The sequence below is a fragment of the Andreprevotia chitinilytica DSM 18519 genome, from assembly GCF_000711875.1.
Classification (GTDB): Bacteria; Pseudomonadota; Gammaproteobacteria; order Burkholderiales; family Chitinibacteraceae; genus Andreprevotia; species Andreprevotia chitinilytica.
This window is the reverse complement of the sequence record NZ_JONM01000012.1, coordinates 57,672-115,342: the sequence shown is the minus strand read 5'-3', so window position 1 is coordinate 115,342 and position 57,671 is coordinate 57,672. Positions and strand designations below refer to the sequence as shown.

At 60.4% G+C, this 57,671-nt stretch carries 40 protein-coding genes (2 of these 40 cut by a window edge); 19 read left to right on the top strand and 21 right to left on the bottom strand.

What is annotated here, in order from left to right; all coding sequences use genetic code 11:
• A protein-coding gene (gene phbB, locus BR41_RS15685; protein ID WP_035058708.1) for an acetoacetyl-CoA reductase crosses the window boundary here: on the bottom strand, positions 1–2 show a 2-nt sliver of it. The gene continues 733 nt to the left of window position 1, outside the view; just 2 of its 735 coding nucleotides fall inside the window; its start codon straddles the left edge of the window (only 2 of its three bases are visible, at positions 1–2); its stop codon lies beyond the left edge, outside the window.
• 150 nt (positions 3–152) lie between these two features.
• On the opposite strand from phbB, the gene BR41_RS15680 reads away from it, so the two are divergent.
• From BR41_RS15680 to BR41_RS15655, 6 genes are all read left to right on the top strand, one after another.
• Entirely contained in the window at positions 153–1,088 is a 936-nt protein-coding gene (locus tag BR41_RS15680) for an SDR family NAD(P)-dependent oxidoreductase (protein ID WP_084187259.1), read from the top strand.
• Between the two features lie 115 nt (positions 1,089–1,203).
• On the top strand, positions 1,204–2,856 hold the full coding sequence (gene pyrG / locus BR41_RS15675; RefSeq protein WP_035058707.1) for a CTP synthase: 1,653 nt from the start codon (positions 1,204–1,206) through the stop codon (positions 2,854–2,856).
• A gap of 78 nt (positions 2,857–2,934) precedes the next feature.
• Positions 2,935–3,786, top strand: coding sequence for a 3-deoxy-8-phosphooctulonate synthase (gene kdsA, locus BR41_RS15670; RefSeq protein ID WP_035058706.1), 852 nt, complete (start codon positions 2,935–2,937; stop codon positions 3,784–3,786).
• Between the two features lie 84 nt (positions 3,787–3,870).
• The gene (eno, locus tag BR41_RS15665; RefSeq protein WP_035058705.1) at positions 3,871–5,166 is read left to right on the top strand and encodes a phosphopyruvate hydratase; all 1,296 of its coding nucleotides are present in this window, start codon (positions 3,871–3,873) and stop codon (positions 5,164–5,166) included.
• A 138-nt stretch (positions 5,167–5,304) separates the two neighbouring features.
• Positions 5,305–5,649 (top strand): cell division protein FtsB, encoded by a 345-nt coding sequence (gene ftsB, locus BR41_RS15660; RefSeq protein ID WP_035058700.1) that lies wholly within the window; start codon positions 5,305–5,307, stop codon positions 5,647–5,649.
• Between the two features lie 123 nt (positions 5,650–5,772).
• The gene (locus BR41_RS15655) at positions 5,773–7,266 is read left to right on the top strand and encodes an aminotransferase-like domain-containing protein (protein ID WP_051711105.1); all 1,494 of its coding nucleotides are present in this window, start codon (positions 5,773–5,775) and stop codon (positions 7,264–7,266) included.
• 5 nt (positions 7,267–7,271) lie between these two features.
• Here BR41_RS15655 and BR41_RS15650 read toward each other — a convergent pair whose 3' ends face one another.
• The 12 genes from BR41_RS15650 to BR41_RS15595 form a co-directional block, all read right to left on the bottom strand.
• Entirely contained in the window at positions 7,272–7,559 is a 288-nt protein-coding gene (locus BR41_RS15650; RefSeq protein WP_035058695.1) for a hypothetical protein, read from the bottom strand.
• Positions 7,560–7,717: 158 nt separating this feature from the next.
• Positions 7,718–8,011 carry a DUF2917 domain-containing protein gene (locus tag BR41_RS15645; protein ID WP_035058694.1) on the bottom strand — a complete coding sequence of 98 codons (294 nt, stop codon included), beginning with the start codon at positions 8,009–8,011 and terminating at the stop codon, positions 7,718–7,720.
• Between the two features lie 161 nt (positions 8,012–8,172).
• Positions 8,173–10,107 (bottom strand): bifunctional tRNA (5-methylaminomethyl-2-thiouridine)(34)-methyltransferase MnmC2/FAD-dependent 5-carboxymethylaminomethyl-2-thiouridine(34) oxidoreductase MnmC1, encoded by a 1,935-nt coding sequence (mnmC, locus tag BR41_RS15640; RefSeq protein ID WP_051711103.1) that lies wholly within the window; start codon positions 10,105–10,107, stop codon positions 8,173–8,175.
• A 156-nt stretch (positions 10,108–10,263) separates the two neighbouring features.
• Positions 10,264–11,475 (bottom strand): MFS transporter, encoded by a 1,212-nt coding sequence (locus BR41_RS15635; protein WP_051711101.1) that lies wholly within the window; start codon positions 11,473–11,475, stop codon positions 10,264–10,266.
• Between the two features lie 64 nt (positions 11,476–11,539).
• Complete coding sequence (locus BR41_RS15630; protein ID WP_035058693.1) at positions 11,540–12,208, bottom strand: ceramidase domain-containing protein; 669 nt, start codon at positions 12,206–12,208, stop codon at positions 11,540–11,542.
• 52 nt (positions 12,209–12,260) lie between these two features.
• Entirely contained in the window at positions 12,261–13,073 is an 813-nt protein-coding gene (locus BR41_RS15625) for a polysaccharide deacetylase family protein (RefSeq protein WP_084187257.1), read from the bottom strand.
• 84 nt (positions 13,074–13,157) lie between these two features.
• Positions 13,158–14,672: a lysine--tRNA ligase gene (gene lysS / locus BR41_RS15620; protein WP_035058688.1), complete on the bottom strand. Its 1,515-nt coding sequence runs from the start codon at positions 14,670–14,672 to the stop codon at positions 13,158–13,160.
• A 50-nt stretch (positions 14,673–14,722) separates the two neighbouring features.
• Positions 14,723–15,178, bottom strand: coding sequence for an Ivy family c-type lysozyme inhibitor (locus tag BR41_RS15615; RefSeq protein WP_035058687.1), 456 nt, complete (start codon positions 15,176–15,178; stop codon positions 14,723–14,725).
• Positions 15,179–15,180: 2 nt separating this feature from the next.
• Complete coding sequence (gene prfB, locus BR41_RS15610; protein WP_035058686.1) at positions 15,181–16,284, bottom strand: peptide chain release factor 2; 1,104 nt, start codon at positions 16,282–16,284, stop codon at positions 15,181–15,183.
• A gap of 55 nt (positions 16,285–16,339) precedes the next feature.
• On the bottom strand, positions 16,340–17,440 hold the full coding sequence (locus BR41_RS15605; protein ID WP_035058685.1) for a response regulator: 1,101 nt from the start codon (positions 17,438–17,440) through the stop codon (positions 16,340–16,342).
• Positions 17,441–17,493: 53 nt separating this feature from the next.
• Entirely contained in the window at positions 17,494–20,601 is a 3,108-nt protein-coding gene (locus tag BR41_RS15600; protein WP_051711099.1) for an ATP-binding protein, read from the bottom strand.
• A gap of 36 nt (positions 20,602–20,637) precedes the next feature.
• Entirely contained in the window at positions 20,638–25,356 is a 4,719-nt protein-coding gene (locus BR41_RS15595) for an NAD-glutamate dehydrogenase (protein ID WP_035058684.1), read from the bottom strand.
• Between the two features lie 265 nt (positions 25,357–25,621).
• On the opposite strand from BR41_RS15595, the gene BR41_RS15590 reads away from it, so the two are divergent.
• From BR41_RS15590 to BR41_RS15575, 4 genes are all read left to right on the top strand, one after another.
• Entirely contained in the window at positions 25,622–28,003 is a 2,382-nt protein-coding gene (locus BR41_RS15590; protein ID WP_035058679.1) for a DUF1631 family protein, read from the top strand.
• 140 nt (positions 28,004–28,143) lie between these two features.
• A complete protein-coding gene (locus tag BR41_RS15585) occupies positions 28,144–30,039 on the top strand; it encodes an ATP-binding cassette domain-containing protein (RefSeq protein ID WP_035058677.1) in 1,896 nt (631 codons plus the stop codon).
• Complete coding sequence (locus BR41_RS15580; RefSeq protein WP_051711096.1) at positions 30,036–30,563, top strand: retropepsin-like aspartic protease family protein; 528 nt, start codon at positions 30,036–30,038, stop codon at positions 30,561–30,563. Before BR41_RS15585 ends, BR41_RS15580 begins: the two co-directional genes overlap by 4 nt.
• Positions 30,564–30,729: 166 nt before the next feature.
• On the top strand, positions 30,730–31,473 hold the full coding sequence (locus BR41_RS15575; protein ID WP_051711094.1) for a response regulator transcription factor: 744 nt from the start codon (positions 30,730–30,732) through the stop codon (positions 31,471–31,473).
• A 294-nt stretch (positions 31,474–31,767) separates the two neighbouring features.
• On the opposite strand, the gene BR41_RS23090 is transcribed toward BR41_RS15575, so the two are convergent.
• Positions 31,768–34,404, bottom strand: a complete 2,637-nt coding sequence (locus BR41_RS23090) for an ATP-binding protein (protein ID WP_051711093.1) — start codon at positions 34,402–34,404, stop codon at positions 31,768–31,770.
• 305 nt (positions 34,405–34,709) lie between these two features.
• Here BR41_RS23090 and BR41_RS15565 point away from each other — a divergent pair, with 305 nt between their 5' ends.
• The 5 genes from BR41_RS15565 to BR41_RS15545 all read left to right on the top strand — a co-directional run bounded on the left by BR41_RS15565 (position 34,710) and on the right by BR41_RS15545 (position 45,676).
• A complete protein-coding gene (locus tag BR41_RS15565; protein WP_169741314.1) occupies positions 34,710–41,006 on the top strand; it encodes a LamG-like jellyroll fold domain-containing protein in 6,297 nt (2,098 codons plus the stop codon).
• Positions 41,007–41,298: 292 nt separating this feature from the next.
• Entirely contained in the window at positions 41,299–43,830 is a 2,532-nt protein-coding gene (locus tag BR41_RS15560; RefSeq protein ID WP_051711091.1) for a DUF6600 domain-containing protein, read from the top strand.
• Positions 43,831–44,010: 180 nt separating this feature from the next.
• Positions 44,011–44,544, top strand: coding sequence for a PaaI family thioesterase (locus tag BR41_RS15555; protein WP_211251772.1), 534 nt, complete (start codon positions 44,011–44,013; stop codon positions 44,542–44,544).
• Between the two features lie 158 nt (positions 44,545–44,702).
• Complete coding sequence (locus BR41_RS15550) at positions 44,703–45,320, top strand: nucleoside/nucleotide kinase family protein (protein ID WP_035058673.1); 618 nt, start codon at positions 44,703–44,705, stop codon at positions 45,318–45,320.
• A gap of 35 nt (positions 45,321–45,355) precedes the next feature.
• Positions 45,356–45,676, top strand: a complete 321-nt coding sequence (locus BR41_RS15545; RefSeq protein ID WP_035058671.1) for a hypothetical protein — start codon at positions 45,356–45,358, stop codon at positions 45,674–45,676.
• A 203-nt stretch (positions 45,677–45,879) separates the two neighbouring features.
• Here BR41_RS15545 and BR41_RS15540 read toward each other — a convergent pair whose 3' ends face one another.
• The 5 genes from BR41_RS15540 to BR41_RS15520 all read right to left on the bottom strand — a co-directional run bounded on the left by BR41_RS15540 (position 45,880) and on the right by BR41_RS15520 (position 51,519).
• Positions 45,880–46,467: a hypothetical protein gene (locus BR41_RS15540; RefSeq protein ID WP_035058669.1), complete on the bottom strand. Its 588-nt coding sequence runs from the start codon at positions 46,465–46,467 to the stop codon at positions 45,880–45,882.
• A 219-nt stretch (positions 46,468–46,686) separates the two neighbouring features.
• Positions 46,687–49,278 (bottom strand): pectate lyase-like domain-containing protein, encoded by a 2,592-nt coding sequence (locus BR41_RS24940; protein ID WP_156970743.1) that lies wholly within the window; start codon positions 49,276–49,278, stop codon positions 46,687–46,689.
• Between the two features lie 195 nt (positions 49,279–49,473).
• Positions 49,474–50,238 (bottom strand): substrate-binding periplasmic protein, encoded by a 765-nt coding sequence (locus tag BR41_RS15530; RefSeq protein WP_051711087.1) that lies wholly within the window; start codon positions 50,236–50,238, stop codon positions 49,474–49,476.
• A 407-nt stretch (positions 50,239–50,645) separates the two neighbouring features.
• A complete protein-coding gene (locus BR41_RS15525; protein ID WP_035058667.1) occupies positions 50,646–50,885 on the bottom strand; it encodes a VF530 family protein in 240 nt (79 codons plus the stop codon).
• 94 nt (positions 50,886–50,979) lie between these two features.
• The gene (locus BR41_RS15520; protein WP_035058665.1) at positions 50,980–51,519 is read right to left on the bottom strand and encodes a DUF1697 domain-containing protein; all 540 of its coding nucleotides are present in this window, start codon (positions 51,517–51,519) and stop codon (positions 50,980–50,982) included.
• Positions 51,520–52,234: 715 nt separating this feature from the next.
• On the opposite strand from BR41_RS15520, the gene BR41_RS15515 reads away from it, so the two are divergent.
• On the top strand, positions 52,235–52,501 hold the full coding sequence (locus tag BR41_RS15515) for a hypothetical protein (RefSeq protein ID WP_035058663.1): 267 nt from the start codon (positions 52,235–52,237) through the stop codon (positions 52,499–52,501).
• Complete coding sequence (locus BR41_RS15510) at positions 52,494–52,769, top strand: hypothetical protein (RefSeq protein WP_035058661.1); 276 nt, start codon at positions 52,494–52,496, stop codon at positions 52,767–52,769. The genes BR41_RS15515 and BR41_RS15510 overlap by 8 nt, the downstream gene beginning before the upstream one ends.
• A 47-nt stretch (positions 52,770–52,816) precedes the next feature.
• Here BR41_RS15510 and BR41_RS23085 read toward each other — a convergent pair whose 3' ends face one another.
• Positions 52,817–54,163: a sensor domain-containing diguanylate cyclase gene (locus BR41_RS23085; RefSeq protein ID WP_051711085.1), complete on the bottom strand. Its 1,347-nt coding sequence runs from the start codon at positions 54,161–54,163 to the stop codon at positions 52,817–52,819.
• Complete coding sequence (locus tag BR41_RS15500; RefSeq protein WP_035058659.1) at positions 54,160–54,912, bottom strand: GntR family transcriptional regulator; 753 nt, start codon at positions 54,910–54,912, stop codon at positions 54,160–54,162. Before BR41_RS15500 ends, BR41_RS23085 begins: the two co-directional genes overlap by 4 nt.
• A gap of 238 nt (positions 54,913–55,150) precedes the next feature.
• On the opposite strand from BR41_RS15500, the gene BR41_RS15495 reads away from it, so the two are divergent.
• Both BR41_RS15495 and BR41_RS15490 read left to right on the top strand, forming a co-directional pair.
• Positions 55,151–56,158, top strand: a complete 1,008-nt coding sequence (locus BR41_RS15495; protein WP_211251771.1) for an ABC transporter substrate-binding protein — start codon at positions 55,151–55,153, stop codon at positions 56,156–56,158.
• 182 nt (positions 56,159–56,340) lie between these two features.
• Positions 56,341–57,671, top strand: partial view of a methyl-accepting chemotaxis protein gene (locus BR41_RS15490; RefSeq protein ID WP_051711083.1) — the 5' portion only. 367 nt of this gene lie beyond the right edge of the window; the window shows 1,331 of its 1,698 coding nt (coding positions 1–1,331); the start codon lies at positions 56,341–56,343; its stop codon lies beyond the right edge, outside the window.

Genomic DNA, 57,671 nt, shown 5'->3' with positions numbered 1-57,671 from the left:
ATCTTGTTTCATCCTATGTTGTATGTTTCACGAACGAGTCAGTTGTGGTAATTGACTTCCGGGGCGGATCATATTTGCAACCTCTGTAAAGTTGCAACTTGCGCTCCGTGCTAGTGTTGTAGCCGTCTCCACGTTCAGAAGCAAATCCTAAGATGTCTGTAAGTACGCATATTTCAGCCTCCGCCCAAGGTCAAATACCACGCCGCATTGCCGGGCGCGCCGCCGATCGGACCATCCTGATCAGTGGCTGCTCATCCGGTATCGGCTACGCCGTCGCACATGGCCTGGCCCGCGCGGGATGGCGTGTTTTTGCCACCGCACGCAATGTGGATGACGTTGTCAGTTTGCAGGCAGAAGGGTTGGAGGCGTTGCAACTCGATGTGGCTGATCCTGCCAGCATCAGCCGCTGTGTTGCTGAGGTGCTTGAGCGCACCGGCGGAACGCTCAATGCACTGTTCAACAACGCTGGCTTCGGCCTGCCGGGCGCGGTGGAGGATTTGAGCCGCGATGCGATACGGCACCAGTTTGAAACCAATGTATTCGGCACGCTGGAATTGACCAATGCCGTGCTGCCGGTGATGCGCCAGCAAGGCCACGGTCGGGTGTTGATCAACAGCTCAGTGCTGGGCTTTGCCGCGATGCCTTATCGCGGCGCATACAACGCCAGCAAATTTGCGCTGGAAGGGCTCGCCGATACGTTACGGCAAGAGTTGGCGGGCAGCGGCATTCACGCTGTCTTGATCGAGCCAGGCCCGATTACCAGCCGTTTTCGCGCCAATGCGCAGGCGCAATTCGAGCGCTGGATCGAAGAGGCACCGAGTTTTCATGCGCCGTCCTACGCGGCGATGCGGGAAAGATTGGCCAAGGTCGGCCCCGCCGCGCCATTCACGTTGCCGCCAGAAGCCGTGCTCAAAGCCGTGATTTGCGCGTTGGAGACCCGCCGTCCGGCAGCTCGCTATCGTGTAACGGTGCCGACGCAACTGTTCTGGTATCTCAAGCGTTTGCTGCCGACATGCCTGCTCGATCGCCTATTGCTCGCGGCTAGCGGCGACGAACCGGGCGTTGCCTACGGTCGGAAAAAGGGTTGAGGGCGGGCAAATTTGGCAGTTTGAGCCGATACGCACGAAATACGCCTGCGTGTCCAGAATTGAGGGGAGCGCTGCGCTCGGCTAGAATACGGGATTCAAACCGCACCAAATTGCCATGACCAAGTACATCTTCGTTACCGGCGGCGTTGTCTCCTCACTCGGGAAAGGCATCGCCGCCGCGTCACTTGCGGCTATCCTCGAATCACGTGGCCTCAAGGTCACCATGATGAAACTCGATCCGTACATCAACGTCGACCCGGGCACCATGAGCCCGATGCAGCACGGCGAGGTGTTCGTGACCGAGGACGGCGCGGAAACCGACCTCGACCTCGGCCACTACGAGCGCTTCATCCAGTCGAAGATGAAGAAAGCCAACAACTTCACCACCGGCCAGATCTACGAATCCGTCATCAAGCGCGAGCGCCGTGGCGATTATCTTGGCAAGACCGTGCAGGTGATCCCGCACATTACCGACGAAATCCGCGCATTCATCGATCTGGGCGCCAACGGTGCCGAGCTGGCCGTGATCGAAATCGGCGGCACGGTCGGCGATATCGAATCGTTGCCATTCCTCGAAGCAATCCGCCAGATGGGCGTGTTGCTGGGCCGCGAAAATACCTGTTTCGTCCATCTCTCCTACGTGCCGTATATCGCCGCTGCCGGCGAAATCAAGACCAAGCCGACCCAGCACAGCGTGAAAGAACTGCGCGAAATCGGTATCCAGCCCGATGTGTTGATCTGTCGCGCGGACCGCATGGTGCCGGATGAAGAGCGCCGCAAGATTGCGCTGTTCACCAACGTGGCCGAGAAAGCCGTCGTGTCCTGCCCGGACATGGACAGCATCTACAAGATTCCGCGCGTGCTCTCCGAGCAAGGCATCGATGACATCATCGCCAAGCAGCTGCATCTCGATCTGCCTAAAGCCAACCTCGCGGTATGGGACAAGATCGTCGACGCGATCGATAACCCGGCGCAGACCGTCAACGTGGCCATGGTCGGTAAATATGTCGATCTGACCGAGTCGTACAAGTCGCTGATCGAAGCGCTCAAGCACGCCGGCATCCATACCGACAGCGAAGTGAAGATTCATTACGTCGATTCCGAAGTGCTCGAAACCGAAGGCACATCCAGCATCGAAGGCATGGATGCGATCCTGGTGCCGGGCGGCTTTGGCAAGCGTGGCGTGGAAGGCAAGATTCGTGCGGTCAAGTTTGCCCGCGAAAACAATATTCCTTACCTCGGCATCTGTCTGGGCATGCAGATCGCGCTGATCGAATATGCGCGTGACGTTGCTGGCATGCCGGGCGCGAACTCGACCGAGTTCGATCTGGAAACCAACTACCCTGTCGTGGCATTGATCGATGAGTGGGTGAACCACGACGGCAAGGTCGAAACCCGTGATGCCAACTCGAATATGGGCGGCACCATGCGTCTGGGCGGGCAGTTGTGCAATCTGGAGCCGGGCAGTCTCGCCGCGAACATTTACGGCGCCCCCTCCATCACCGAGCGTCATCGCCATCGCTATGAAGTGAACAACTACTATCTGCCGCGTTTGCAGGAAGCCGGGCTCAAGATCAGTGGCCGGTCGGCCGGTGCCGAGCAACTGGTGGAAACCGTCGAGCTGCCGAACCATCGCTGGTTCTTCGCCTGCCAGTTCCACCCGGAATTCACCTCCACGCCGCGCGATGGTCACCCGTTGTTCAAGTCCTACATCGAAGCTGCCATCGCATATGCGAAGGAACACGGCCGCGAAGGGCTGAGCTGCTGATTCTCTGTGAGGGGAGAGGAGTGAGGGGTTAAAACCTTCACCTCACACCTCGCTCCTCACACCTCACGGAGTAAACCGATGAAACTTTGCGGATTTGAAGCTGGGCTGGATAAGCCGTTTTTCCTGATCGCCGGCCCGTGCGTGATCGAAGGCGAGCAGTTCTCGATCGACGTCGCTGGTCAGCTCAAGGAAATCACGACTGAGCTTGGCATCAACTTCATTTTCAAATCGAGCTTCGACAAGGCCAATCGCTCATCCGGCAAGTCGTTTCGCGGCTTCGGCATGGATGAAGGTCTGCGCATTCTGGCCAAGGTGAAGGAACAGCTCGGTGTGCCGGTGCTGACGGATATTCACGACATTGACCAGATCAAGCCGGTTTCCGAAGTGGTCGATGTGCTGCAAACGCCAGCCTTTCTGTGCCGCCAGACCGATTTCATCCGCGCCTGCGCCCAATCGGGCCGGCCGGTGAACATCAAAAAGGGCCAATTCCTTGCTCCTGGCGATATGAAGAACGTGTTGGATAAAGCCCGCGAAGCCGCGCGCGAAGCCGGCCTGTCGGATGACGTCTTCATGGCATGTGAGCGTGGCGCGAGCTTTGGCTACAACAATCTCGTGTCCGATATGCGTTCGCTGGCGATCATGCGTGAGACGAATTGCCCGGTCGTTTTCGATGCCACGCATTCGGTGCAATTGCCAGGCGGGCAGGGTGACAAGTCGGGCGGTCAGCGCGAATTCGTGCCGGTGTTGGCGCGTGCAGCGGTCGCCGTCGGCATCGCTGGCTTGTTTGCCGAAACCCACCCGGACCCGGCTTGTGCCAAGTCCGACGGCCCGAACGCATGGCCACTGGGCAGGATGCGCGAATTGCTGACCACGCTGCAGGCACTGGACAAAGTGACCAAGGCCAACGGCTTTATCGAGCAGTCCTTGTAATTTCCAGCCGCCAGACTTCGTTGTCTGGCGGTTTTTCGTTTCCGAGTCTGTTTCAAACCAATCAACCACAGAGGTGTAGCAACAATGAGCGCAATCGTTGAAGTCATCGCCCGCGAGATCCTGGATTCCCGCGGCAACCCGACCGTTGAAGCCGATGTTTTGCTCGAATCCGGCGTAATGGGCCGTGCAGCTGTGCCATCCGGCGCGTCCACTGGCGAGCGGGAAGCGCTGGAACTGCGCGACGGCGACAAGAGCCGTTACCTCGGCAAGGGCGTGCTCAAGGCCGTCGAAAACATCAACACCGAAATCGTTGAAGCGATCATCGGTCTGGATGCAGCCGATCAAGCCTTCATCGACAAGACCATGATCGATCTGGATGGCACCGAAGATAAGGGCCGCCTGGGCGCGAACGCGATCCTCGCCGTGTCGATGGCTGTTGCCAAGGCTGCTGCTGATGAAGCTGGCCTGCCGCTGTACCGCTACGTGGGCGGCTCTGGCCCGATGGCGCTGCCGGTGCCGATGATGAACGTGATCAACGGTGGCGAGCACGCTTCCAACAGCCTGGATTTCCAAGAGCTGATGATCGTGCCGGCCGGCGCACCGACCTTCCGTGAAGCGCTGCGTTACGGCGCGGAAATCTTCCACACGCTGAAGAAAATCCTGCACGACAAGCATCTGCCGACCCAAGTGGGCGACGAAGGCGGTTTCGCGCCGGACGTGGCAAACGCCGAAGAAGCGCTGGACATGCTGGTGCAAGCGGTCGAGAAGGCGGGCTACAAAGTCGGCGAACAAATCTACTTTGCCCTCGACTGCGCGGCTTCCGAGTTCTTCGACAAGGAAACCGGCAAGTACGTGTACAAGAAGAGCGACAAGCGCGAGCTGACTTCCGCTCAACAGGTCGACTACCTCGAAAGCCTCGCCAACAAGTACCCGATCATCTCGATCGAAGACGGCATGGGTGAGCGTGACTGGGACGGTTGGAAACTGTTGACCGAACGCTTGGGCGACCGCGTGCAACTGGTGGGCGACGATCTGTTCGTCACCAACAGCAAGATCCTGGCTGAAGGCATCAAGCGCGGCATCTGCAACTCGATCCTGATCAAGGTCAACCAGATCGGCTCGCTGACCGAAACCCTGCAAGCAGTTGATCTGGCCAAGCGTCATGGCTACACCTCGGTAATGAGCCATCGCTCGGGCGAAACCGAAGACAGCACCATCGCCGATCTGGCCGTTGCCACCAACTGCATGCAGATCAAGACCGGTTCGCTGTCCCGTTCCGACCGTATCGCCAAGTACAACCAGATTCTGCGGATCGAGGAAGAGCTGGGCGATGCAGCTGTGTACCCGGGTATCGAAGCGTTCTATCAGATCAAGAAGTAAGGCTTGTGCCTTACGTGGAATTTGACCGTCTGCTTTGTTCCACAACAAGCTGCATCGGTCGTTCATTGATCAGAAAGCTGTAGTAACATCCAAAGCCGGAGCCGCAAGGTTCCGGCTTTTTACATCACCTCCAAATTCATGCGCATTCTCGCTATTGTTCTCGCCCTGATGATTGCCTTGCTCCAATGGCCGCTGTGGATTGGCAAAGGCAGTTGGCTGCGTGTCTGGCAGCTCGATCAGGAACTGGCCGCCAAGCGGGCCCAGAACGACAAACTGAAAGAGCGCAACGGCGCATTGAGCGCGGAAGTGCTCGATCTGAAAACCGGCTCTGATGCCATTGAAGAACGCGCACGCAATGAGCTCGGCATGATCCGGCCCGACGAAGTGTTCTTCCAGGTGCTGGATGCGCGTCGGGTTGCTTCGGCTGCCAGTGGCGTTGCCTTGGCTTCTGCTCCTGCCGCCAGCACAACGGCCAGTCGCTAATCGCTAATCGCCAAACTGTATTGCCGTATTGGCATTCCTCGCATAAATACCTGCTGTAATCCCTAGCTGTTATGCTCATTCGGCCCGGTTATAGTCTGACGATCCGTCAGCGAGAGCCGTGCCATGTCCGATTTCGCCACCCCGCGCCGCAAGGCCGATACGCTTTATTTCCAGCTTGCTGAAGAATTGGCGCAAGCGATTGCCAGTGGATTGCTCAAGCGCGGTGAAAAGCTGCCATCGATTCGCAAGCTATCCACCCAGCGGCAGGTGAGCCTCTCCACGGTGATGGAGGCATATCGCGAACTGGAAGACCGTGGGCTGATCGAGGCCCGACCGCAGAGCGGTTTCTACGTTTGTAACGCGGCGCAACTCTTCAAGGCGCCAGCACTTACCCAGCCACCGTCAGCCCCGCGTGAAGTGGTCACGCCTGCTGCGCTCTGGCCTTACCACGCCAGCGACATCCACAAGCTCAAGGTCGATTTCGGTTTCGCCGTGTTGTCACCAGAGCTGTTCCCGATCCAGCAGTTGCAGCGCTTGCTGGCACAGATCACCCGCTACCAACCGCGCATTCTGGCCGAGTACGGCAAGCCGCCCGGCGATATGGAGCTGCGTCGGCATATCGCCCGCCGCGCGTTGGCTTGGGGTGGGCATTTCGAAGCTGAAGACGTACTGATTACCCACGGCTGTATCGAGGCGCTCAATCTGTGCTTGCGTGCGGTCACCAAGCCGGGTGACGTGGTCGCCATCGAATCGCCGACCTACTTTGGCTTGCTGCAGATTCTGGAGAGCTTTCAGCTCAAGGCGCTGGAAATCCCGACCCACCCCCAAACCGGCATCTCCATCGAGGCGCTGGAACTGGCGACCCGCAATGATCAGGTCAAAGCCTGTCTACTGATCCCCAATTTCTCCAATCCCCTCGGCAGCCTGATGCCGGACGAGAACAAGAAGCGCCTGGTCGAGCTGCTTGCCAGCCGCGATATCCCGCTGATCGAAGACGACATCTACGGCGAGTTCTATCGGCACGGTAACCGGCCTCGGCCGGCGAAGGCATTCGATACCAGCGACAACGTCATGCTGTGTTCATCGTTCACCAAGGTGCTGGCACCGGGGATGCGGATCGGCTGGGTGGTGGGCGGGAAATGGACGCGTGCCATCGAGAAGCTCAAGTTCATCAATACGTATTCGACACCATTGCACTCGCAACAGACGATTTCGCGCTTCCTGGAAAACGGCGGCTACGACCATCATCTGCGCCGCTTGCGGCGTGCAGTGGCGGAACAGGTGGACGGCGCAGTTGATGCAATCCGCCGCTATTTTCCGGCGGATACGCGGCTCAATGTGCCGCAGGGTGGCTTTGCGCTTTGGGTTGAACTGCCGGAGGCCATCAACACGCGTGAGCTGCTGGATCTGGCTTTGGTGGAAGGCATCAGCTTTGCACCGGGCGAGTTGTTCTCCCCCAGCCATAGCTATCAAAACTGTATGCGCATCTGCTGCGTTGAGGCTTGGACGACCAAGCACGAACGGGCCATCCAGCGTTTGGGCGAGTTTTGCCAACAGTTGCTCGATCGGGGTCGGGCACCGGATCGCGTGCAGAGCGCAGCACAGCCGATCGGGTAATTCACTTAGTAGTTCGATACGCTGAGCTGAGCGTCATCATCTTCGCTAAAGCGCATGACGACTTCGCAACTGGCGGGGCCGTGGTACTGCAGCTCTGTACATCGCGGTGAGTACGACATCATGCAGGGCGGGGTCTGCTGGGTTTCATCCAGCATGATGACGTCGAAGCGCGGCCCGCACAGTGAATCGAGTGCGAATTTCAGGCTGGCCAGGTCTTCAATCAATGCGGCGTGAGCGACAGGCAGGAGGAGGCTGGTCAGAAAGGCCAGGCGGGTACTGAAAGGACGAAACATAAGGCACCTCTCTTGGCAGAGGCGGCCGGTCACACCGGTCGGGTACGGAGCCTGTCTTCGGTGTTTCCTTCGTTCTGGGCTCGCATCTTACAGTCATAGCGCATGACAGTTGAATGTGTGACCCGGTCCCGCCTTTCGAGTTTCCCGTCTGTCGGAGATCAGCCCGGCGAGGGGCGCAGGCGGCTGGAAAGTGCCAACAGACGGCGTCTCTCGCGGTGCTTCGGCAGCGTGGGTTCGCCGGTCAGCACACTGTGCTTCGAAACCGTAAATTGCGCGATGGTTACCGCTTCGAGCACCACGCGGCCAGTTGAGACGAGCCGATAGCGCTCGCCACCGCGCAAAATCACATCATCGCCATCATCGGTCAGCCAGAGCAGGCCGCGCTCACAGCAAATCCACAGACCTTTGGCGTTATCCAGACTCATCAACTGCTTGGGGGCAAACAGGGGCATGGCGGCTCTCCGGGCTGTGGTGGAATAGACACCAGCATACGGGGCGTGCCACGGCGGGGTTAGCTGCAAACTGTACTGCTTATTGGAATGACAAATACATCACTTTTGAAACTGTAATGGTCGATTGAGTGAAAAACTGTTGTTCATCGTCAGAGATCGGTTTATTCGCCGTCATCTTCGTCACCATCGGCTACCGGCAATTTCTCTGGCACGTACGCTTCATCTCGCCGTAGCGCCCGTAGCAGGAAACGCCCGGGGTCGATGGCATGTAGCAGCTTTTGCTCGACCGGCATCGGTTCGCCACTGAGCTGGCAGGCAATGATTTCGCCCCCCAGGCTAGCCCAGGTCAGTCCGCGTGCGCCGTAGCCCACGGCAGCGTACAGCCCGGCTTGGCGCGGCAATTGTCTGGGTTGGTGGCAGCGCGGGTAGGCGGCGTGGTAGCGCTCGGGAATTGCGCCGATCAATGGCATCCGGTCGAGCGTGTTCGGACGGCGGCAGGCACGACTGTGGGTCAGTGCAATGGTTTGTGTGTCGAGATCGGGGAATAGCGTAGCCAACATGGCGCGATTGTTAGCTTCTGCCTCATCCATGTTCCCGTTGAAGGCTGCCGCGCCGATGATGCGATCACCCTGATAAGCGCCGGTCAAGTAAGCGAGCCCGGTAACGCTATGCTGTGGCAGCGTATCGATCGCCTTGATTCTGCTCGCAACGCGCCAGCTATCCCAAATGGCCAGCTCGCTGGCTTGCGTGAGCGTAGTCGCCGCAGTCGCGTTGGCCAATACCACCACTGGCGCTTCGGCCACCACATTGCCCCTCTCATCAAACACTTGCCAGCCCGATTCCGTTGGCAGCAGCTTGGTAATCGTAACGCCATAGCGGGCATCGACAGATGAGCCCGCCGCATCGAGCCATGCCTTGCAGACGCTGGCCGGATTGACCCATGCGCCACGTTCAAACCACCAGCCGCCCTGTTTGGTGCGCGTGCCAAGCAATCGGCTTGTGGCTGGCTGATCGAGGAACTGCACCAGTTCAGGCGGCCAGTTGCCTTGCTCGACCAGCTTCGCCATCAGTGCTTCTTGCTCAGCGTGCTTGGCGACTTGCAGGATGCCATCCATGCTGAAGCCAGCTATGCCATTCAGTGCCGATAGTCTGTGCAGCATGAACTCGCTGCCGGCGCGGGATAGCCGGGCGAGCAAGTTGTCATCCAGCGCACAGCAGGCGTGCATCAGACCGACATGGTTGCCGGATGAGCCGGTGGCAGGTGCATCCGCAGCATCCAGTAGGGTAATGCGCCAGCCACGCTTGGCGAGCCGTTCCGTCACGGCACAGCCGGCCAAGCCAGCGCCAATTACGATAGCGTGCCGCTCGCCTGAGTAACGGGGAGGTTGGCGTGGTTCGCGCCCGATACGGCCAAGCAGCATTTGCCGCTTGCCGCCGAAGCCCGGTGCTTTTTCGACCGCAAAACCCGCTTCGGTTAGTCCGGTGCGAACAGTTCCGGCTACGGTGTAGGTCGCCAGGGTCGTTTCGCAATGACTAAGTCGCCACAGCAGGCGGAATACGTAGGGTGACCACAGATCGGGGTTCTTGGCGGGGGAGAAGCCATCCAGATAGATGGCATCGGCGCGCGCTTGCAGCTCGGGCAGCATGGTGTTGGCGCTGCCAAACAGTAGCGTGAGGATGACTTGACCACCAGCCAGCTCTAGCCGGTGAAATCCTTGGGTGAGTAGCGGCCAGTTGGCGAGCAGCTCCGCGGACAAATCAGCGAATTGCGGATAGTGCGCGTGCAACAAGGCCAGATCATCTCGGCGAAATGGCCGCTGCTCGACTGAGACGAAATGGAGTTGCGCACAAGCGTTTGGATCATCCCGCCATGCTTGCCACGTAACGAGGAAGTTAAGCCCCTCACCAAAGCCGGTTTCGACAATGGTGAAAGTCTCTTTGCCCTGCCATCGCTTGGGTAAATCATTGCCTGCCAGAAAGACGGTTTGCGCCTGACCGAGTGCGCCATCGGTCGAGTGGTAAACGTCGTCGTAATCGGCCGAGTAGGGGATGCCGGCGTCGGTCAGAAGCAGCTGGGCTGGGATGATCGAGTTCAAGGTCTAGGCTGGTGGCGCAAAACCTCGATTCTAGAAGATTCTCAGAGCCGCTAACAAAATCCAGCGTAGCGGTCCTGGCTAGGCGCGCCGACGCAGACAGTACAAGTCGTACGGCAAGGAGGCGCAACGCCGCCAGGAGGATTTTGGTAGTGGCTCTTACGTTTCACTGCGCAAGAATGCGGCTTTGACCCACAAGAACAGCAAGCCAGCCATGAGGCAGACTGCCGCGAACCAGATATTGCCGAAGCTGAGATAGCCGAACTTCACCAATTCGATGCCCACGGAATAGATCAGCAAGCTCGCCATACCGAGCGACGCGGAGACCGTTCCTTTGCTCACGTCGCTGGAAAACAGCGCCAGTCGATAGAGTCCGGCCCCAATCAAGCCCAGGCCGTAGGCGTATACCGCTGTGCCGGCAATGAGCCAGCCCCAGCCATGTTCTTGCCACAGCACACCCAGATTGATCAGCAAGCCGGTGAGCAAGGGGATCGAACCCAGGCCGATCAACCGGGCAACCGGTACTCGTTCGGTAAAGCGGGCCAAGGTGAGGTTGCCGCCAATCAGTGCAGCAAAGATCGGGATTTGCCAGAGGCCGAAATCAAGTGCGCTCATGCCGTTGCGCGTCATCAACACGACGGGCGATTGTCCGATCCAGGCGAGCAATGGAATGCCCGACAGCGATACCGAGAGCATACCCAGCAGGAACCGCCGGTTGCTGAATACCGTGCGGTAATCGCGCCACATGCCCGCGAGACTCAAGCGCCCGCCGGTGCATGGGGCGGTTTCCGGCATATTGCGGATGATGCCAATCAGCGAAATGGCGGCGATGGTCGCGACCAGCACGAAGATGCTGCGCCACGGAAAGACCGTGATCATCATTGCGCCCAGCAACGGGCCGAGTAATGGCGCAACCAGCGCCACATTGGCCATCAAGGCGGTGACACGAATCGCAGCGCTTTCTGCGAAGGCTTCCTGCACGGCGGCGTAGCCGACCGCGACCACGAAACACAAGCCAAAGCCCTGAATGAAACGCAGGCCGAGGAAGGTACCGATATGACCAGAAAGCAAAATGGCGAGGCTGGAAAGCACAAACAGCACCACCCCGGTCAACATCACTGGCCGCCGGCCAACTCGATCCGACAAAGGCCCGAGCAGCCATTGCAGCGCGGCACCGCCGGCCAGATAGGCGGACATGCCGGTGGGCACCCAGGCTTCGCCCGCGCCGAATTCGCGCACCACGTTGGGCATGGCGGGCAGGATCATGTCGTTGGCGATGTAGGTCGAAAATTCGAACAGCACCAAGGACAGCGGGAACAGCAGTGTGGCCCAGCTCAGGCGCTGGATCGGGGAGAAGGTGGTCGATGACATGGTAATGAGTCGCTACCGAGAAGCGGCAGCGCAGGCAAACCGCTAGTTTCCGGGTTTACGCGATTCAATGCCAGGTACGTATTGCCAATGCCCGCAAGCGCAGCAACGCGACCGCCAGTCCGCCCAGCAAGAGCGCATTCAAGAGATGCCACATGAAATGCGTTCCAAGCGGCCATACAGGGCACCAGGCGGCGTCTACCGAACGCAGGCAAAGCGAGACGGTAAACAACAGCCAGCCGCGAAATAGCGCGCGAGCCATGTCCGGTGCGACTCGCCGATGCGCCAGCCCAAGCAGGCCCAGCGCGAGCCAGGTCGGCATGTAGAACACCGAGCCGTTCCAGGTGTCGGCCGGCAGATTGAGCAGGAGCAGCTGATTGCCCAATTGGTAGGCTGCCCAGCCGGCGAAGACTTCAAACCAGCGCCAGCGCAGGCCATAGGCGAGGGCGGTGACCAGATAAACGTTGATGAACAACAAGATGGGAATCGTATCGAGCCAGATGGCCCAAGGCGTAGCGAATGCGTGCCAGAGACTGCTGCCGATGCCGATGGCGAACATCAGCGTGATCAGTAGGGCGATGACCCAACCGCGTCGAAGGTCAAGTTCGGATTTGCGCCACACATGCAGCACATACAGCGCGGCCAGAATGAAGGCGAGATTCGTTGCGGTGTTGAGCGGCTCGGCCCATGCTCCAGCAGCCGTGCGCTCGCAATAGTGGTCAAGGTAGGTTGTCATGGCCCAAGTTTAGCGGGCTGAAGATGACGGCCACATGACAACCGGATTGGCCTCAGGGCCAGCTTTGGCGCGAATAAACAACTTGCTTGCTGCGCTGGATGGCCGCTTGCTCCGCAGCTTTTCCGTCGGTGTAGAACGGCGGTGACGCCAGTGGCAGGCCGACTTTGCCAGCTTCCTCGACCAGGATCTGCAGGTATTCGGTCATGTGTGCTGCCGTGTAGTCATTGGTATCGTGGAAGGTCACGACCACGGGAATGACGCCGTCGACACCCGACAATTTTTGCGCCTCAATGGCGGTCTTGGCTTGGGTCAGCTCCGCATTCATGTGCGAGCGGCGGCGCAGGCTCATGTGCCAGCCGTAGATCTTGCCATCGCGCGCATTTACATCGGTCAGCAACATGCCCAGACCCAGTTTGCGATATACGGCCTGCGTAGCCGGGCTGTATTCCCAATCCGGTGGGCGAACCAGTTTGGCTGCCTCGCCGCATTGCGCAGCGATATCTTGCTGGCCGGAAATCAACGACATTTCCAGTTCATCGGCGCTCAAATGCGTATGCGGCACATGTCCGGCTGCCAACCCGCTATGCACCGCCAACCGGTGGCCAGAGGCGCAGGATGCACGCATCTGGGCCTTGCCGGCTTCGCTGCCGCCGCGAATCGGGTGGGCTGTTTGCACGAAGAAAATCGCCTTGATGCCGGGCGTCACCGGGTTGTCGGCTAGCTGTTTGACGATGAGCGGCGTGCTGCCGGTTGTGCCGGTATCCGGGCCGTCGTCAAAGGTAAGCAGGAAACGGACAGGTAACTGGTCAGCGGCCAATGTGGTGTTGCAGAGGCAGGCGAGGAGGAGGCAAAACAGGTAACGCATCGCGGCGGCCAATCTTGATGGGTTGCTAGGACTGGAATGACAAGGGCCAGCTAGTGCTGGCCCTGTGAGGATGATCGATCGTTGTTACGACAGATCTTCGCGGCGCATCTGCGGGAACAGGATCACGTCGCGAATGCTTGGCGAGTCGGTCAGCAACATCACCAGACGATCGATACCGATACCGCAGCCACCCGTCGGGGGCAGGCCGTATTCCAATGCACGGATGTAGTCAGCATCGAAGTGCATGGCTTCGTCGTCGCCCTTGTCCTTCAGATCGACCTGCGCCTGGAAGCGGGCAGCTTGGTCTTCCGGGTCGTTCAACTCCGAGTAGCCATTGGCGTGCTCGCGGCCGACCATGAACAGTTCGAAACGCTCGGTGATACCCGCGTTGTTGTCGTTGGCACGGGCCAGCGGCGAGACTTCGGCCGGGTAGTCGATGATGAAGGTCGGCTCCCACAGCTTTTCTTCGGTCGTCTCGTCGAACAGGCTCAATTGCAGTCCGCCCAGACCGTCGGTCAACACTGGTTTGCCACCGAGGCGAGCGATTTCGGCCTTGAGGAAGGCGCGGTCGTTCAGTTGTTCTTCGGTGTAGTGCGGGTTGTAGTGGCGGATGGCTTGGGTGATCGTGAAGCGCGCAAATGGCTTGGACAGATCGACCGGCTTGCCTTGGTATTCGACCACGGTACGGCCGAGCACTTCCTGCGCGGCGTAACGGATCACGCCTTCGGTCAGATCGATCATGCGATGGTAGTCGGCGTAGGCCTCGTAGAACTCCATCATCGTGAACTCGGGGTTGTGGCGCGTGCTCATCCCCTCGTTGCGGAAATTGCGGTTGATCTCGAATACGCGTTCCATGCCACCAACGACCAGACGCTTGAGATACAGCTCCGGCGCAACGCGCAGGAATAGCGGCATGTCGAGCGCGTTGTGGTGCGTGACGAACGGCTTGGCCGTGGCGCCGCCGGGGATCGGGTGCATCATCGGCGTTTCGACTTCGAGATAGCGCTCGCCCACCATGAACTCACGAATCTTCTGCACGATCTGGCTGCGCTTGATGAAGGTGTCGCGGCTCTGTTCGTTGGTGATCAGGTCGACATAACGCTGGCGATACTTCTGTTCCTGATCCGCGAGGCCGTGAAACTTGTCTGGCAGCGGGCGCAGGCTCTTGGTCAGCAGGCGCAGCTCGGTCACTTGTACCGACAACTCACCAGTCTTGGTCTTCATCAGCGTGCCGCGTGCAGCAACGATGTCACCCATGTCCCAGGTCTTGAACGCGGCGTAGACATCTTCGCCAACGCTATCGCGGCTGACATAAAACTGGATACGACCACTGCTATCTTGCACGGTCGCGAAGCTGGCCTTGCCCATGACGCGCTTGAGCATCATCCGGCCAGCCACACTGACGGTGACTGCCTTGGCTTCCAGCTCGTCCTTGTCGGTTTCGCCGTATTTGGCGTGCAAGTCAGCGGCCAGATGCTCGCGCTTGAAGTCGTTCGGGAAAGCCGGGCCTTTCTCGCGCAGCGCGGCCAGCTTGGCGCGGCGCTCGGCCATGATCTGGTTTTCGTCTTGTTGTACGACTTGTTCTTGTTGATCGCTCATGAATGCAAATCCGTGGTGAATCTCAGTGTTGTCGGGACGGCGGCGGGTGATTACCAATCCGGGGTTTCGGCCAGCTTCTTTTGCAGTACTTCTTTCTGGGCTGCATCCGGTTTGCCGAGCCAGGTTAATTTGGCATGGGTGCGTCTAGGTACGCTACCGCTATAACGGTCAGGGATGCTTACGCTCAATGCCACGACGCTATCTCCGGTTTTTGCGAACAGCGCATAGACAAGGTTATTACCGCAATTGTGTGTCTTGCAGGTGTTGGCCAGCCAGTACTCTTTGCCATCGATGGTCTGCGACGAGGCCGGAGAGGATGGGCCGCCGCCTTGTTTGAGCCAAAGCGGGGCACGCGAGCCCAGCGCTTTTTTCCATGCGACGGAGTTTTGCTTGGCAAGGTCGTATAGGTACGGGCCCTTTGGGGTGGGCGCGGCATCGGCAGCCACGCCGGACATCATGGTTCCGGCGAGTAAAGTAGCGAGCAGCGACGCGGTTATGCGTTGCATGGTTAGACCCCTTGCTTGAGGCTGGCCTCGATAAAGCCATCCAGATCGCCGTCCATGACACCCTTGAGGTTGCCTACTTCATAGCTGGTGCGCAGATCCTTGATGCGGCTTTGGTCGAAGACGTAGGAGCGGATCTGGTGGCCCCAGCCGATGTCGGATTTGCCGGCTTCGAGCGATTGCTGGGCCTCCATGCGCTTGCGCAATTCCAGCTCATACAACTTGGCGCGGAGCATTTGCCAGGCTTCGTCGCGGTTGCGGTGTTGCGAGCGGTCATTTTGGCACTGCACGACGATGCCGGTCGGCGCGTGGGTCAGGCGGATGGCGGAGTCGGTCTTGTTGATGTGCTGACCACCCGCGCCAGAGGCACGGAAGGTGTCGGTGCGCACGTCGGCCGGGTTGATTTCGATCTCGATCGAGTCATCGACTTCCGGGTAGACGAACACCGAGCAGAATGAGGTGTGGCGGCGGGCGTTCGAATCGAATGGCGACACACGCACCAAACGATGCACGCCGGTTTCGGTGCGCAGGAAGCCGAATGCGTATTCGCCGGTCAGCTTGATGGTGGCGCTGGTGATGCCGGCTACTTCACCTTCGGATTCTTCCAGCACTTCGACATTGAAGCCCTTGCGCTCGCCATAGCGGATATACATCCGCAGCAGCATGCCGGCCCAATCTTGCGCTTCAGTGCCACCCGCGCCGGACTGGATGTCGATGAAGCAGGCGTTCGGGTCCATCGGGTTGCTGAACATGCGGCGGAATTCGAGCTTGGCGATCTTGGCTTCGAGCGCTTGCGCGTCATCGTCGATCGCGGCGCAGGTGTCGAAGTCGCTTTCGGAGCGCGCCATCTCGAACAGTTCCTTGGCATCCGCCGCGCCGTTGGCGACGTCATCCAGCACAACGACCACGTCTTCGAGCGCTTTGCGTTCGCGGCCGATGTCCTGGGCTTTTTTCGGGTCGTTCCAGATGTCCGGATCTTCGGAAAGCCGCACGACTTCTTCCAGCCGGTCACGCTTGCCGGGGTAGTCGAGATAGCGCTTCAACTCGTCGGCGCGCTTGGCGAGGTCGCTCAAATGGTTGTCGATCTGGTTAAGCTGTTCGGCTTCCATTACGGTCTGTTCAAGTCGGAAAACCGAGCATTATACCTGATCGCGCCCACGCTCATCAGTCGGGGTGTTGCCGAGCGATCACCTCGAGTTTGTCCGGGATCGCGAGCAAGGCATCCAGGATGTCAGGATCGAACGCCGTGCCACGGCAGAGGGACATGATTTCCAGCGCATCCTCCTGCGTGTGGGAAGGGCGCCACGGCCGATCGGACGTCAGCGCGTCATACACATCCACCACCGCGACGAGCCGTGCCGCGAACGGGATGGCTTCGCCGGCCAGACGATCCGGGTAGCCGCTGCCATCCCAGCGTTCGTGATGGCGATAGGCCATTTCTTCTGCCACGCGCAGAAAACTGGTTCGCGTACCGAGTTGTCGTTCAACGGTGAGGATCACTTCGCGTCCGTCCAGCGTGTGGTGCTGCACCGTGGCGCGCTCGGCATCGGTCAGTTCGGAGGGTTTCTTCAGGATGGTGTTCGGGACCGCCACCATGCCGATGTCGTAAAGCGCGGCCGATTTGAACAGCAGATCGATTTGATCCGCCGCCAATTCATGGGCGAAGCGCGGGTGATCCTGCAGCTGCCAGGCCACGGCGGCGACATAGTTTTGCCGGCGCTGGATGGGGGCGTGGCGTTGGCCCATGCCGATCTGCGCCAGCGAAGCCATGGCAAGCAAGGTGGCATCCTGCATGGCCACCAGCTGCCGGGTGCGCTCCTTGACCAGATGTTCCAGATGCTGGTTCTGATCCTGCAGCAGCGCCTGGGCGTGCTTGAGCCGGATATGCGTCTCGACCCGGGAGAACAGGATGGGCGGGCTGATCGGTTTGACGATGTAATCGACCGCGCCGAGTTTGAAGCCCAGTTCTTCGTCTTGAACCTCGGATTTGGCGGTGAGGAAGATGATGGGAATGCCACGCGTGCATTCATCCAGTTTCAGCAGCCGGCAACATTCGTAGCCATCCATCTCCGGCATCATGATGTCGAGCAGGATCAGGTCGATGTCCGGGTCTTGCTGCACGGCCTGCAAGGCGTTGACGCCGTTGGTGGCCACCTTGACCCGGTAATGGGTTTTCAAGAGGCCATTGAGCAAGGCCAGATTGTCTGGCGTGTCGTCGACGATCAGTACGGTGCTTTTCTGCTTGAAATCCAGCGGGTTGGCCATTGTTTTCCCCTTGTTCCGATCCTTGTGCCCCTGATCCTAGCTGAAAGATGCGATCAGTTGTCCCGGTGAGATTCCAGCAAAGCGCGTGCCTTGTCGAATTCGTAGCGCGAGATCGCCCGCTTCAGGGCCGCAAAAAGTTGGGGCGATAGCGCTGCATGTAGTAATGCGGTGTTGGCGTCGAATACATCGGCGGCCGTGCCATCAAAAGCGGACAGCAGCGTCATCAACTCATCCAGCACGCCGTGCAATTGTGCTGCATCGACATCCACTGCTGGCGCCATGACGGTCTGGGCCGGTTCGATCGCCGTTGCAATCGCTGCCACGCAGGCCGTCAGCTGTGCCCGCAGTACGGCAAGCAACAGAGCGGTTGGGCGCTGTTCCCGCATGGCTTGTTCCAATTCTGCCGCCGCCGCCTGGATGCCTTTCGCGCCGATATTGCCTGCCACGCCCTTGAGCGTATGAGCGTGACGTTCTGCCGTCGCCTGGTCGTCCGCTGCGAGCAGCTGCTCGATGGTGTCCGCGGCATCCGCCTGCCCGATGGCAAAGTCGCGCAGCAGCCTTAGATATAGTTGCGTTTGGCCTGCTACGCGGCGCAGGCCGGCGTTGGTATCGATGCCCGTGATCTCCAGCGCGCTTTTTGCCCGGATTGCATCCGGCACGGACACCCGACCTGTCCGGCCGGTCCAGCGGGCCAGCGTGGCGTACAGATGCTCGGGTTCGACCGGTTTGGCAATGTGGTCTTGCATGCCGGCTTCCAGGCAGCGCTCGCGTTCTTCCACCATGGCGTGCGCTGTCATGGCGATGATGGGCAGGCCGGCAAAGCGGGGGTCGCTGCGGATTTCACGGGTGGCGGAAAGCCCGTCGAGCCCCGGCATCTGCATATCCATCACCACGGCATCAAATCCATCCGGCCGGGCGAGGAGGGCGTCGACGGCCTCGCGGCCATTGTTGGCGGCCATGACCTGTATGCCGACGTTTTCCAGTAGCTCGCAGGCGATTTGTTGATTGATTTCGTTGTCCTCGGCCAGTAATACGCGCAAGCCTTCCAAATTGGGTCGGCTGTTTTCGGGCATATCCTGGCTATCCACCAAGGCCGGCAGGTCGGATACCTCGAAAACTGCCGTGAAGCCGAATGTGGAGCCCTTGCCCGGCGTGCTGTCGACCCACAGGCTGCCGCTCATCATTTCCGCCAGTCGCTTGCTGATCGATAGCCCCAGCCCGGTGCCGCCGTATTTGCGCGTGGTCGAACCATCGGCTTGCGTGAAGGCGCCGAACAACTGGGTGATTTGCTCCGATGTCATGCCGATGCCGGTGTCGTGAACCGCAAAGCGCAGCCGCACGCGTGCGCCCAGCCATTCCGCGCAATCCACCACCACATCCACACGGCCTTGCTCGGTGAATTTGACGGCATTGTTGACGAGGTTGATCAGTACTTGCCCCAGTCGCAGCGGATCACCGCGCAAATGCCGGGGCAGTTCGGATTGCAATTGCACGTTGAGGTGCAAGCCCTTGTCGTCGGCCTTATGCGCGCTGACGGCGATGACGTTGGCGATGACGTCGTCGAGCAGAAAGTCGACCCGTTCGATATCCAGCTTGCCGGCCTCGATCTTGGAAAAATCCAGAATGTCGTTGATCAGTCCGAGCAGCGTCAGGCCGGCATAGTGAATCTTGCTGATGTAGTCGCGCTGCTTGGGTGCAAGGCGGGTTTGCAGCGCCAGATGCGCCATGCCGATCACGGCGTTCATCGGCGTGCGGATTTCATGGCTCATATTGGCCAGGAACATCGATTTGGCCTTGGTGGCTTCCTCGGCTTTGCGCTTGGCTGCGGCCAGCACCATGGATTGCTCGTGTTGCTCGGTGACGTCCATCCAGAAGCCATTCCACATCCACTGGTCGCCGGGCAACGCTTCACACCGCGCCTGGCTCAGAATCCAGCGTTCACGATCGTTGCGGCGTACACGTGCCTCGAAGCGGACATCGCGACGATCACGCAGCGCCGCTTCGAGTTCGGCGCGCGTCTGCACTGCATCTTCCGGCACCACATAGCGCCAGCGTTGCTCGGTATCGGCAAGGATGGCTTCCCGCGTGACGCCGAAGACCTCGGTCACGTTCTCCCCCACAAAGTTGAAGCCCTGGTGACCATCTGCGTACAGGCGGTACTGGAACACGACCAAGGGCAGGGCATTGGTCAGGTCTTCGACTTGCTGCCGTACGGCTTCGGCGGCTGCCAATGCATCCACCAGCGCCGCCTCTGCGCGCCGCCGCTCGATGATCTGCTCCGCCAGGCGCCGATTCCAGACTACGACGACAACGATCACCAACAGCAACGCCAACCCGAATGGCCAGCCGGCACGCGCCGCCTTGCGCCAGTTGAACTCGGTCAATGGCGGCAGCCAGCGCGCCTGGATTTCATAGCGCTGGGTATCGGTGATGTGGCCGATGGCGCGGTTCATCGCCCCCACCAGTTCCGGCCAGTCTTCCCGCACGGCAAATCGCAGCTCGCTGGCCGCAAGGCCCGTTTCGCCACGAAATTCGAGATTGATCAGATTCTGGTCATGCACCAGATAACTGGCCACGATCATGTCGCCGATATAAGCGTCGGCCCGGCCGGACGAGACCGCGTGCAGGGCATCTTGCGCATCGGCAGCGCCAATCACGATCACGCCACGGACGCGGTGCAGCAACAAATCCTGCAGCGCATAGCCACGTTCGATCGCCACGCGTTGACTCGCCAAATCCGAAAGCGAATGGATATCTTCGTTTTCCTTGCGGGTGATGATCAGGTTGGAGCTGGTGATGTAGGGGTCGGTGAAGAGCAGCGATTGCTGGCGATCCGTCGTGCGGGCGATGGAGGGCAAGATGTCGACGTTGTGGCTGCTTGCCGCTGCCAGTGCTTCTTCCCAGCTGTTGTAGATCACCTGCGTGACATGCACGCCAAGCGCCTTGCTCAGCAGGTTGAGATAATCCGCGCTGATGCCCCGATATTGTCCCTCCTTGTCGAGCATATCGAAGGGTGCCCAGCCGCTGCGATAGAGGCCGACGCGGATGTCCCGGTGCTCGGCAAGCCAATGGCGTTCGGAGGGAGTGGCAGGGGTTGGCGTGGGAGCGGCAAATACGCCGCTGGCCCACGCCAGGCACAGCCAAAGCAAGACGGTTTTCATAGCCCTATCGTAGCGACTACCGACGGGGAATGCAGATTACGCGATCAGCCTGGCGCGCAACTCCCGCAGCGCGGCAGAGATCATGGCCAGATCCGGTGCCGCCTCGCGCAGCTCGGCCAGCATCTTCTGCCATTGATCGAACGAGCTGCCCACGGCTTCGCGCCAGCCGGCAATGCGGGCTTCGGCATCGCCTTGCGAAATGCGCCACACCTGCTCGGTGAGCGAGGCATGCATATTGAGCAAATCGTCCCGCGCGGCCAGCCGGGCCAGCGATTGCCAGCGGTTGTCGCGCGGCAACCGCTCGACCGCGCCGCCGAGCCAATCCAGTCCGACTGTTTCACCCAGACCGAGATACAGCGCCATCCGCTCGCCGACCGTGCCGCGGTTGGATGGATCACGCGCCAGATCAAGCAAGGAGCCGGCAAGTTCGCGGGCCGCTACGGCGCTGGCCAAGGTGTCCGGTACCCCGTCGGCTTGCCAGCGGGCGAGCGTGGAGCCGGGGTCGGCGATGCACAGCAGCCGGCCGGCCAGCGCGGCGAATTCGCTGCTGACCACGGGTGCGAAGCCGGCGTCGTTCATGATGTCGGCGTGGCGCAGCACCCAGCGCGTTGTCCGTTCGGTATGGCGATGCAGGGCCAGCAGCAACTCGTACTTGGTCTGGGCCGGCGCATTGGCCGCTTCAACCTGCAAGGCCAGTGTTTCACTATCGAGCAGGCGGGCTGCATCCATCCAGCCACGTACGACATTGGCCGGGCTGTGCTCGGTTTCTTCGGATACGCGGAACACAAAGCTCACGCCTTGCCGGTTGATCACATGGTTGGTCAGCACGGTGGCGATGATTTCGCGCCGCAGCGGGTGTTCCGGCAGGCGGGCGGCAAAGCGTTCCGACAGCTCTTTCGGGAAGTAGTCGGCGAGCAGTGCGTCCCAACGCGCATCGTCCGGCATGGTGGAGGCCAGCAGATCCTGATACAGCACGATCTTGGCGTAGGCCAGCAGTACCGCCAGTTCCGGTCGGGTGAGGCCCTGTTTGTTCTGGGCGCGCTCCAGCAGCAGGCTATCGCTCGGCAGATATTCCAGCCGGCGCGACAGCTTGCCTTCGGCTTCCAGCTTTTGCATGAAGCGTTGGTGCACTGGTAGCAGCGACAAGGCCTGGGCCGATTCGAGCGCCAGCGCCAGCGTTTGCAACTGGTTGTCGCGTAGCACCAACAGGCCGACTTCATCGGTCATCTGCGCCAGCAGTTGATTGCGTTGCTTGGTGGTCAGATCGCCGGCCGCCACGATGCGGTTGACCAGGATCTTGATGTTGACTTCATGATCCGAGCAATCGACGCCGGCCGAGTTGTCGATGGCATCGGTATAGATACGGCCGCCAGCCAGCGCGTATTCCACCCGGCCCAACTGAGTGAAGCCGAGATTGCCGCCCTCGGAAACCACCTTGCAGCGCAACTCGCGACCATCGATGCGCAAGCCGTCGTTGGCGCGGTCGTTGGCCTCGGCATGGCTTTGCGAGCTGGCTTTGACATACGTGCCGATGCCGCCGTTGTACAACAGGTCGACCGGCGCTTTCAGGATCGCTTGCAGTAGCGCGGTCGGTTCAAGGCGATCGTCGTCGATGCCAAGCAAAGCCTTCATCTGCGTCGAGATCGGAATCGTCTTGGCCGTGCGCGGCCAGATGCCGCCGCCTTCCGAGATCAGCTTGGTGTCGTAGTCGGCCCACGATGAGCGGGGCAGGGCGAACAGGCGTTCACGCTCCTTGAACGTCAAAGCAGCATCCGGTGTCGGGTCGATGAAGATATGCCGGTGATCGAAAGCCGCCACCAGCTTGACTGCCTTCGAGCGCAGCAAGCCGTTGCCGAACACGTCGCCGGACATATCGCCGATGCCGACGATGCTGATCGGGTCTTTGGCTACATCGATGCCCAGTTCGCTGAAGTGGCGTTCGACGGATACCCATGCGCCGCGGGCGGTGATGCCCATCTTCTTGTGGTCGTAACCGACCGAGCCGCCGCTGGCGAAGGCGTCGTCCAGCCAGAAACCGTAGTCGTGGGCGATGCCGTTGGCGATGTCGGAGAACGTTGCCGTGCCCTTGTCGGCGGCAACGACCAGATAAGGGTCGTCTTCATCGCGACGGCGCACATTGGCCGGCGGCACCACCTTGCCTTCGAGCAGGTTGTCGGTGATATCCAGCATGCCGCGGATGAGCGTCTTGTAGCACTCGACGCCCTTGGCCAGGAACGCTTCGCGCTCGGTTGGGGCATTCTTGACGATGAAACCGCCTTTTGAGCCGACCGGCACGATCACGCTGTTCTTGACCATCTGCGCCTTCACGAGGCCCAGTACTTCGGTACGGAAATCCTCGCGCCGATCCGACCAGCGCAAACCGCCGCGTGCGACCTTGCCGCCGCGCAAATGCGTGCCTTCCATCTCGGTGCTGTAGACGAAGATTTCGAACAGCGGCGCCGGTTGCGGCATGCCGGGAATCTTGCTGGAGACGAGCTTGAACGACAGGTACGACTTGGGCGTGCCCTCCGCACTCAGCTGGAAGTAGTTGCTGCGCACCGTGGCGGCTACGGCAGCACGCAGGCTGCTGAGCGTGCGCTCGTCATCCAGATTGGGTTGCGCGACCGCAAAGGCGGCCAGCTCTGCATCGAGCGCATCGGCGGCTTCGTCCTGCGGGTTGGCCGGGTCGAGCCGCAGATGGAACAGCTGCGCCAGCTTGGTGGCGTATTCCGGAAAGCGTTGCAGCGTGTCGGCCAACGTTTCAATCGCGTATTTCAGGCCGATCTGCTTCAGGAAGCGGGCATAGGCACGCAACAACAGCACTTCTCGCCAGGCGAGGTTGGCACCGAGTACCAGTTTGTTGAAGGCATCGTTGTCGGCCTTGCCGGAGAACACGGCCTGAAAGGCATCGACCAGCCGGTTGCGCGCAGCCGGGTCTTCCAGGCTGGTCTGGTCATTCAGCTGAATGCCGATGTCGATGATCCAGGCTGCCGTGCTATCGGCCGGGTGGAGCGCGTAGGGACGTTCGTCCAGCACTCGCACGCCGAGGTTTTCCAGCAAGGGTAAGCAATCGGACAGCGCAATTTCGCTGGCGCGGTAGAGCTTGAGCCGCCATAAGCGGGTATCGGTGGCGCTGCCCGGCGTGAGCGTGGCGGCGAGATCGCTGCCGGCGAGCACGGTTTCCAGCGCATCGACGTCGTGGACGGCGGCACGAGGGGTGAAGTCGGCGCAATAAGCGGCCGGGAAGGCGAGCTGGTAGCGCTGGTAGCGATCGCTGCCGACTTCCTCGCCGTTGTGCTGCAGCAATTGGCGCTTGAGCTCGTCTTGCCAGCGTTGGGCGATTTCGGCGACTTCAGCTTCGATGGCTTGGGCGTCGTACTCCGGCTGGGTGTCATGCGGAATGCGCACGATGAAGTGGATGCGCGCCAGTGGGGAGTCGGTCAGCAGCACGTTGAATTCGGCGCTTTGCCCGCCAAGGCGCTCGATCAGCAGCTTCTGTACCTTGATGCGCACTTCGGTGGTGTAGTTGTCGCGGGGCACGAACAGCATGGCCGAGATATAGCGGCGATACAGGTCTTCGCGGAAGAAGATGCGCACGCGGTTGCGTTCGTGCAGGCCGACGATGCCGCTGGCGATGCGGGCCAGCTCGGCCACGTCGATTTCAATCAGTTCTTCACGCGGGTAGGTATCCAGCACGTGCAGCAACGCCTTGCCGCGATGGCCGGCGAGGTTGGCCCCCGCCAGTTGCAGCGCCTGATCGATCTTGCGGCGCAGGATCGGCACCTGCCGTGGCGGTGTGGCGTCGGCGGCGGCGGTGTAAAGGCCAAGGATGCGCAGCTCGCCGGTTACCGCGCCGTTGGCGTCAATCTGCTTCAGGCTGACCATATCGAGATACACCGGCCGATGGATGATCGACCGGGTATCGGCCTTGGTGAGGATCAACAGGTGTTCCGGGGTGTAGGCCAGGGCGCGCAAATCGTCCGGCAGGCTGGCGAAGGTATGCGAGGTGCCCTTGGCGGCATCGCGCAGCAGCCCCAAACCGGACTCTGGCACGACATCCAGCGTCTTGCCGTTCTTGCCGAAGCGATAGTCGCGGCAGCCCAGGAAAATAAAATGACCGGCTTGCAGCCAGTCAAGAAAGGAGACCGTTTCGTCGATTTCGTCTGCGGATACGGGGGGCAGCGAGCCACGCAGATCGGTCAAGGCGCGGCTGACGCGGTCGCTCATGGCGGGCCAGTCCGATACCGCACGGGTGAGGGCTTCCAGCGCGCGGTCGATTTCCTTGTGCACTGCATCCAGCGCGGCCGGGCTGGTGGCGCGGTCAATCTCGAAGTGCATCCAGGATTCGGCTTGCTGCTGCTCGCCGAGGGTCTGCAGTTGTCCGTCGTCGTCCCGCACCACCTGCATCACCGGGTGGATGAGCATGTGCACGCTGTACCCCAGTCTGCCCAGTGCCATGCCCACCGTGTCGACCAGGAAGGGCATATCGGCAACCACCAGCTCGACCACCGTGTGGCTGGTCTGCCAGCCATGCTCCGGCAGGGTCGGGTTGTAAACGCGCAACAACCAGGAAGCAGGCTTGCGATGGGTGGCCAGTCGCCAGTGCGACAGTGCCGCGCCAGCCCAGTCCTGCGTATCGCGCACGGCGAAATCTTCGTCGGGCAGATCAGCGTAGTATTGACGGAACAGGCTGGTGGCGTTGGCAGGCAACGAAGCTTCAAAGGGCTGTAACGCTAACAACGGGGTAACGGTCATGCATACATCCTCGTTATGACAGGCTGCTATGAATCTATACCCCGCCAAGCGCCGTTTCCACTTGCGAATTCCCCGCACATCCAGTTCTTCCTTGCCCTAAGAACGGTGTGTAAGATCGGCCGGGAAGGATGAGGAGGCAGGTTTGTTTTTGTATAGACAATCAAAAAGTTAGCCGACCTTACGAACCCGACCAAAGGTATTGAATTTGCATATTACGATGTACTAATATGCGTTACTGACCCGACCCCCAGCCGCGAGGCACGCAATGCAATCCGTGCGCCATACCCCCAAAGCCAAGCAGCCGTCACCGACGCTGCTGGCTTGTCGCGACCTCGCCTTGCGCCTCCTGACCGAATCGCTCGACGGTTTTTTCACACAACTTGAAGAAACCTACTTCAAGCTCGCAGAGTCATCGGTCGAAAAAGACCTACGCGACAGCTACTTCCAGGCCCGCATCGAAGCCAAGACCCGCAAAGAAGAAATCATCAACGCGTTTCGCGAACAATTTCTGAATGCCTTCAACGAGCGGGTGCAAAACGGCAACGACCCGAGCGTTGCCAAAGCGCAGTTCAAGGCGGCGGTCGAAGCCGACAAGTTGTCGCTGGTTGCCAACGACGAATACGAAGAAAACCTCACCGTCTCCAACGTCGCCAGCGCACTGACGCAACGCGGTGGCGATACCCTGTCGCAGCTCGAACAACGGTTGGCGACGTTGATGCCCTCATCGCAAGCGAGTGAGAGCGAAAACAATCCGCTCAGCCCAAAGGCGATTTGCGAGGCGTTTCTCGGTGCATTCCAGCAACTCGAAAGCGGCCTGGGCGCCCGCCTTGTGGCCTTGCGTACATTGGAAACCGAGCTCTCCGAACAGGTAGCCTCGGTTTATCAGCACATCAATCAATACCTGATCCAGCAGAACATTCAGCCAGTGGCTCGCGGCGTGCAGCGGCGGCCTTCTTCGCGTCCGGCCAGCGCACCGAATGCGCCAGCATCGCCGCAGCAAGGTGGCGAGCAGGGTGTGGCCGGGCAGGCTAGCTATGGCGGTGGCGATGCGGGTCAATACGGCGGCCCTCAATACAGCGGCATGCCGGGCGGTCAGCAAGGTGGCCCTCAATTCGGCAGCCCTCAGTTCGCCGAGCAATTTGCCAATGCCGGCTATCCCGGCGGCATGCCCACCAGCGGCTTCCCCATGGGCGGCGGCGTGCCGGGCGGTGGCAACCAGCATTACCTGAGCGTGGATCAAACCGCGCTCGCCGGCTTTCTGGAGCAATTGACGCAAGCGACCGCCGAGCCGCAACGCCTGGTGCGTCCGGTCTGGTTCAACGTCCTCGACCAACTCCAGCAAGACCCCCCCACACCGCAAAACCGCGCTGCCGGCGCAGGCCCGGAAAACCTGCTGACCCTGCTGCGCGCATCGCGTTGGGCCGGCGAGCTCAATCGTGTCGATACGATGACGCTCGAACTGGTGGCGATGCTGTTCGACCGCCTGTTCGAAGACGACCGCCTGACCATCGCCGCCAAGGGCCTGCTGGCACGGCTGCAAATCCCGGTGCTCAAGTGCGCCTTGCTCGATGCCGGCTTCTTCGGCAACAAGAGCCACCCGGCACGGGTGTTGATCGACTTTCTGGCCGACGCTTGTCTGGCTTGGGAAGACGAACCAACCACCGACGACCCGACCTTCAACAAATACAACGACATCATTGCCTGGGTGTCGACCCATTACGCTGACGATATCAGCGTGTTCGAAACCGCCTTGCAAGAGTTGGAGCGTTTTGCCGAACACGAAGGCAAACGCGCCGAGCAGAAGATCACGTCCGAAGCGCAAGCGCTGCTTGAACGCGAAGTACAGGAGCTGGCCGCTGCAACGGCCTCGGCGTTGATCCAGTCCCGTCTCTCTACCCAATTCGCGGCGGGTGCGCTGTCTGCCCCTGTCGTCAACGATTTCATCCAGCAGCGCTGGCAGATCGCCTTGGTCGCGGCCTACGGCCCGGCCGGCGAGGCCGAACCGGTCTTCGCCAAGCGCGTCGCCGCGATGGATATGCTGCTGTGGAGCATCCAGCCCAAGCGCGGCGCGGAAGAGCGGCTGCGGCTGGTGAACGAATTGCCGGCCATGCTCAAGGCGCTGGAAGAGGGCGCACAAGCGGCTGGTATGGATAAGCCATCGGCGCAATCGTTCTTTGCCGAGCTGGTGCAATTGCATGCCGGTGCGATCCGCAATGGCATGAAGATCGGCCCGGCTGTCGATACCACCCCGGCCTTTACGCCGCCGCCAGCCATTCCTGTCGAACCGCCGAAGGCGATTCGCGATGCGATTACCGCCGCCGAAGACAACGAGGACATGACGATCCCGGTCGTGACCTCGGTCGTCACCGACGCACGACCGGCTGAAGACGACGATGGCTTGCCCACGCGTGGCGAATGGCTGGAATGGCAGGGCGACGACGGCGAATTCCGCCGCCATCGCCTGTCATGGATCAGCCCGCAAAAGACCCGTTATCTGCTTACCAACCGGGGGGGCGAGAACGGCTTGGGCTTCACGCGCGAAGAACTGATCAAGCATCTGGATAACGGCCGCTTGCGTCGTTTGAGCGGCGCGTTTGGCGTGACCGAGCAGGCCTTGGGTCAGTTGCGGGCGCATCTGAGTCACTAACCACCCTTATGCCAATGTAGCCCGGACGGCTTTGCCGGCCGGGGTTGCTTGCCCGTTCCAAACATCCCGGCCGGCAAAGCCGTCCGGGCTACGATGATCAAGCTGATCGGATTCCCGGCCTGCCCTGTTAAAATGCCCGGATGATCAGACTCAAATCCCTCACATTACGGCGCGGTCTCAAGGTTCTGCTGGATCGCGCTGATCTCACACTGCATTCCGGCCAGAAAGTTGGCGTCGTCGGTGCCAACGGTGCCGGCAAATCCTCCTTCTTTTCACTCTTGCGCGGCGAGCTGCATGCCGATGCCGGCGATCTCGAACTGCCACCACGCATCGTCATCGGCCACGTGGCGCAGGAAACCCCGGCGTTATCGGTCTCCGCGCTGGATTACGTACTCGATGGCGATGCCGAATTGCGCACCGTCACCGCCGAGCTGGCCGCCGTCGCCGACGACGGCCTGCAGCATGGCGAGTTGCTCGCCAAGCTCGAAGCCATCGACGGCTATTCCGCCCCCGCCCGCGCTGCCAAATTGTTGTCCGGCCTGGGCTTTTCCACCGAAGAAATGACGCAGCCGGTATCGAGCTTTTCCGGCGGCTGGCGCATGCGGCTCAACCTCGCCCAAGCGCTGATGTGCCGTTCCGACCTGCTGCTGCTCGATGAACCGACCAACCACCTGGATCTGGAAACGGTCGTCTGGCTGGAAACCTGGCTCAAGAGCTACCAAGGCATGTTGCTGATCATCTCGCATGATCGGGACTTCCTCGACGCCGTCATCGGCAGCATCCTGCATGTCGACCAAGGCAAGCTGGAGATTTACACCGGCAACTATGGCGATTTCGAATCCCAGCGTGCCGAAAAGCTGTCGCAACAGCAGCAGGCGTTCGACAAGCAACAGCGCGAAATTGCCCACCTCGAATCCTTCATCACCCGCTTCAAGGCCAAGGCCAGCAAGGCCAAGCAGGCGCAAAGCCGCGTGAAGGCGCTGGAGCGGATGGAAGTCATCTCCGCCGCCCACGTCGATTCGCCCTTTACCTTCAGCTTCCGCGAGCCCGAATCCAGCCCCAGCCCCTTGCTGCGACTGGAAAACGCCAGCACCGGCTACAGCGTCGACAAACCGCTGCTGCAAGACCTGAACCTGAGCCTGGAAAAGCAGGCCCGCATCGGTCTGTTGGGCGTGAATGGCGCGGGTAAATCCACGCTGATCAAGACGCTATGCGCTGATCTGCATCTGATCTCCGGCTCCCGCGTCGAAGGCAAAGGGCTGAAGATCGGCTACTTCGCCCAGCACCAGCTGGAGCATTTGCGGCTGGATGAATCGCCGCTGTGGCATCTGCAAAAACTCGACCCGCAAACGCGCGAGCAAGAGCATCGCAATTACCTCGGCGGGTTCGACTTCCACGGTGAAATGGCCACCAGCCCGGTGCGGCCGTTCTCCGGTGGTGAAAAGGCCCGCTTGGCATTGGCGCTGCTGATCTGGCAACGGCCGAACCTGCTGCTGCTCGATGAGCCGACCAACCATCTGGACATCGAAATGCGCCAGGCGCTGACGCGGGCGCTGACCGATTTTGATGGCGCGATCATTCTGGTTTCCCATGATCGACACTTGCTGCGTGCTACGGTGGACGACTTCTGGCTGATCGAAGCCGGTCGCGTGCGGCCATTCGATGGCGATCTGGACGACTACAGCCGCTACAGCCAGGAAAAACGCTCCAGCGAAGCAACTGTATTGCGTTCATCCGATGCACAGGGCGACCGCAAGGCGCAAAAACGCGAAGAAGCCGAAGCCCGCCAAAAGCTGGCCGTTGCGCGCAAACCGCTGGAAAAGCAGCTCGCCAAAGTCGAAAAAACCTTGCCACCCAAACAGGCCGAACACGCCGAGCTGACCGCCCAACTGCAAGACGCTGCGCTCTACGAGATTGAGCGCAAAACGGAATTGCAGACCATTCTGGCGCGAGAAGCGGTGCTCAAAGCCGAGATCGAAGCGTTGGAAGGTGAATGGCTGGAGCTCTGTGAGCAGCTGGAAACGCTGACCGTATGACCCGTGCTGCAGGCGGGCTGATCCGCTCCACCCCGCTCGTGATCGTGTTGTGGCTGTGCGTGATCGGCATCGTCTTTCTGGGTGCGCGACTGGTGATGGAACGCCAGCGCGTGCCGGCCGCAACCCTGACCGCTCAAGACGGGCAGCGGGCGCTGGTACTGCAACGCGCGCATGATGGGCATTTCCGTATCAAGGGCCGCATTGGTGGGCCGGCCGGCGACCGGGACGTGGTCTTCCTGATGGATACCGGTGCCACCACCGTCACCATCGATGTTTCGCTCGCCTCGGCCCTGTCGTTGCCGGTCGGCGAAAAAGTCACCTCGATCACCGCCAACGGCCCGGTCGAAGGGTTCGAGACGCGCATCCCACAACTGCAGTTCGGCGGCTACACGCTGACACAGGTGCGCGCCATCGTCGTCCCCAATCTGGGCGACGAAGTCCTGATGGGCATGAACGTGATTTCGCGCTTCGATGTGCAGCTCAAGCAGGATGAAATGCATCTGGCATTGCGTGCGGGGCAATAGGGCAGCCCGACCGGGTTGTCAGACATGAGAAATAGCTGGCGCGAGCCAGCTATTTTTTTGCCCCGATGCCTGCCCATTATCCCAATCAGTGACAAGCAGACATCGTGTGCTATTTTGCGCAATGCACCAATGACGTGTGCATACCGCGCCCAGCTGACCGCATCGAATGACACCGCCGCGAGCATCCTCCCCAATCCCGCACCGCCCCCGCTTGTTGGTCGTCGAAGACGAACCCGTCATGCGAGCCGCGCTAGCGCAGTATTTCTCGCAAGAAGGGTTCGAGGTCACCGAAGCGGGCACCGCCGAAGCATGCCGCAAGGCGCTCCGGCGTCAGCCCGCCGATGTCATCTTCATCGATGTGCAACTGCCGGACGAGAACGGTGTGACGCTCGCCCAGGACATCCGCAACACCAGCGCGGCAGGCATTGTTTTTGTCACCAGCCGTGATGGCGAACTCGACCGGATTCTCGGCCTGGAATTGGCCGGCGACGACTACGTGACCAAGCCCGTCAACCTGCGGGAATTACTGGCGCGCACGCGGGCGCTGCTGCGGCGGCGGCAACTCGACCGCGATACCGAACGCCGCAATACGGTTCTGCGTTTCGGTAACCATGTGATCGATCTGATGCGGCGCGAACTGGTTACCGAGGCAGGGATACAGGTGCGGCTCACGCGGGGCGAGTTCGACTTGCTTGCCGTGCTCGTTCAGGCACGCGGCATGCCGGTTGCGCGCTCATATCTTGTTGAAGCAGTGAGCCATCGTGAGGAAGAGGCTGGGGAGCGAACCGTCGATACGCTCATTGGCCGACTTCGCCGCAAGCTGGCTGATGGCGGCGACAAGAGCGAGCTGGTCGTGACGGTAGGCGGGATTGGTTATCGCTTGGGGGTCGAAGTTGAGGGGAGTCGTTAGGGGAACGTAGCCCGAACGGCTTGCCGGCCGGGGTTCTTTCACGCGTTGCCTCCCGGCCGGGCAAGCCGTCCGGGCTACGGATTAATTCAGCCTGCAACGGCCTGAAAGACCATCGATGAGCCAATGCGTTTTTGTAGGAGCGAGCTTGCTCGCGATGGCTACGGTAAATTCAATCGGTGCAATCGCGAGCAATCTCGCTCCTACAAGGTTTCCGTACGTAGCCCGGACGGCTTTGCCAGCCGAGGTTCTTTCACATGTCGCTCCCCGGCCGTCCGCGCCGTCCGGGTTACCTTGCTACGTTACGGCTGACGTTTGCTCAAAGCGCTCACGCTGCACCATCGCCACCCGCACAGCTGCAATCAATGCCCGCAACGACGCCGTGCGAATCGAACCAAGTTCTGCAACAGCCGTGACGAGATCGGTCGTCTTCGAGCCCGCCGCTTTTTCGATCACCGTTGCCAGGCCATGCAACCGCGCCAAGCCCAGCGCGCCGCATGCGGTGCGTAGCCGGTGCGCGAGTTCACTCACTGTGCGGCGATCATCAGCCAAAGCCGCTGCGGAAAGCTCGGCCAGCGTCTGGCGGGAGGTTTGATGGAACAAGCGAATCAGCGGTAGCAACCTCATTGCACCGAGTGCCTCTGCCTGTTGGGCTAGATAAGCATGGTCGAGCAAATCGCTGCCTTCTTTTGCGTCGATGCCGTTGAGCGACAGATCGGTGGCCGCTGGCTCGCTAGCAACCACGTCCATGCCAGACCCGCCCACTGAGCCGAGTGCTGCAGCCAGTGCAGAACGCAGGATCGGTTTCGCCACCACCACACGAATCCCCGCGGCCTCACAACGGCGCTGACTCTCCAGCGTGACATCCGCTGTGAGCGCAACGATCGGCACTGCGGCGCGTTGAGGGTGGCCCAACGCCCGGATGCCCCGCACCGCTTCGATCCCGTCCATCCCAGGCAAGTGCAAATCCATCAATACCGCATCGAAAGCCGTATTCGCTGCCTGATTGATTGCCTGTACGGCCCCCTCAACAACGATCGCCTCATGCCCCAGCTGGCTCAACAATCCGGCAATCACCACCCGGTTGATTGGCTCGTCTTCGACAACCAGCACCTTGAGCGAGCGCCACGCTGCAACCGGCTGCATGGCATGTGCCTGTGCCTCTACGCCGCGCTCGAATGAAATCCGGCAACGAAATGTGCTGCCCCGGCTCGGCGCACTTTCCACGCCAATTTCACCCCCCATTCTGCGCACGATCTTGCGACAGATCGCGAGCCCCAAACCGGTGCCGCCAAAGCGGCGGGCGATGCTGGCATCGGCTTGGATAAACTCCTCGAAAATCCGCTCCTGCATCCCCGGTGCGATGCCGATGCCGGTATCGCGGACGGCGATCTGCACCTCGACCCGCTCGTCCTGCAATGGCAGCGCGGCAACGGACACCGTCACGGCACCGGAATCAGTGAACTTGGTGGCGTTGCTGATCAGGTTGTAGAGCACCTGGCGCAGGCGATTGGCGTCGCCGCGCAAGGCGAGCGGGCAGGGGCCTGCGACGTCGAGCGCCAAGGTCAACCCTTTCGCCTCAGCCCGAGGGCGCAACAAATCCACGGTGCTGGCCAGCAGCGAATGCAACTCGAACACGACTGGTTCGTGTGGCGCGGCCTCGCCTTCCAGCTGGACGTAATCGAGGATCTGGTCGAGCAAGGCAATCAACGTTTCTGCCGACGTCTGCGCCGTTTCGATATGTCCGCGCTGGGTCGCGTCCAGCTGACTTGTCTCCAGCAATTGCAGCAGCCCCAACACCCCATTCATCGGCGTCCGCAATTCATGGCTGATGACCGCCAGAAAGCGCGACTTGGCCTCATTCGCCCCTTCCGCCACCTGCTTGGCAAGCCGCAGGGCACGCTCTTCTTCCTTGCGAGCGGAAAGGTCATACGAGCACGCCAAGAGGCTAGGGCGGCCATGCCAGGTAATCGAGCGCGCGGACACGGCTAGCCACAAATCCGCTCCATCGTGAACGCAACAGCGCAGCTCCATGCCGTCGACAAGCCCGTCGCGTTGCAAGAGCGCCAGCAAGCGCTCCCGCTCGGCGGGATCAGCGTAGAAATCGGTCGCATTGAGCTGGTCCAGCTCCGCCGTCGGCACGCGCAACAGATCGCGCCAAGCCGGATTCACTCGCACGATGCGCCCGCTGGCCGAATCCGACAGCGACAAGGGAATCGGCGCAATCTCGAACAGCCGCGCCAGATTCCGCTCGCTCTCCTCCAGCACGGCCGCCAACCGCTCGCGTTCGCTGATCTCCGCCGCAAGACGCTGATTCGCGGCGGCCACTGCCTGCAGGCAACTGAATTCCACCCGTCGCTGCCGTTCCAGCAGGAAAGCTGTGGCACAGCCGACCAACAACGCCACGGTAAACACCAGCACCAGCGGCAGAACATCTGCCGCCGCCAGCCGCCCGAGCGCCAACAGAATCAGCACATTGCTAGCCATCCCTACCGCGCCGCAAAACACGCGCTGCCCATAGCGCATCGGAATGAACAGGAAGCCGGCAAACACCAGCGTCAACAGCACCACCCCGGACGCCATAAACCCCGCCGGCCGCGATGCCGCTGCAAGGTTGTTGATGATCCATAGACCGATCGTCCAGACAAACATATGCCCGGTCAGCGTGGGCAGCTGCCGGCCGCCCCGTGTGGCGAAGAGCAGCGCAAAACCATAAGCCGCGACCAATAGGCGGACGCCTACCAACGCAACCAGCAGCGCGCCAAACCCAAGTAGCCGGAAATCGTTGATGACAAACACCTGCCCCGCAGTGCTGCCGAGCCACAAGGCAATGCGGGCGGTGCGGGTGAGGTCCGGCAGGCTGGCATCGCGATAGACGCGCTCGGTTTCGGTATCTGCGAATTCCGGTGTCCAGCGGCGAAACATGCGCGGCATCGGGGGCTCCGTGTGGTGTGGCTTGGTGATGCCTGTGGCTCAGGTGCGAGGTTTGATTCGGATGGAATCGGCTCTTTGAACGGGCGTGGGCGATGTGAACAGTTGTTGATATCCGGTTCACATGGCGTTGTCATGTGCAGCATAGGATCTTGGCTAGCGCGTGTGCAGACATGTTCGCTGCGGGCACAGTCCAGCCCGCCTATTCGGCTATACCTTGGGGAAATGAGATGAACAGGAATGATGTTTCCGCAGTTGAGATCATTGGCGCTGAGCACAGGGAAGCGGCTCTGAATGGGAGCTGGCCCATGCAAGGTGGTGATGCGCAGCGTAGCGGCATGGCATTGGTTCCGGGACCGTTTGACTCCCCCCTGCCTGGCTGGGATTTGACGTTCACGCAAGGTGCCTATACAGATCAGTCGCATGGTGGGCCGGTAGTCGATGCAAATGGCACTGTCTACTTCACCGATGGCCAACATCTATGCGCCATCGATACCAACGGGCAGGATCTGAGCTGGTCGCCTTGGTCGGCTCCCGACGCAAATGGCGTCAACATTGCCCCGAGTCTCGATGCGTCTGGGAATATCTACGTCCTTAGCAGCGTCTCCGGCAACCATCTTTATGTGCTAACGCCTGATGGGAAAGTGGCCTGGCAATATGGCGTGGATCAGGACGCGGATTTCGGCAGCGCTTTTCCCCCAATCATCGGAGATGATGGGACGATCTACATCACTAGCAATAGCATCAGCAGCAACAATAGTGGCCCCTACTTTTTCGGGCTTACCAGTTCCGGTGCGAGCGACGGCACCCTGGAACAAGTATTTAAAGTCAGTTCGATGATGAGTTCGTGTGGGGCAACACTCGGGTCCATCGGCACCGATGAGGTGGTGTACTACTTCACTGCTAACGCGCTGCTGACGGCCATGCGCCTGAGCGACTGCAAACTCCTTTGGACCTTCGACTTTTCGACTGTTAGTTACACGACTACCACGTCCCCAAATCAGACCTTCCCGCCGTATCCATCCGATTCAAATCCAAGCCCACGTTGGTCCGCGACAGTGGGTCAGGACGGAACCATTTACATCACCTTTGCCGCCCTTCGAGTTGGCTCCGGCATCCTGGCGCTCACGCCTGGGCTTTCCGCAGCACAACAGAAATGGCTTTACCTCGTCCCGGACCCGGAAGGGGTGATCCAGTCATCAATCTCTCCGCCGGCACTCTCTGCGGAAGGTAGCCTATGGTTCTGGTATGGCTCGAACAACCGTGCCTATTTTGTTGACCTCGATGCAAAGGATGGGACCGTCAGAGGGACGCCTTTCTCGTTGGCTAACTACCGCGGGGCTATCTTCCCGCAGCCGGTGATTGGGCTGGATGGCACTGCCTACGTGGGGAGCGCAGATGGGTCCATTCATGCTATCCGACCCGGTGGCAAGCAGCTCTGGCACCAAACTAATGTCGGCAACACCATCACAAGACCGCTTGCTATCGGGCGGGGTGGAACTCTCTATGCCCTGCTGGATGGCGGTGGGAAAAGCGAGCCATCGATGCAGGTGTGGGGCCTCTCCTCCCCGGTAATCACTGCTCTGCATTACGACGGTCAACAGCTCACCGTGGCTTGGCGTGGCCAGGGGCTTGCCGCGACTAGCCAGTGCCAGATCCAACTCTTCAAGGATGACCAAGCGTTCGGTGCGCCGCAGACCGGCACGAATTTCAGCTTCAGCCAGACGTTCCCGGGCGGCCTTGCTGTCGGCAGCGTTTGGCAGGTCCAGGTGACGGCCAACGGCTGGTCATCGGCCAAATGCACCGTGATCACTGCGGCGCCGACACTCAACACTTGCGTCTACGATGCCCCCGACCTTGCGGTGAGTTGGTCAATGCCGACTGACGCTGCTGCGCGCCGCCTGACTCTCGAACTCATGCCAACGGCCGGCAGCTACGAACCAAAGCACATCGACGTTGGCATGAGCGGTTCGGCATCGATCCAGGTCTCGTTGCCGCGCACTGTTGCCTACACGGCGGTGCTCCGTGCCGCCACCGGAATCTCGTTCGGACCGCCAAGCAACGAGATCGCCATTGCCGGTCGCTGGTTGCCAGCACCGACGATCGTTCTGACCCGGATTCCCTCGGCCACGAACAATGGCAGCTTCCAGACGGCGGGCCAGATTATCGGCACAGACAACCCCACCGACTACGTCATTCAGGCCTATTCAACGACCGGGCTGCAAACTGGCCAGCCGCTCCCGGCCGGCTATGCCCAGTGGTCCCGACCCGCTCCGAAACCGGTCGACGCCGAGGGGCGGTTCGCCATGACACTGGGGGGCAGTCCGTTTTATGCGCTCAGCCTGCTGGAATCCGGCTATTTGTCGGCACCGCCCACTCCGTCAGTCGGGCAGGGCGCGATTGCCACCACGGGGCCTTTCGCGGGGCGCTTCGCGCAACTCGCGATTACCCAAAAACCGCTCACGACCGGCGGCATCTTGGCCGGAACCGTGATCGACCTCGACACCCTGATTCCTGAATCCAACCCTCAATCCAGCAACCCATATGGTTTTTGGGTAGTGGCCTATTACTTTCCGACCTCGGGTCCGGGGGCCGGCGACGGCAAATGGGAACCCGCAAAGACTTGGCCGACTTGCCAGGGTTATTGCCAGATCACGGCCGATGAAACCGGGTCATTCGATGGAACCTGGTCACTCACACTGCCATCCGGCACCAATCCGGTTATCGATGCCTCGGCCTACGCGGTGGCACTGGTCGCCGGGCCGGCAGGCGTTACACCACCCAACTGGGGGGCGCAGAGCAGCCTGCCGGCACCTGCCACCAACTATCCCTTGCCGTCGAATGTCTGGAGCATCATCGCGATCGCCGAGACCCAACCGATGATGCCGAGCGTGACCGTTTCGCTACCGCCCTACAGTGATGGCGGTATCGTTGCGGGCAGCATCGCCTACTCGCCGACCGAGAGCAGCGAGGTGGTAGTCCTTGCCTATTCGGCTTCGTCTCAGAATTGGCAGCAGGCCAATCAAACCCGCTGTTTTCCAGCGCTCGGCGGAAGCTGGGCGACCAATGTCGGTGCTGCTGCAGTTGACCCTCATGGCAATAGCTATGCCGTCCTGGTCAAACCGAGGGATTTCCATCTCCCCTTGCCCTATGCGACGGTGCCTGTCGCAGGCGGCAGGATTCTTGCGGTGATGCCGCTTAGCGCCACGGCCCGTCCCGCCTCCTATGCGCTGGCGCTGAACCAGCGTTTGCCGAAAATGGCGTCGCCGCAGTTCCAGTACATGGACGTTCCGGGACTGCCGCTCGGGTGCCCGACCTTCAGCGTCGAATGTTGGGTTCGACCCACACGGGCAGGGCGCCTGATGTCTTATGGCAGCCAATCGGGTGGCGCCATGTCGCTCGACATTCTTGCTGGCGGCGAACTCGACATCTGCCTGACTTCCGGAGGACAGAAGCAGGTTGACCTCAAATCCGCTCCACTGGATATTTTCGATGGCGGCTGGCATCACGTCGCGGCGGTCAGATCGCTAATTGGCGTTGCACTGTACTTTGACGGCCAGCCGGTCGGGGCCGAGCAATGGACCGCCGCGCAGAATGCCAATCGCACGCTCGTCGCATCCGGCAGCTTTCAGATTGGCGCACCCGCGTCCGTGTTTAATATGGGAATTCAGGGGATACCGTTGCCCCTGATCGGCGCGGTCGACGATATCCGCGTCTGGAGCCGCGCTCTCGAACTCACCGACGTGCTCGTCGGAATGAATCAGCGTTTGGATTCAACCCCGCCGGATTTGCTTGGTCACTGGACCTTCGACGGCCAGACCACCGAGGATTCGACCGGTAACGGCTACAACGGCGCGGTCAACGGAACCGCGACCTACACAACAGATGCGGTGTGCTTGGTGCGCCCGGGCGAACCGTATCTTGTTACCCAGGCGATGCTGATGCAGGACTACGAGGGAGCCACGACAGGTGACCAATCGCCTGAAGCAATCAATGCGTATCGCATTGTGATCAAGGCCCATGCCGGCGATACCGGGATCATGCAGCCCAAGATCCAGATCGCCGTCGTCCCGCCGAACCTGCCAGACGGCTATGCGCCCGGCGCGAGGATTCTCTTGCAAAGCGACGACGGGTTCGTCTCAGTCGGGGCGACTGAGGCCAACCCGAAAGAATTGACCGCTGATTTGTCTGGCGAGGTCAGCTTCTCGTTGCCTGCGGACAGCCGCTATCCGATCTGCGCTGTGGTCAAGGTGCGGGCCGATTTCATGGGACAGGACGAGTGGCTGGTGATTTCACCGGATCGCCATCTGCATGACTGCTTGACCAAGCTGCAAGGTCACCAGTTGAAGGAGATCGTGAGCAAGTCAGTCGATGGGCCATCCGGCCTTTCGGCCGAGGGGGCCGAGGCGGTCGCCAGCGCCATCCGCAACGTGGTGGCAACGGCGCGTGAACATGATCTGGAATCAAGCCATCCGATCGTTCGCTCGACGAGGGATGCGCAAGGCCCGGCAGAACCGCCTTACGAGCGCCGCTATCAGAACGGCGCTATCACCCGTGCTGCCTATATGCCACGCAACAATGTGATCGCCGCCGATTTTATCGACGAATCAGGCGGATTGACGCGGATCGCCTCTGCTCAGGCAATGGCCGACGCCGACTGGATGGTCAGTTGGCCGGTCGGCGGACAGCCGGTCTTCTCTACCGATCTCGATTTGATCAAGGCCGAGAGGAACCGGTTTACTAGCGTCGAATATGCGCCGGATGCGCTGACCACGCTGTTCCGCCTGCGGCCGGAAAATGAACCCGTTTCCCTCGACGAATATGTCACTGCACTGAGAGCGGCAGCGATGGATCAAACGGCTTGGCAATGGTTCTCGGAGCGGTGCAGCAATGCCGTCAAGATCATCGTCAATACCACTGAAAAGGTCGTCACTGGCGCAAAGGAAATCGCCTCTCATGTATGGATTACATTCGTTGACGACCTGAATCACACGTTCACATACCTCGTTGCGACCGTTGAACAAGCCGCCCGCGCCGTCAAGGCATTTCTGGACAAGGTAGGCGCAAAAGTTCGCGAGGTTCTGGATTTCTTCAAGGGTGTTTTCGGGTGGGAGGACATCCTCAGTACGCAAGCGGTGTTCCAAAAGAGCCTCGAAAACGTCATACCGCAGATGGTCGACAAGCTACAGAAATTACGACCAGGTATCGGCGACTGGTTCACCAGCAGCCAAGCCAAGCTCGACGCTTGGTTCGCGCAGCTTAATGCCAAGCTTGAAACTGCAGCCGAGACCTTGGCAGGGCGAAGCTTGCAAGGGGAGCGGACTAACGCCGCCGCTGCAGGACCGCTCGACATCCGTGCGAGCTATTTTGCCAATCTTACTGCCGGGCGAATCACTAGCCCGGATGTCACCACCAATTGCCCAAAATCGATAGAAGACGAGCTCAACGCGCAACTGGCAGCACTGCGCTCGTTGTTCGGTGGCATGAACGGGCCGCTGCAAAGTTTCGCCAGCGCTGCCAAGACATCGGGCCTTGCCGGGGTGGCAGCCGATCCACAGTCCTTGTTTTCCGGCGCGATCGGCACCTTTATCGAGATAGTTCGCTCGTTGCTCGGTGCGCTTCAAGCCTTACTCGATGCGGGAATCAAACTGGCCGCCAACGTCGTCGACCAAGTCATCGAGAAACTTATCATCGTGCTTAAAGATCTCGATGCCATGCTCGAAGCTCGCATCGACATCCCGCTGGTTACCAATCTCTACGAACGGAAGATTACCAAAGGCAAAGGTACCCTCACGTTCTACAGCCTGGTTGCACTGCTCGGTGCCGCTCCCTGTACGATCATCTATAAGCTGACCCATCGCGGCCAAGCTCCGGTGATGGCGCAAGGTCGCGAGCAGTTCGCTGCCTCGCTGGTCGAGCGAGAGCCAACGGACGCGTCTGACAGCCAAGCCCAGCAAAAAATGGAGGTAGCCGTACTCTCCTATTGCGGCGGGTTTGCGCTCGCTGCAGTCACTGGTATCCAAGGTGCCATGGCGACGCTGAACGATGCCGTCGATATGGCGGTACCAGGAGTCCCCGTCAGGTTCCTTCCAGTGTGGTCGACCCTTAGCATTGATGTTTTAAGCGTCCTTCTGTGTTGTCCCGTCGAAGTGAACAATGATGGATTCGATGCCATATTGGGTTGGGTTTTGACGGCCCAGTGGTGGCTTTATATTGGGCAAGTGGTCTTGGACGCTGCGCTACCAGATGCAGCAGTACCGTGGATTGATCTCGCGGCGAGTGTGGGTGGTTTGGGCGTTGGCCTTTTCATCTCTATCTACGAGCCAATCATCACGCCGGCAGCGTCACTCACAACATGCTTCGTGCTTGATGGGATCAGTGCCGCTATCGGGAATTTTTTCTCTGTACTTATGGGATTCTTGCAGCCAGTAAAATTTTCCGTAAAGAATGATCCAGAAGGAAACTCGAAGGGGATAGGCATGGCAGTGGTTTTGGCGCTGGACGGGATAGGCTATCAAGGGTGGGCGCTGGTCACCGCGGTGCGCACTGTGGCGGCCATAGCACGAGGCACAGTCCTTTATATACGCCACGGATCTGGAAGCTAGCACTTCGGAACGTTAATTTGAGCGGAGCGCGGATTGGCATTCCAAAGCGCGTGCCACCTTTGCATTTGTGCCTTTCGGTCGGAAATAATGAGGCGATTGGAAGATAAAAACGGCGCGTCGATTACTCGGCACGCCGTTTTTCCAACTACACGCCAAACCGACTCCAGTCCTCACAAAAAGTCCCCCATCACAATCCGTTTCATCCCCGCATATTTGTTTACAAATCAACATTCAACGCCATTCATGCGCTATTCGTTAAAGCAGTATCGGCACTCGCTACGAAGGCACCACCATGAACTGGCAAAAATGCGTATCGCTGGGGATATTCCTCGGTTGTGTGTTCAGCGGTGCGGCGTGGGCGGATGATCCGCCGTCGCGGGCGGCGCGGTTGGATTATGTGGATGGGGCGGTGACGTTTGCGCCGGCCGGTAGTGATAACTGGGCCTATGCGCCGGTCAACCGGCCGATGACGACGGGTGATCAGCTGTGGGTGGATCAAGGCGCCAAGGCGGAGTTGCACTTGGGTTCCACCGCGGTGCGGCTGGGCGATCAGACCAGCTTGTCGTTCCTGTCGCTCAACGACGGCAACACCCAACTCAAACTGGCGCAGGGCACGTTGAACCTGCGTATCCGCAAGTTATTCGATGATGATCACGTCGAAGTCGATACTCCGAATCTGGCCTTTGTGCCCAAAACGTCCGGTGATTACCGGCTCGATGTCGATCCGAACGGCAATGCCACCACCATCACCGTCTGGCATGGCGAAGGCTCGGCTATTGGCGCGGCCAGTAACAGCTACCGGCTGCGCGATGGCGATCGCGTGGTGTATAGCGGCACCGATCTGATCCAGAACGCGGCTTCGGTCAATCCATACCGCGATCCGTTCGATAACTGGGCGATGGCGCGGGATCAGCGTGAAGACCGCTCGGTCAGTGCCCGTTATGTATCGCGTGAAGTCACCGGCTACCAATCGCTCGACGATAACGGCGATTGGGTGGATGACCCGCAGTACGGCCATGTGTGGGCGCCGCGCGTCACGATTGTGAACTGGGCGCCGTATCACTACGGGCATTGGGTCTGGGTTGCGCCTTGGGGCTGGACTTGGGTCGACGATGAGCCGTGGGGCTTTGCGCCATTCCACTACGGCCGCTGGGCCTGGGCCAGCTCGCGTTGGTGCTGGGTGCCGGGCGCTCCCGTGGTTCGACCGGTGTATGCGCCGGCGTTGGTGGTGTTTGCCAGCGGCGGGGGAGGTGGCGTGAACTGGAGCATTTCGCTGTCCAGTGGCGGTGCGGGTCTGGCGTGGTTTCCGCTGGGCCCTGGCGAGGTCTATCACCCGGCGTATCGGGTGAGCCCGACCTACGTCAACAACGTGAACAACACGGTGATCGTGAACAAGACGGTCAACGTCACCAACAACATCACCAATATCACCAACGTGACGAAGACGGTTTATGTGAACCAGCAAGCGCCGAATGCGGTTTCCGCGATGTCGGCAACGGCCTTCGTCAAAGGGCAGACGGTGCAATCCGGCAGTGCGCATATCGATGCGCATCAGCTGGAGCATGCACAGTTCGCCGCCTCGCCGGGTGTGGCGCCCGTGCATGAGAGCGTGATCGGTGCGGCCAGGGCCGCGCCAGTTGCGCCGCGCCGGGTGGAGTTCGATCGCCCGGTCGTCGCGGTCAAGGCTCCGCCGGCACCTGCTGCCACGCACGACGATCTGGCTCGCCAATTTGCCGAGCATGGTGGCAAGGTGGAAGCCGCCGGCCCGGCCTTGATCCGCAACACCCCGGCAGTGAAGCCGGCTGCTGTGCTGCAGGCACCAGTGAACGCGGCACCGCCGAAGCCATTGCCGAGCGTCGTGCCAACGGCGCAAACCCAAGCGGTGCTGCCACATCCCGCACAGCCTCAACCGGTACAAGCGCAACCCGCCCAACCTCAGCCAACGCAAGCTGTACCGCATCCGCCGGGCCAAAAGCCCGCTGCCGTGGAGAATCAGCCGCAGCGGCCAGCACTACCCACGGCCGCCGAGAAGCCAGCGGTGCAGAAACCCGCCGCCTCGCAGCCAGAGCTGACCAAGCCCGCCATCGTCGAGCCGGTTCGCCCCACGCAGGAACGGCCCGAGGATCGCACCGTGCCGCACCCACCAGGGCAAAAACCTGCTGCCGTGGAGAATCAGCCGCAGCGGCCAGCACCGCCCACAGCCGCTGAAAAGCCGATGACACAAAAGCCGGTCGCACCACCGCAGGCAGCGCCAGCCAAGCCCGCCGTCGTCGAACCAGTACGACCCACGCAAGAGCGGCAACAGGAAAAGACCGTGCCGCACCCGCCTGCGCAAACCGCCGTGCCGGATGCGCCACAAAGGGTGATTCAACCTGTTACCGAGCGCCCCGTCGTTGAAAGGCCGGCAACGCAACCTGCACCAAGGACTGAACCGCCGAAACCAGCCGCTATTGAACCGGCACGCCCACAGCCTCAAGAGCACGCTGCGCCGCGCCCGCCAGCCGTGAAGCAAGAGCGCCTGCCGCAACAGGACATCACGCCGATGCCGCGTGTTGAACGGCCAGCGCCGGTGCAAGAGCGCACTCCGGCCGCACCTCCTCCTCGCCCGCGTGAAGAGGCCGCGCCGCGTCCGGTGCAAAATCCACCACCGCAGCAGCACCCGGCAGTGGTCAATCCGCCGGTCAATCAGGCACCAAGGGTAGAAGAGCGGCAACCGCCACACCAAGAGGTGCGTCCGACTGAGCATCGCCCCACGGAGCCGCCGCCGCATCACGGCCAGCCGGACCCGCGTGATCTGGAGAAGGAACGGACTCACCCGCAGTAGCTTGATTGGAGTGCTGCAAGGCCCAACGGACAGCTAACCGTTGGGCTTTTTCATTCCGTCACTCCGTCACCTTTCGTCACCCTTCCGTAGCCCGGACGGCTTGGCCGGCCGGGGTTGCTGGCGTAATAATTGACCCCGGCCGGCCAAGCCGTCCGGGCTACGAAGGCGGGGGAGGCATGCGTGCAGCGCTTGAAACAGCCTGCTCAGCAAAAGCACGGACAAGCACCGATGCCGGTCGCCGGTATGCTATCCGCTTCGCATAAACCCTCAGGAAGCATCATGAATCTGAACGAGTACACCGGCCTGGAACTGCTGCAAGCGATGGCGCGGGGTGATCTTCCTGCACCGTCGATTACCAAAACCATGCCAATGGATCTGCAGGAAGCGCGTGAGGGGTACGTCCGCTTCGGCGCACAGGCTGACGAGCGTCACCTCAACCCAATGGGCGGCGTTCACGGTGGTTTCGCGGCCACCGTGCTGGATTCGGTCACCGGCTGCGCCGTGCATACCATGTTGGAAGCGGGCGTTGGCTATGGCACGGTGGATCTCAACGTCAAGATGGTGAAGGCCATTCCGCGTGATACGCCCTTGATTGCAGAAGGAAAGGTGCTGCACCTGTCAAAAAGCATTGGCGTATCCGAGGGCAATATCAGGACAATCGACGGTGTTTTGCTGGCGCATGCAACCGCGACGTGCGCCATCTTGCGGCGCTGAACTGATGGAACACCTTACGGGCAATTGCCTATTTCGACGGCAAATGTTCACGTGTAAATTCCACGATGACTGTTCTCCATCTTCTAGACACAGTCTTCCTCTTCTCAGGCGGCCCGCGTGGCCGCCTTTTTTTTTGACGCTGATTCCGGAGACGTTTGATGGCCCTTGCCGATATGTATCTGCAACGACTGAACGCACTGCTCGCCGATGGCAAGCGCAAGCTGCTGGGCATTACCGGGGCACCGGGCGCTGGCAAATCCACCTTGGCGCAGCAACTGGTCGATCTCCTTGGCGAGCGGGCGGTGATGCTGCCGATGGATGGCTACCACCTTGCCAACGTCCAGCTGGCGCAGCTGGGCCGCGCTGATCGCAAGGGCGCGCCGGATACCTTCGATAGCGCCGGCTACGTGGCGTTGCTGCGGCGTTTGCGTGATCAACAGGCGGGCGAGACAGTCTATGCCCCGGAATTCCGCCGCGAAATCGAAGAACCGATTGCCGGCGCGATTGCCATCGAACCCGCCACCCAGCTGATCATCACCGAAGGCAATTATCTGCTGCTTGATCAAGGCCACTGGGCTGGCGTGCGCCCCTTGCTCGATGAAGTCTGGTTCGTCGATGTGGATAGCGCGCTGCGGCAACAACAGCTGGTCGAACGGCATATCCGCTTCGGCCGCGATCAGGATCAGGCGCTGGCTTGGGTCGCGCATACAGACGAGCCAAACGCGCAGCTGATCGACGCGACGCGTGCACGGGCGGATTTCGTGTTTACGCGTTAGCATCGCTCATCCATCGCACCTTCGGAGTCCCCCTCATGCCCACCACGCTTGCCGAATATGAAAAGCGCATCGTTGCATTCAACGCTACAGACGGCGTGACGGCAGGGCAGATGTTCGGCAAGCCATGCCTCAAAATCCACGGCAAGGCATTTGTTTCCCAGCACAAGGAAACCATCGCCTTCAAGCTCGCGGGCACACAGCATCAACAGGCTATGGCGTTTGAGGGGGCTGTGCTTTGGGACCCGTCGGGCAAAGGCCGCCCGATGAAGGAATGGGTGGCATTACCGGCAAGTGCAGCCATAGAGTTCAATGCGTTCGCCGGTGCGGCTTTGAATTACGTCGCTGAATCCACCTAGGCCAATTGATAACTGATGCGTCATGTAGCCCGGACGGCATTGCCGGCTGGGGCCGCTTGAGATCAGGCTCTGGCCGGGGCCGCTTGGGATCAGATTCCGGCCGGGGCCGCTTGCGAACAAGTTCCGACCAGGGTGATTGTTTGATGCGTGAGCCCCCGGCCGGCAAAGCCGTCCGGGCTACGGGTGACTGCTCAATCCGCCAATCAATTCGCGATGACGTCAGCCGCCGCATCCCGAATGCGGGCCAGCATGCGACGCCGGATCAGGCCGCTCACGGGCCGGATCAGCCACCAGTACGGCGTGAATCGTAAATGCGATTTGCTGTCGTTGCAGAACACGCGGGTCTCGGTGCGCAGCGTAGTGCGTCTGCCATTCAAATTCCCGCCCTCCAAATCGTTACCCACCGATTCGGCGCTGAAGTTCATCACCAGCTTGGCGACGCCGGGTTCGTTGAAGGCCGCGAATTGCTGCGGGTCGGTCATGGCTACCAAGCCATAGTCCGATTGCCAGAACTTCCCGATCAGGCCGAACGCCAGTTCCCGATCCGAATCGCGCCCCAGTGGCGTGAAATCGTGCAGGCCGAACATGGCCCGGCTCTTGAGTCCATCTGCTTTGCCAAACACCCGATCCGGCCATTCTCGAAGCTGAATGGCGGTGCGCACCCAAGGGTCTTCCTGTGTTCCGGGCAAGGTGACCGCATCAAGGAGCGCCGCGGGCGACGCGTCGACCAGCAATTGATGCCGCTCGCTGAACTGGAAAACAGGTAGGTATTGATCGATCAGGAAGGTCATCGGTTCTACAAGCCCGAGAGATTTAACAATGCCGCAGCGACAACGGCGCTCCGGTTGGCGACAGTGTAGTGCGCGCCGGCAGCGTCGGGCAGGGGCCAGAAATGAAATCAGGGCTGGCCACACATTGATCCGTGCGGCACAGCCCTGATGAGATTCCCGAGATTCCCGCCAGTATCGAGCCAAGGGGCAGGCCCGATACCGACAGATCAATACGACAGCTTATGGATACTGCGTCATCGGCGAGATTTGCGACGCGGTATTCGCCGCCGCACCGGTGTTGTTGATGATGTGGGTGATTTCGCCCACGCCGCCCAACGAGACCGTCACCAGATCATGGAACTTCACGCCGGGCGTGGTTGGTGCTTCAAACCCGTTATCCAGCGTGACCGCCGTATTCACGTTGAAGTAGCAATACACCCCAGAGCCCCATGCTTCATGCGAGGTGACGTTATCCGCCACCTTGTACGAGGCATAGCCCTTGCTGCTGCCGTTCATCCAGCTGGCATCGTCCGGGACATCGTACGGTGCTTCGCTCTGATAGAAGTAAACCCGGCCGCCATTACCTTTCCATAGCGTCTGGTACTGCTGGTAATGCTCGACGGCAAGGCCATACATCGTGACATTGGCACCGTTCACGATCAGACCATTGGTGGCCTTGTTCACCGTCCAGCCCCAACCGGTGCCGTGATCCGCACGCCAGAGCCAGAAATTGTCGCCGATCACATTGTTGCTGTTGACCTCCATGGTCACGTCAGCCAGCCCTGCCGCAACGCCACCGATCCGCGCATAAATATCATGCAGTGAGGTCGGATCGCCCGCATGGTTGGCGGTGCTGCCAGGTGGCCCTACCTGCAGCAGGATCGGCGAATCGACCGGGCCGGCTTCGAACAGCACGCCGGCGATCTTCACGCCATCCACATCGGCCACATCCATGATCTTGGCACCGGTATCCGCAACCAGCGTCGGAATCCCCAGCCCCAGCACGACCGTATCGGCACGCGTCACATGGATGGTGTCGGTCAGGTGGTAAACCCCCGGCGTGAGCAACAGGTTTTTGCCCTGTGCCAATGCCTGGTTGATGGTCTGCGCGGTATCGACACCTTCCTTGGCGACGTAGAACTGGCTGATCGGAATCGACTGGCCCTGCGCCGTCTTGTTGAACCAGGTGGTGCCTTGGCTGTTGGTGCTCAGCGCCGGGACGAACACGCTGTAATTGCCGGCCGTATCGATGGTGAGGAATGGTTTCTCACGCACGACCGGTGTTTGCGGCACGACGGTATACGGCGGGTTCGGCCACGTGCCGGCTGGCGGGTTGATCACCCCGGAGAACACCATGTTCCACACGCCGCCGACCCAGCTGCCCCACTGCGAATTGCGGCTGAACCATTGTTGTTGCGAGCCGGAACTGATCTGGCCATCGATGACGGTATCGGAGATGAAACCGCCGCTCGACCAACCACAGAATGGCGAGCAGAGCGTGACGTTGCCCTTGATGTGCATGCGCCGCCACGGCGATGCCTGCGATACCGCCCAGCGATCGGTGCCGCCCGGTGGAATCACCGCCATGTTTTCTGCAGAGCGCCAGAAGTTTTGCGTGGCGTTTTCGCCGGACAGCCAATCGGCCTCGGCATGCACCGCGCCATTGATCAGCACGTCATCCGGCGATTGGCCCAGCCCCAGCACGTGGGTATAGAAGCCGACGTTGACATCGACGTTGTACGTACCCGGTTTGAAGGCGACGGCATAACGCGCGGTGCCGAACTGGTTGGTGTGTTGCTGGGTAAAGATCTGATCCAGCTTGGCCTGAATGGTGGCTGCCGGCGTGCTTGGATCGAAGATCACCATGTTCGGGCCGAAGTCGACCGGGCCGCTTGGCGTCGGTGTGGGTGTTGGCGTCGGGACTGGTGTCGGTGTTGGGGTTGCAACGGGCGTCGGTACGGGGGTGGACGTCGGAGCCGGTGTCGGCGTTGCGGTTGGTTTCGGCGTTGGTACCGGCGTTGCCGTTGGGGACGGGGTCGGTGTCGCAGTCGGCGTCGGGGTTGGCACTGGTGTGGCGCCGGACGAATAAGTCAGCGTCTGCCAGGCGGTATCCGCGGCCGAGCCATTCGCCTGACCGATAGTGAAGGAATAACGCACCGTCGCGCCGTTGGGCACGCCGCTGATCTGATACGTGTTGTTGCTGCCGCTGTTCACCATACGCACGTTCACCTGACCGCCATTGTTCACGGTGTAGTGCAAATCGGCCCAGGCTGCGCCGTTGGCATAGAAGGCGACCACGCCACCGCTGAGCGGTGTTGCGCCGTACGACGTTGATACCGGGGTCGGTGTAGGAGCGGGTGTCGGAACTGGTGTAGGTGCGGGAGTCGGGACCGGTGTTGGCACCGGCGTAGGCGCAGGCGTCGGGACTGGCGTGGCTGCGGTGTAGGTCAGCTGGCTCCATGCCGTGTCATAGGCGCCCACGGCCTGACCGACGGTGAACGAATAGCTCACCGTTGCGCCTGCCGGAATACCCGTCACGGTATAGCTGTTGTTGGTGCCGGAATTCACCATCCGCACATTCAACTGCGGGCCGCCGTTGATGGTGTAGTGCAGATCCACCCACGGGGCATTGTTCGCGTAAAAGAGCACCGCGCCGCCGGATTGCAGCTGATAGCCGAGGCTGACTGCTGTCGCCGCTTCGGCCGGCACCGGCAGGGTGCTCAAGGACAGCGCTACCGGCATGACGGGTAGCGCTGTCGTCATCGCAACCGCGAGTGCCACCATCCGTTGCCGGACGTGATGCGGCCTCTGTTGTACATCGTGTCGTTGCATTTTACTTGTCTCCTCCAATTGGAATCGCCTTCTTTGAAAGCGCTTTCAATGATTAATCAAGGAGCTAAGTTGGCACAAGTACATTCATCACCCTAGGGTTGCAGATCGCCTTTTTTGTTGGGAAATTGCCCAAAAACGACTAATAGGAAGCGGTTGCGCCCAGCGCGGCAGGAGAGGGCGCGTTACGCTGCCTCATCACGGTTTGTCATCGACAATCCGCTGATATTCGCCGCTACTTTTCATCTTCTGCAAGCCTTGGTTGAAAACGCTGATCAGCTGTGGGCCGTTTTTGGCACGGCGCGAGATCAGCAGATGCAGCGGGGCCTTCCAGAACACTTTGTGGTCATAGGTCAGTTGTTCCCGCTCTTGTGGGGTGAACCGGGTCTTGAGCAGGTATTCGCCAACGTGACGGTCGATGGGGAAAAGGTCGACGCGCCCGTTCAGCAATTTGCGAAAGTTGAACACTTCCTCGTTCGCGCTCTCGTCCACCCTGAGCTTGCCTGCTTTGTGCAGCCTATCGAATTCATCGGAATAAAAATTGCCGCGCGTGGTGCCGATCAGATACGGCGAGAGATCAGCGAGCGTGTTCCAGCTGAAGTGACGGCCTCTGCGGTGGAAAAACACCATCTCCACGTAAACCACCGGATCGCTGAACAGGAACGAGTTGAGGCGTTCCGGATTGGGGGCCAGGCCCACCGTGCCGTCGAATTCGCCGGCTTGTGCCTCGCTATAAGCGCGAACCCACGGCCGATAGCCATAGACGACGGTGATGCCTTGCTGCTGGTAGGCCTCGACCACCAGCCGCGAGAAGATGCCGCCGCCTTTCAAATGCTCAGAGAAAAAAGGCGGCCATTCACCATTGGAGAGTGTGATGCGGCAGGGCTGATCAGCCGGGCATCCCGCTGCCGGGGTTGCCTCAGCCGCGAGCAGGGCCAATGTCATCACGACAGCCTTGAACATCAAAATGCCCCTCTCCCTTGTGTGCATTCACCACCCGGTTGATGCAGGTGTGCTACCCACTATAGCGGGTAGTTCCAGCCCCCGAATGCGTGGTGCTTCAGACGACGAATCCGAGGGTGAATACGTTCTTTAGCATGTCAGGATTGGTGATGGCGTAGCGGTCGGAGAGCAGAAAATTTGTCCATACTTACGGGCGAACAATAGGCCCAAGATCCTGTTCACGTTCTCTTGCCAGCAGATTTTCTCCCCTCTCCCTCGCGTGCAAGGCTTCAGCCTTGCTCAGCTATTAGTGGGAGAGGGGCGGGGGTGAGGGTGCTACCAAGTCTGGTGGACTTTTCTCCACTCTCTCCCCCGAATCGCTGAACAAGGCTGAAGCCGTGCATGCAAACGAGCCTTTGAACAAGCGTTTAACGGTTACCACCGCCATACCGCTGCACGCAATAGGCATACAGCGCTTCCACTTCCTGCCGCGCCCAAGGCGTGCGGCGCAAAAAGGTCAGGCTGGATTTGATGCTGGGATCAACCTGAAAACAGCGGATATTGATTTTGCGGCCCAGCGCTTCCCAGCCCCAAAAGTCGACCAGATCGATCAACATCTGTTCCAGGGTGACGCCGTGCAGCGGGTTGTTAGCTTGCGGAGTGGTCATCGATCTATTCAAGTGTGAAGGCGTGCAGCGAGCAGATCGCCCGTTGCCAATCGTCCTATTTTATTCGCATAACGACTGCGGCACGTTGTGCTGACTAGCCATGCTTTTGCACCAGCCGCACAACGGTGTTCCAGTTGCGCGTCGTGGCTGGCAACGCAAAGTGTTTTTCCAGAAAGGCATTCGGGCTACCCGGCGTGTTGCCGATCTTGCGGCACAGGCTCAACGCCTCGCCATCGGTAAAACGGAGCACCTCCACATCCTCGCGTTTGGATACCAAGGGGACGGCAGGCGGAGCCGGCATATCCGCATGGAGAAAGGTCGCGCAGCACGCGTAGACCGTGCTTGGGTCGACCGACGCGAATGGATCACTCGCCACCAGCTCGCGCAAATAATCGACTGACCGCACGAATCCCGGCTCCTTGAGCCCGCATGTGCGCTGCATGTGTTCGATCGCTGCAGCCAAGGTCGCGGAGGGATCGGCGTTCGCTGGAATCGAAAAGACCAGCGTGCCGTTGGTGAGAAACGAATGCGCCGTGCCGGCACCGGCAACCAGAAAGGCCTGCTCAAGTTGAACCCTGCTCGGCGAATTCGGCCGGCCCAGATTGACGTTACGAAAGAAGGCGGCGTATTTCATGTGGGATTGGCTGGGCCTGTTTGAGATCGGGCGTTGGTGATTGTCCGATCAAATGGACCGCACCGGGTGCATTCGAGGCACATTTCAGGATTCTTTTTTGCAATGCATGTAGCACGGGTTAGCCCTCGGCGTAACCCGCAAACTCAGTGGGCAAAGGTCGCTTGGCTCCGCGCGGGTACAAAGCGGTTCACGATCTTTTGCACGTATTGAAATGCCGCACGTAGGGCGGATCACCCCGCACGGGGCGATCCGCCGGCTGTCGTGTGCGGCGGAACGCCCTTCGGGTGTTCCGCCCTACGCATCTAAAGATGCAGTCCATGTAGCCCGGACGCATTTTGCGGCCGGGGTTGGTTCAGGTATCCACGGTGGGTTGCGCTTGCCCGCATTGTCACCCCGGCCAGCGAGCTGTCCGGGCTACGGTTGGTACCTGGTGGTTCGGCTTGACCAAGCCGGAACGGCTGGGATACTTTTGAGCTGTCGCGTTCAATAGCGTGACCAGGTTTGAGAGCCTGATCGTTGTCGGCGGACAAGCTGCGTTTCGCAGCTATTTTTATGTCCACCATGCCCTTGGTACGTCCTCTGCGGCGGGCCTTGGCAGGGAGCCTTCGGGCTGCCGGTTTCCGATAACGCCGGTCTCTCAACCCTTCCTTGCGCCCGCCACCTTCGTTTGAGAGCGAAGCGGCGGGAACCAAACCCGCAGTTATCGGAGGCCCCCATGCCCATCTCCCAACATTCCACCCCCGCACCACCCGACCCTGGCCACCTCATCGCACTAGCCCGCGACGGCTTTGCTGAGCTGGATCAGATTTTTACGATCTTGACCTCGCTGATCGATCAACGCAGCGTCGGCTATCAATTGGTACGCGATGGTCGCCGGCTGGCAGAGCGACACCATGCCGCGATGCAGACATTGCCACTCACTGATCGCCTAACCGCCTCACTCAACACGCGTTATGCACGCATTGGCGGTCGTCATGCTTGATCGTCATTGCCCTTCCACCGCCCCCAAACTGACCACCAGTGATTTCAATGACATCGCCGACATCGGTCTGGATCGCATCGCCCAGCTGGGCAGTGTGTTCCGTGCGATGGTCGGCATCGCCGAACCGGAATCTGATCTGCACGCCTTAGCGCGAGTCGGCGCGTATTTGTCGGAGGAATGGCATTTCGGGCTGGATACAACCCGCTTCGAGACGCTGCAACGGCTTGGCGCGCCGCTAGCCGTGAATCAGACGACGGATCGGCGTTAGCTTTGATGGCATTGGGCCAGCGCGGCAAAAGCGCTGGCCTTTGTATCTCACCCCGAAACCACCCGATTCCGCCCATCCGCTTTGGCCTGCGCAAGTGCCTGATCGGCGCGAGCCAAGGCGGCGCTGAAGGTTTCTTCGGCCAGCCAGCTGGTCAGGCCGATGCTCACGGTGAATTGAACAGGCTGTTGTTCCGGTATTGGTACTGCGCGTTCCGCCAATGTGCTGCGCAGGCGTTCCGTAATCACTTCGGCGGCGCTGAGGTTGGTGTCCGGCAGCAGCAGGGCGAATTTTTCGCCGGCGATTCGCGCCAGCACATCCACAGCGCGGCAGGTGCTGCGGCAGATTTCCGCCAGCTGCACCAACACTTGATCGCCGGCCGCGTGGCCGTGCTGATCGTTGATTTGCCGGAAGTGGTCGATGTCGAGCACCAGCAAGGCGATGGGCTGCTTCAAGCGTGTACTGCGGGTTCGCTCTTGCGCTGCGCGTTCCTGAAATGAGCGTCGGTTGAACAGGCCCGTCAGCGTATCGGTGCGCGTCAAATGATCGAGCCGGGCGATCAGTTCGACGTTTTCATTCACGGTGCGGGTCAGTTGCGTGTTGGTGGCGGCGAGTTTCAGCGCCACATTCCGTCCTTCGCCCTGATCCGAGACTACTTCGACAAAGCGTTGATTGTCGCCATCGGATGACCCGAGCGAGATCACCAGCGAGTGCGCCCAGAAGCGCGTGCCGTTACCGGTGGTGCCGGAAAACTCGAACGATGCCGGTTTGCCTTGGGCTGCCAGCGCCAGCAGGTAGTTGAAATCGACCCCTTCGGCGATCCAGCCCAGCGTGGCGTGGCCTTGGCCGAGCAGCGTGGTGGCGGGTCGCCCCACCAGCTGGCAAAGCTGCTCGCTCACATAGGTGTAGTGGCCGTTCTGATTCATGGTGGCCAGCAAGGCGTGGCTCTTCAGCGCCTTCCACCAATTGCTTTCCCGCAGCGAGATGGTCTTCAGCTCGCAACGCACTTGCCAGTCGTCCGTAATGTCGGTGACGAAGCCGGCCAGGCCGTCCAGATTGCCCTCGGCATCGAACAGTGGCTGGCGCTGAATACGCCACATGCGCTGCCGGCCATCTTGCAGCTGCACCATGATTTCGATTTGCTTGGCTTGTGCGCGTGCCAGTACCGCGCAGTCATCTCGCGTCATCAGCACGGATAACCACGGTGGAAAGCATTCCGCATCGTTGTGCCCGACGATGCGTTGCTCGCTCAGATCCAGCAGGGTGGCCCAGTGGCGATTGATCCAGCGATAACGCAGGCTGATGTCCTTCACCCACGCGGCATAGGGAAGCAGACGGCCGAGGGCCGCGGCGTCCAGCTGCATCGTGGGCGATCCTGCCAGATTCGCGGTGCTCATTCGGTGAATTCCACGACGTAGTGATAATAATCGCTGCGGAAATAGGAGTAGGTCAGCTCCAGCGGGCTGCCGTTCTGCATGTAGCCCACACGGGTCAGCCGCAGGATCGGTGCGCCTTGCTCGAATTGGCACAGGCGGGCGAGTTCTGCATCGCACAGGTCGGCATCGATTTCCTCTACCGCCCGGAAGATGCTCAGGTCGTTCTCGCGCATGTATTGATAGAGCGATTCGCCGACCAAGAGCGGATCGGGCAAAAACGTGGCCGGAATGGTGGTGATTTCGTAGCCCATCACCAACTCATCGGCCTTGCGAATCCGCCCCAGGCGCGACACCTTGGCGCCGGCTTCCAGATTAAGACGCCATTGCTCATCCTGATTCGGTGCTGCCACCTCGCGGGATAGCCACACCGACCCCGGCACAAATCCCCGCGCTTTCAGCATCTCGGAAAAGCTGGCCAGCTTGGCCACAGGCTGATCCAGCTTGGGGGTGATCACGTAGTTATCGTTCTCTGCGGCGCGAATCCATTGCTGGCTGGCGAGCAACGCCAATGCGGCGCGGATATGTTCCAGCTGCACGCCCAGCACCTGCGCGAAGTATTCGGCCTTGGGCAGCGGCTCGCCGGGCAGCCAATAGCCCGCCATGACGGCGATGCGCAGCTTCTGGAAAAACTGGATCTCCGGCGCTTGCGGCAAGACTTCATCCGGCGCCAGGGCGAGCAATTTGCGATCAAATCCATATACATCGAGCATCACAGCACCCTCGCATCCATTTCTTTATGACGTTGTTGTTTCCAGCATAGGCAATTGTTGCGAGAGGGATGACTGATCTCTTTGACGCAAGGAAATCGCTATTCATCTGTTTCACTGACAACTACTTACATCCAGACGGATGAAGGGTGGCTATATCTGTAGGTGGCTGGGTTTTGTTCCGGCGGGGAGGTTCACGATGGCGCAGCAGATCGGGAAGCGATTCAGCGGTAAGGCATCCATGCCCTTGATCATCGGATTGCTTCTTGCTGTCGGGACAGTGCTGGCGGGGGCTTATCTCTGGATCAACAGGGCATCGTCATCCGCGGCGGCGGGGCCGCAGGAACAAGTCATCATCGCGACCAATACTGCCTATGCCGGGACTTGCCCGGTGATCGTGGCGCGAGAAAACGGTTATTTCGCCCACGAAGGCATCCTCGCCGTGTTGCAGCCGCAATCCAGCGGCAAAGCCGCGATGGCCTCCGTCTTGCAGGGGCAGGCCAATCTGGGGACGGTGGCTGATATTCCGGTCATGTTCGAGGCATTGAACAACCGGCCCGTCTCGGTCATCGCCACGATATTCAAGACCGAAAAGGATCACGGCATTGTCGGGCGCAAGGATCGGGGCATTGCCACGATAGCGAGCCTCAAGGGCAAACGCATTGGCGTCACGCAGATTACCTCCGGCCATTTCGCCCTCGATGCCTTGCTCAACCGGCAAAAGTTGTCGCCCTCGGATATCACCATGCACAACTACAAGCCGGAAGAGCTTTCCGCCGCGCTTGAACAAGGCGAGGTCGATGCCATCGCGACCTGGCAGCCGTACCTGGATGCATCGTTCAACAAGCTCGGCAGCAATGGCGTGATCTTTTACGGCGAGGATGTCTACACCAGCCTTTATGCCGTGGCCGGCATGCGGGATTACGTCGCCGGCCACCCGCAGACCATGCAGAAAGTCCTGCGCGCGCTGATCCAAGGGGCGCGATTCTGCAGCGAAGTGCCGGATTCCGCTCGCGAGCTGGTGGCAGGCATGACCAAGAACGACGCCAGCATCTTGAAAACCGCCTGGCCTTCCTACCAATTCAATATCGCGCTGGATCAGGGCCTGTTATTGGCGCTGGAAGACGAAGCACGCTGGGCCATCAAGAACAAGCTGACGAGCAAAACCGAAATACCGAATTACCTGAATTACATTTATCTCGATGGATTGGAAGCGGTCATGCCCACTGCCGTCACGCTGATTCATTGAGTGATTGATTGGATTGGCCGGGTCGAATTGATGGATTTGATCTCAATTTCTGCACTTGATTGGTGCATTCGCATAATTGGTACATTTAATTGGTAATCAATGCATTCCGGTTTGTTTTTTCAACCTCGACGGACTGAAGTATTGACCCATGATTGCAGGGTCATTCGTAGGAGGAGATTGCAATGAAGATAGCGACTCGACTCAAGCTTGCCGGGGTATTCGCCGCTGGTGCGGTGGTCGTCCTCGGGTTTGTCATGCTCTCGGCCTCGATGCAGGTGAAACGGGAGCTGAGCAAGAATGCAACGGCCGATGAGATTCTCAATGCCGTTACTGCCGTGCGCTATCTCACGCTGGAATACGTGGCGGGTCATGGTGAACGGGCTCAGGCGCAATTGCAGCTGCGGCAGGATTCGCTGCAAAAGTTGTTGGCCGGCACCGACGGATTCAGCAGCAAGGAAGAGCAGGGCATCCTGAATGAACTGCAGCGCACGCAACAACGCACCAATGCGCTCTTTGCCGAATTGATGGCCAATCGCAAAACGGGCGATGCCAACCACACGGATCGCGCGGTGCTCGAGGAATTGGAAACGCGCCTCACCGGGCAAATCATGAACAAGGCGCAGGACATGATCGCGGTCGCCCTTGATTTATCGAACCGCAGTCGTTTGGGCATGTTGCGGGCGCAGCAGCGCGTGAGTATCGCGGTGATGATCTTCTGCGGTGTCGTCTTGCTGCTCATTGCTCTGATCTGGGGGCTGATCCTGCGCAGTGTGCTGCGGCCATTGGCGACGTTACGTGCGGGTGCCGCCATCATTGGCAGCGGTAATCTCGGGCACCGGCTCGCCATTGCCACGCGTGACGAGATCGGGGATTTGTCCCTCGCGTTCGATGAGATGACGGAAAAACTGCAGGGCACCACCGTCTCACGCGATGAATTGGGGCAAAGCAACGAAGCGCTGCAGGCCGAGATTGTCGAGCGCCAGCGGGTGGAGGAGCGCCTGCGTTTGCTGATGCGGGAGACACAGGAAACGGTGGATATCCTGTTCCGATCCACCGAGGAAATCCTCTCCACCACCACACAGGTTTTTGCCGGCTCGACCGAGACGGCCAGCGCCGTCAGCCAGACTGCGTCGACCGTGGAAGAGGTCAAGCGAACCGCGCAAGCCGCGACGGAAAGAGCGCGGCTCGTCTCGACCGAAGCGCAAAAAACGGCGCAGGTATCGCAGGATGGCAAGAAATCGGTCGACGAATCGATCGAAGCGATGCGGCTGATTCAGGAGCAAATGGAAACAGTCGCGGACAGCATTGGGCGCTTGAGCGAAAAAAGCGTGACCATCGGCGAGATCATCGCGACCGTCAACGATCTGGCGGAGCAATCCAAGGTGCTGGCGGTCAACGCCTCGATCGAGGCCGCCCGGGCCGGCGAGCAAGGCAAGGGCTTCATGGTGGTGGCGCAGGAGGTCAAATCGCTGTCCCAGCAGTCGAAACGCGCCACGGCACAGGTGCGGGCGGT

Bases quoted from the DNA above. Each gene is read 5' to 3' on its own strand.
- BR41_RS15680 (WP_084187259.1), top strand. From the start codon at position 153: ATGTCTGTAAGTACGCATATTTCAGCCTCCGCCCAAGGTCAAATACCA.
- pyrG (WP_035058707.1), top strand. From the start codon at position 1,204: ATGACCAAGTACATCTTCGTTACCGGCGGCGTTGTCTCCTCACTCGGG.
- kdsA (WP_035058706.1), top strand. From the start codon at position 2,935: ATGAAACTTTGCGGATTTGAAGCTGGGCTGGATAAGCCGTTTTTCCTG.
- eno (WP_035058705.1), top strand. From the start codon at position 3,871: ATGAGCGCAATCGTTGAAGTCATCGCCCGCGAGATCCTGGATTCCCGC.
- ftsB (WP_035058700.1), top strand. From the start codon at position 5,305: ATGCGCATTCTCGCTATTGTTCTCGCCCTGATGATTGCCTTGCTCCAA.
- BR41_RS15655 (WP_051711105.1), top strand. From the start codon at position 5,773: ATGTCCGATTTCGCCACCCCGCGCCGCAAGGCCGATACGCTTTATTTC.
- BR41_RS15650 (WP_035058695.1), bottom strand. From the start codon at position 7,559: ATGTTTCGTCCTTTCAGTACCCGCCTGGCCTTTCTGACCAGCCTCCTC.
- BR41_RS15645 (WP_035058694.1), bottom strand. From the start codon at position 8,011: ATGCCCCTGTTTGCCCCCAAGCAGTTGATGAGTCTGGATAACGCCAAA.
- BR41_RS15635 (WP_051711101.1), bottom strand. From the start codon at position 11,475: ATGTCATCGACCACCTTCTCCCCGATCCAGCGCCTGAGCTGGGCCACA.
- BR41_RS15630 (WP_035058693.1), bottom strand. From the start codon at position 12,208: ATGACAACCTACCTTGACCACTATTGCGAGCGCACGGCTGCTGGAGCA.
- BR41_RS15625 (WP_084187257.1), bottom strand. From the start codon at position 13,073: ATGCGTTACCTGTTTTGCCTCCTCCTCGCCTGCCTCTGCAACACCACA.
- lysS (WP_035058688.1), bottom strand. From the start codon at position 14,672: ATGAGCGATCAACAAGAACAAGTCGTACAACAAGACGAAAACCAGATC.
- BR41_RS15615 (WP_035058687.1), bottom strand. From the start codon at position 15,178: ATGCAACGCATAACCGCGTCGCTGCTCGCTACTTTACTCGCCGGAACC.
- prfB (WP_035058686.1), bottom strand. From the start codon at position 16,284: ATGGAAGCCGAACAGCTTAACCAGATCGACAACCATTTGAGCGACCTC.
- BR41_RS15605 (WP_035058685.1), bottom strand. From the start codon at position 17,440: ATGGCCAACCCGCTGGATTTCAAGCAGAAAAGCACCGTACTGATCGTC.
- BR41_RS15600 (WP_051711099.1), bottom strand. From the start codon at position 20,601: ATGAAAACCGTCTTGCTTTGGCTGTGCCTGGCGTGGGCCAGCGGCGTA.
- BR41_RS15595 (WP_035058684.1), bottom strand. From the start codon at position 25,356: ATGACCGTTACCCCGTTGTTAGCGTTACAGCCCTTTGAAGCTTCGTTG.
- BR41_RS15590 (WP_035058679.1), top strand. From the start codon at position 25,622: ATGCAATCCGTGCGCCATACCCCCAAAGCCAAGCAGCCGTCACCGACG.
- BR41_RS15585 (WP_035058677.1), top strand. From the start codon at position 28,144: ATGATCAGACTCAAATCCCTCACATTACGGCGCGGTCTCAAGGTTCTG.
- BR41_RS15580 (WP_051711096.1), top strand. From the start codon at position 30,036: ATGACCCGTGCTGCAGGCGGGCTGATCCGCTCCACCCCGCTCGTGATC.
- BR41_RS15575 (WP_051711094.1), top strand. From the start codon at position 30,730: ATGACACCGCCGCGAGCATCCTCCCCAATCCCGCACCGCCCCCGCTTG.
- BR41_RS23090 (WP_051711093.1), bottom strand. From the start codon at position 34,404: ATGCCGCGCATGTTTCGCCGCTGGACACCGGAATTCGCAGATACCGAA.
- BR41_RS15565 (WP_169741314.1), top strand. From the start codon at position 34,710: ATGCAAGGTGGTGATGCGCAGCGTAGCGGCATGGCATTGGTTCCGGGA.
- BR41_RS15560 (WP_051711091.1), top strand. From the start codon at position 41,299: ATGAACTGGCAAAAATGCGTATCGCTGGGGATATTCCTCGGTTGTGTG.
- BR41_RS15550 (WP_035058673.1), top strand. From the start codon at position 44,703: ATGGCCCTTGCCGATATGTATCTGCAACGACTGAACGCACTGCTCGCC.
- BR41_RS15545 (WP_035058671.1), top strand. From the start codon at position 45,356: ATGCCCACCACGCTTGCCGAATATGAAAAGCGCATCGTTGCATTCAAC.
- BR41_RS15540 (WP_035058669.1), bottom strand. From the start codon at position 46,467: ATGACCTTCCTGATCGATCAATACCTACCTGTTTTCCAGTTCAGCGAG.
- BR41_RS24940 (WP_156970743.1), bottom strand. From the start codon at position 49,278: ATGCAACGACACGATGTACAACAGAGGCCGCATCACGTCCGGCAACGG.
- BR41_RS15530 (WP_051711087.1), bottom strand. From the start codon at position 50,238: ATGTTCAAGGCTGTCGTGATGACATTGGCCCTGCTCGCGGCTGAGGCA.
- BR41_RS15525 (WP_035058667.1), bottom strand. From the start codon at position 50,885: ATGACCACTCCGCAAGCTAACAACCCGCTGCACGGCGTCACCCTGGAA.
- BR41_RS15520 (WP_035058665.1), bottom strand. From the start codon at position 51,519: ATGAAATACGCCGCCTTCTTTCGTAACGTCAATCTGGGCCGGCCGAAT.
- BR41_RS15515 (WP_035058663.1), top strand. From the start codon at position 52,235: ATGCCCATCTCCCAACATTCCACCCCCGCACCACCCGACCCTGGCCAC.
- BR41_RS15510 (WP_035058661.1), top strand. From the start codon at position 52,494: ATGCTTGATCGTCATTGCCCTTCCACCGCCCCCAAACTGACCACCAGT.
- BR41_RS23085 (WP_051711085.1), bottom strand. From the start codon at position 54,163: ATGAGCACCGCGAATCTGGCAGGATCGCCCACGATGCAGCTGGACGCC.
- BR41_RS15500 (WP_035058659.1), bottom strand. From the start codon at position 54,912: ATGCTCGATGTATATGGATTTGATCGCAAATTGCTCGCCCTGGCGCCG.
- BR41_RS15495 (WP_211251771.1), top strand. From the start codon at position 55,151: ATGCCCTTGATCATCGGATTGCTTCTTGCTGTCGGGACAGTGCTGGCG.